The following is a 43,746-nucleotide window of genomic DNA, read 5'->3' on the forward strand; positions in this document are numbered from 1 at the left end:
CGTAAAACAGTCAATTTTTTTCACCACATTTTGATTCACAACTCTAAATCATTTCATTTTTTAGCTCGTAGTCAACTATAACTTTTTATTATGTATTTTCCCTGAAAGTGTGCTGCATCTCACCAGCGATCATCCTTTCGGGAAAAGTTTGTGATCTACTGATCCTGGGGCTTGTCTTCTGGCAATGATCCGTGATGAGGCAGAACCTAATATTCAAAACAAGCCAACAACAATAGAAGATGATGAATTTGACCGTTGGTACAGTTCAGCGATTGAGATTGGCTTTTGTCAAAATCTTCCCAAGAATTACTTGCCAACACAAAATGGGAAATTAATGGTCAGAGTCAAAACAGACGATCTACCTGCCAAATATGAGTTGATGTTTTGGCGAGAAGCAAAAGCTCTTATGGAACAGGAAAATTAATTTTCGCCGCTTACGTTATAGAATCTTTTGCGAACAGGTAGTCATACAAACGTTTCTACGACGTGGATTCTACATAACAACGAGAATATGTATCAATTACAGTTGTTAACCAAGGTCTTCCTAGTATTTCTCCTGTTTGGTCTACAACTAAGACATCTACTTTGGTATGGTCGCATTGCCAAACCTGGTTGCTCCACTCTACTGCTATTTCCAGTCCTTCACGGGTTTTGACAATCAGGCTCGAACCTTTCCATCCAAGCGATCGCACTCGTTGTTTTTGAGCATACTTGTCTATCAGAGGCTGTAACACTCGGTACACAGTCGTCCGGCCTGGATAATCATCCCTACCAAGTTCTTGCGCGAGTACTTTCACTCGCACGAAAACCTGAGCGCGTGTCATCTGGCGTCCGCCTCGGTTCCCCTCATGATATGTTTTGAGAATAAAATCCTGCCAAAACCGACTTATTTTGACTGTTCCATTGTCCGATCGCTTTTGGCGATACAACCCTGCTATACCCTGAGACTGCCACGAGCGCACCAATCTCTGTAAACTCCGGACGCTAATCCCCAACTGCTGTGCTGCTTGCTGTTGAACTATCCCGTAGCGATCGCTGCCTCGATACCTCATCAACTGTTGAATTACCTCCAGTCGCTGCTGCACCTCGAAAGGCAATTCCTCCACACTCACTTTCTCTTATGCCTTTTTTACTCCTGTTTGTTGATTTACTATCTTACGACAAATAACGTGGAATTTTCACAACAAAATTTGCGACAAATTGCTTTGAATTCTGAAACTATGCCATACTACACCCCAGAAACCTTTACTCCACAAGCATTAGGGTTGATTGTCTGGACGACAAATAACGCCGGATTGACGACATTTATCTCCGTACTCGACAGGATAGGCTCATCTTAAATTTTCCTCTTTCTACATGAAGTCGCTGGCAGCTTATCACTGTTTCTTTTATTTACTCACATCTGTTAGAAATTCCTAATCCCTTTTTCTCACATACTTTCTCAAAGCGATCGCTTTTCTACTCAATTTTCCACTTTTTGATCACTTTCTTGTTAAATCTAACTAGTTGTTGCTACTTTTAGATCACTTTTAGATCACTTTTCTCTTAAATCTAACTAGTTGTTGCTACTTTTAGATCACTTTTTGATCACTTTTCTTTGAAATCTAACTACTTGTTGATACTTAAGTTTTGTTAACTTTTTACAGTCTCAAATACACTCAAACCTTTACCTAATATACCTTCTAGCCTCTTCAATTCACTTTGTTCTCATCTGTTACTGATTTTTAACTTAATTACAATTTTCTTCTTTTTTCTACATTTTCTGTTTACTTTATACACAATTCATATTTACTTTTATTGCTTTTTACCTCATCTCCACTCTCTTTGCTTAATACCTTTTTCTCTCAAACCCTTACTATGCACCTATCCTACCTCTTCACCCTTTTGTTAAGAAAGATCTGACTAATGCATAGGGTCACGCCAGCTAGGTAACGAAACTGGTGGGATGCAGACCACGAAAGCTAAACAGGTAGTAATACCCTCCGAAGTCACGGAGTCCGTTGATAGGCAAGGGAAAGATTTCAAAGGGTTAGCGTTAGCAAACCGTAACCGCTCCGAAATGAGTCACACATGGGTGAAATCCGCACCCTGCGGAACATGACTTGACCACACCCATCACCAAAACGGTAGGAGGACGGAATATAAAGGCTATGCGTTATATTCTACTGCCAAAGTTCCTCCCGGAGTAGTAACGGAACCCCAACAAATCGATTGTCTAGCATATAAAACACGGTAAGCCCCAATTGGTCTTAAGAAAGGTCGATTTCTTAAGTAGCCCGACCGTAAGGAAGGAGCAATCCCAAGGGGGGTAAAGGAGGATGGAGAAAGCGGACGCCTTTTTGTAATGGAAGGGATGGGGGTTGAAACGACCACTCCACGCTGAAAACGCGGCTGACTTCCATCTGGTCTCGGACGGAAATGAATTAATCGAGGATACTGAAGTCACTATGAAAATTAGATTCGACAACGAAAATGGAGTAGAGACGCTTACTTGGGCTGACATCAACTGGAAGTTAGCCACACGTAGAGTCAAGAACCTCAGAAGAAGGATTTTCCGTGCAACCCAGTTAGGTAATTGGCGCAAAGTCAAAAGCCTAATGAAGCTAATGATACGCAGCTTCTCCAACCTACTTGTTGCTATACGTAGGGTAACACAACTTAATCAGGGTAAGAAAACGGCAGGTGTTGACGGCTTCACTGCTATCACTCCAACTGAAAGAATCAAATTGATTCAATTGGTTAGGGAATTTAAACCGAGGGATATATCACCCGCTTTGCGCGTATATATACCCAAGACAAAAGGCAAGTTAAGACCGCTCTCAATTCCAACTGTAGTAGACAGAATAAAACAAGCCATAATTCTCAATGCTTGGGAACCGTACTTTGAAACCTCATTCGAGGAACACTCGTACGGTTTTCGACCAGGTAGAAGTACTCACGACGCAATCGAACAAGTATTCACTAGATTTGCGGCTGGTAACGATTTATGGATACTAGACGCAGATGTCAAAGGTGCTTTCGACAACATTGATCACAAATTCATTGATGAAAAAGTGAAGATGTTGCCCGGTATCGATTATGTCAGAGGATGGCTCAAAGCTGGATACGTAGAATACGGTAAACTCAATCAGACTAAAGCCGGAGCGCCACAAGGCGGCATTATCTCACCACTGTTAGCCAACATAGCGCTAGACGGTATAGGGAGATATATATGCGGTTTAACAGTCAAAAAGAGATATACGTATACTCACAAAAATGGGAAATTCTATACTAGCATTAAATACGTATGTCCCTATGGATTTATACGGTTTGCTGATGATTTCCTAATCACAGCCTCTAACGCACAACTCATCGGCGAAATTCTCTCACACGTAAAAACGTTACTTCAAATCAGGGGTTTAGAACTTAACCTAGAAAAAACCAAGTTCGTTCATATTGAACAAGGGTTTGATTATCTAGGCTTTCATGTACGGCAATACAATGGCAAAACCATAATAAAGCCAGAAAAACAAAAAGTTCTAAACAAACTCACCGAGATTAGAGCCTGGCTCAAGAAGAATCTCAACGCATCACAACAGGCGGTTATAAACTACCTCAATCCGATTATCAGAGGTTTCGCCAACTACTACAGAACCGTTTGCTCAAAACAAGTCCTCTGCTACTTTGATAGCGAAATATGGACAGCGTTATATAGATGGGTAAAAAGACGACACCCTAACAAAGGTAGAAAATGGATTGCCAAACGTTATTTTAACGTACAGGGCAAAGCCGCCTACCTTACCAAGTGGGACTTTATTGCCCAAATATCAGACCGTAGAGGTAAGCAAAAGACCATAAGTCTTTTCAAAGCCTCTTCTACTCCAATTATTCGACACATTAAAGTCGCAGGCGCAAATTCACCTGACGACCCCACACTGCGAAAGTACTGGGCAGACAGAGCCACTAAATTCGGTAAAACCCGATTTGCCAACAATAGTTTCTACCTCAAAGTGGCTGAAAAACAAGGACATCTTTGTCCAGTATGTGGTGAGTCTATTTACAATGCTGAACCACTGCATCTACATCATAAAATCCCTGTGCATAATGGCGGTGATGACTCTCTAAATAATTTAGTTTGGCTACACCAAGCCTGCCACCACACCGTACATAGCAACAAATCCAGCAAACAGAAGCTTTCTTCAACGCCCAACGACTGGGAAGTTACTGAGGCTTGAGCGGCTTGATTGGTAACAGTCACGAGCCGTTCTTAGGGGACTGCGGGGTGGCGACACCCCAATGTTACCCGACCAATCACCAGCAATATGGAAGTAAGTGCGATATTCTCGCCAATACTGTAAGCAGATCAAAACTTGGTCTTCTAAATCTAGCTTGGGAGGGCAACCACGCGTTTGTTTGGTTTGCGTAGTATCTCCCATGACTTTGACCATCTGAGCAAATGTCAGCCTTTGCACTCCCACCAGACGTTTGAACTCTCGATTTGATAGTTTTTTTGTTTGCTCGTATCGCATAAGTGAGTTTAATCAAGCTAAAAATTCCCTATCTTACCATAAAATAATTCTGCAAGAGATCTACTTATTATCGAGTCACTAGTCAACGATAAAATAAGGGTTTCAGCTTCTAAAAATGCTTGTATTACTCATGTAATATCTCTTAACCCGGTTTTCTGCGCGAATGCTACTCATACCCCTTTGAGTATTTTAGCTGATTGACAAAAGGCGCTTTATTCTAACCTCTCACGGATGGTTGTTCTGGTGCTAAAGCGCCAAGTCAAGATTATTGCAGCGAGGGCTAAACCAATAGCCAATCCCCACCAAAGACCAATAGCTCCATAGCCCGACGTGATTCCAAAAGTATAACCAGTAAATAAGCCAACACACCAATAAGCAAAAATTCCAATTAACATAGGGATTCGAGTGTCTTTGAGTCCGCGTAATGCTCCCGCCGCAGTAACTTGCACACCGTCAACTATTTGAAAAATCGCTGCCACTCCCAGCAATTTCACTGCCAGGGCAACCACCTGTGCATTGTTCTGGTCGTTAATGTCAATGTAAAGAGAAATAATCGACTTTGGCACTAACCAAAATGCAATGGCTGCTACAGCCATAGATAAAGCTGCAATGGCAATGCCTACATATCCAGCCAGACGAGTGCCAGCTAGGTCATTTTGTCCGGCTAACTGCCCAACACGAACTGTTGTCGCAATAGAAACACCCAGCGCAATCTGGAACGACATAGAAATTGTTTGTAAAACAATTTGATGAGCAGCAAGGGCATTTATTCCTAATTGCCCGATCAAGAAAGTGGCGACAGTGAACAGTCCTACTTCTACTGCAATCAGTCCGCCGATGGGCAGCCCAACCTGAAAAATCTCGCCAATGATATGGCGATGTTCTAAGGTAAAAGCTTTGTAAAATGAGGGTTGAAAAATACCATATACTGCAAATTGAGGTTGATTACATACATAAACTGTCAAAGCAACAAACATACTCCAAAGTGAGAATGTGCTTGCCCAACCGATACCAGCTAAACCCATTACTGGAAAACCCAGCTTGCCAAACATCAGCACATAGTTAGCAGCGATGTTGAGCAAAGTACCCAAAACTACAGTCACCATCACTAATTGCGGTTGCAACAGAGCAGAAAGAAAACTTTTAAGTACCGCAAAGCCTAAAGCAGGAATGAAACCCAGTGCGATCGCTCTCAAATAAGTCTGTGCTAATGCTGCTGTGTTAGCATCCTGCCCTAGTAACAGGAGTACAGTACCTCCATTGCAAAACAGTAAAGTAATCGGTATTGCTAGTATCAGACATATCCCTAGTCCCAGCCGTACAATTGTCCCGACTTTCTCTTGATTTCCAGCTCCGTGTGCTTGGGCAGCTAAGGGACTAACAGCAGAAACAATACCAGTAAAGAGCAGCAGACAAAAGCCAAAGATACTAGCTCCTAAACCTCCAGATGCAATGGTCTGACTTCCTAGCCAACCCATCATTACCGTATCCACAAAACCAGTCGCTCCCTGAGCCAGTTGTGCTGAGGAGAGAGGTATGGCTAACAAGAGACATTTCTTTATTTCAGAAAACATAATAAGTAGCCAGACAGAATTAATTACAAAAATGAGTACAAAGTATGTCAGGCTAAAAGAGATGCATTCTTCATAACTAATAATGATACTCATTCGGTCAATAGATCCACTTTCAGCTAAATTATTAGAACGAATTTATCGACAAAGCCGATATCATGATGTGCGTCAAAGAGCGCATTGCTTAATATTAGCTTCGCAAGGAACAAAAGTAGAACAACTTATAGAGATTTTTCAAGTAAGTAGCAAGACAATTTATAACTGGTTAAATAGATGGGAATCATCGGGGATGGTGGGATTATATAACAAACCTGGGCGGGGCTGTAAACCCACATTTAGCTTTGCTCAAAAAGAACAAATTAAAGAGTGGACTAAACAATCACCAAGGCAACTAAAACAGGTCAAACAAAAAATTCAGGAATCATGGGGAATAAATACAAGTACAAAAACAATTCAAAGAATACTAAAAATGCTCTCGATGAGTTGGCATCGTATGCGTAGAGGGGTTGGAGGAGAGCCTCCAACCCAGGAATATCAAGATAAAAAGGCACAGCTAGAAGAATTAAAGCAATTGGATGCTCAGGGCAAAATTGATTTATATTATTTGGATGAAACGGGATTTTGCTTGATTCTTTGTGTTCCCTATGGCTGGCAGAATATCGGAGAATATTTAACAATTCCTAGCCGCCGTAGTCGTCGCATAAATGTGCTGGGAATAATGAACAGAAATAACCATCTGGAAACTTATATTTCATCTCAGAGTATTAATTCTGATGTGGTTATTGCTTGTATTGATACTTTCTTGAGCGCAGTAGACAAGCCAACAGTGATTGTCACAGATCAAGCTTCTATTCATACCAGCGATGCTATTTTTGACAAGCTTGAAGAGTGGAAACAACGTAACATTACTATCTTTGAGTTGCCTTCTTACTCTCCTGAATTAAATTTAATTGAAATCTTATGGCGGTTTATCAAGTATGAATGGATTGAGATAGATGCTTACAAAAGTTGGGAAACTTACGTTGCATCTGTAGAAAAAATCCTAAAAGAATTTGGAAAAAGTTTTGTAATTAATTTTGTCTAACTACTTATTAATAGACTTGTTTTCCCAGCACCAGGTCCTCCCGTGAGTACATATTTTTTTACCATAGTTTAGATTAGTGTACTCAGAAGTTGTGGTAGCTCTTTCAATGACTCTAACTGCCATAAATTACTTGATTGTACATCTGACTGCGTTGCCATCTCCACATGAGAAGTAACATGATAGGGTATATATACGGCACTAGCACCAATCTCTAATATTGGCAGAATGTCAGACCGCATTGAGTTACCAACCATCATAAATAATGAAGGTGTAATTCCGTGTTTGTGAACAATCTTTTTATAAGTATGCTTATTCTTTTCATGAACAATTTCAATCAGAGAGAAAAGTTCTGCTAAACCTGAACTCTCTACCTTATTCATTTGATGCATTAAATCACCTTTACTGATCAGCATCAGAGAATAAGAGTCGATTAATTTTTCTAAAGTTGGTCTGACATCAGGCAGTAGCTCAATCGGTGCTTCTAGCATCTGCTTACCACAATCAATAATATATTGAATTTGGCTTTGAGGAATCTGTCCACCTGAAATCTCTAGGGCAGTTTCGATCATAGATAAAGTAAAACCTGTGATTCCGTAACCGAATAGCCGAAGGTTAGACATCTCAATTTTCGACAATTTTTCATGAACAACTTCCTCATCAGCATAAGGCTTCAACATTTGGTAGAGCAATTGCTGTGTATCCTGAAAAATCATCTCATTGTGCCACAATGTATCGTCGGCATCAAAAGCTATAATTTCAAACATATCTTTTTTCGTTATCTCTCAATCGAATTTTCTAGTAAGTAAGAAATAAGCATACGTTATTTCTTCTTGTTGACAAATTATTTGACCTTCCTTATATACCTCTGAACTAAAACCCGTTTTCTCTATTAAGTTTTTAACTTTAAAAAGTGGTAGTTTCAACAAACCCATGCGGGATGTTCAGAAACTTTGTTGAGCAACAAGTTATCATCGTAGTAAAATGTAGCCTGGTAAACTGGTTGATTGATATCTAGCACTCTGGGAAAGAATATGCGATCTGCTTCTGGCATATGGAGGTCTACGGAATTTGCTAATGGACACCATCTTAAAATACCTTCACGTTCGTCGGAAATAATGGTTTTGCTGAAGCTAGTCACCACATAGATGAATATCATCCATTGCCAATCTGAGCGTGGAGAAGTTTCGGTAACAATCCCCCTTAGTCGCGGGTTTTGGGCATTTAGACCTGTTTCCTCAGCAAGTTCGCGAATTGCACATTCGTAAGGGGATTCTCCAGGGTCAATCTTACCACCAGGAGCAATCCAGTACCCCACAAATGGTTCCTTTTTACGCTGTGCGAGTAGAACTTTGTCATTTTCTACGCAGTAGACCAGAGTGGTTAACTTAGGCATCCCAATCATAACGTTAATATTCAGTCCACTGATATTGAATAGTGCGGTTGACGACTATACCTAGTCGTTCACCTTGACGCTTACCACGCTTGATATATGGTTCAGTATGAACCTCGAAATCAAATATTGAAAGCTCTTTTAAGGCATATTCAATGTTTTGAGCAACTACAACTATTTTCGTTCTTTTGTCGAAATTCATAGTAGCATAAAGGATTTCTGAAGACGGATAAGGTGTTTCAATAAGTGTCAAAAACTCCCCAAATGCTCCCAGAGGACAACTGACTTTGTTGAACTCAAAACCAAGCTTGTTTAAATGTTGGAAAATCAAAAATTCGTTCTGTAAAGACATTAACGTCAAGCCGCTTTCTCTACCACAAAATATGCCCAGAAAATACGGGGAAGGACGACAGGTAATTTTTTCAAGCATCAGCACTGGGCTTTGGGTTTCTGGAGAGTAATATCCTTTGAATTCACCAAATGGAGCTTCAGCTGCAAATTCGTTGAGAACTTTGCCGTGAATGACAATTTCAGCCTCTGTTGGTGCTGGAGGGTAGGAATTATCGTCAATAATCAGGGGCCTATCAGCCAGTTTCGCTGCTGTTTCATAGCTGTCGATATCTGGTGCAATAGCCGCAGATGCAGCCAGATAAGTGTTTAGGGGACCACCATTATACAACGTTATCAAAGCTTCTTGTCCACGCGATCGCCAGCGTTGAGCAATCTTGTAAGCATCGGTGCGGGGGTCCATGAAAATGACTGCACGATCTTCTGCAATTACAAGTATGCGATAAAAACCCAAGTTAACACTACCTGTGTCAGGGTCAATCAAGCTACCAACAAAAGAAGTCATGTATTTGCCGACATCCCCTGGCTGATGACGCATAATCGGCAAGCTGCCAAGTCCGCTTAGTTCTTGAGTCGCAAGACTTGAGCCACGGAATATTTTAGCTTCACTTGTGTCTAGGCGATTAGCTAGTACAGAGGCAAGATTAACGTTTGGTGTTACGTCTAAATAACTTGCGAGCAAGTCGCGTTTTAGCAAATTCATGATCAGCCGGAATGACGGAGCATTCTGGATCTGATTGAATTGAAAAGTAGGATAGTAGCCGTAGTGATCGCTCCACTTACTGATAAAATGGGTGATGCCAAGGTCTGGGTCAATAGGGCGATCAACAATAAACAATTTGCTCAACTTGAGTGCCTTACGCATAATGCTTATACCTCTTTACCTTCCCAAGGAAAAATAACCCACTCATGAACAATACAGCCACAGTAATCGACTATTGCCTCTGGAGCAATTGTGCCTAAATTTGCTTGATTGATGACCAAAGTGGCAGACATCGCATTCGCACCAAGATTTTTCAGAATCTCTTTAGCGGCTAACAACCCTACTAAACCGTTGATTTCATTCCAATAAATAATATATGCTATGTGGCATTCTATTCTCAATCTATTTAGGTTTTTAGTCGAATTTAAACATTGTTGAATTTGGCTGGTAATTACTATTAATTATAACCTAGCGTGGCAAAGCTAGCTAGAGCAAAAACTTAAACATAGGAAATTCGTTATTATTGAAAATTTTGGTTTACCTATTTACGCCTATTTCAATCATGAAAAATCTACTCTAGCAAGTTTTACCACTCTAGATTATAACAAAACTATAACCAGGATGAATCTGGAGATCGTCGGTGACGAGCAACAGTTGCAAATCAACTGAAATTACGAGCTAATCAACAGAGTTTTGTTCTAATTTTTTTTGTGCAATCAGATTGCGGTAATCTGGATGAACTTGGATATTTCGCGTCAGAATATGAGGTTTATTTTCTGCTTGTCCGGCAGCAGTAACTTGAATGAAACGAGCTTTTTCCCAAAATTCGGGAATTGGTATTTATTTTTATCTCGTCAGAGTGATTTAAGAGCGCTACTTACCCATACCTAGCTGCTGCGCTTTTTGGTAAACCTTTCCTTCACTCAAAAGAGAGGGAGCAATCACAACTTCCACTTGCTGCATTTCCTTAATGTTTTTGGCTCCCAGTGTACCCATGCTCATTTTTAACGCCCCTAGCAGGTTATGGGTACCATCGTCGAGTTGTGCTGGTCCCGTGATAATTTGTTCTAAAGTGCCAGTGACGCTAACGTGAATGCGAGTGCCACGAGGTAGGACTGGGCTAGGTGTTGCCATCCCCCAATGATAGCCTCGTCCTGGCGCTTCGGTGGCTTTTGCAAGGGGAGAGCCAATCATCACAGCATCAGCACCACAAGCAATGCACTTGCAGATGTCGCCACCAGTGATTAAACCGCCATCGGCAATCACAGGGACATAGTTACCAGTTTCTTGGTAGTAATTATCTCTAGCGGCTGCACAGTCAGCGATCGCAGTTGCCTGTGGCACACCTACACCTAACACCCCACGGGAGGTACAAGCCGCCCCAGGACCAATTCCCACCATCACAGCAGCAGCCCCAGCTTTCATCAAATTCAAGATGACTTCGTAATTGACGCAATTTCCCAACACTACGGGTATGGGCATTGAACGGCAAAATTCCGCTAAATCCAAAGGTACTAACGACTCTGGAGACAGGTGTGCCGTAGAAACCACCGTCGCTTGCACAAAAAATAAATCTGCCCCAGCTTTTGCCACCACCTCACCATATTTGCTTGCTCCTACTGGGGTAGCACTCACCGCCGCAATACCACCAAGTTGTTTAATTTCCTGAATACGTTGTTCAATTAATTCCGTCTTTATTGGTTCAGCATATAGTTGTTGCATCAGGGTAACAAATTCATTTTTACCCACGGAGGCGATTCGATCTAAAATTAGCTCAGGGTCAGCATAGCGAGTTTGGATTCCCTCTAAGTTGAGGACACCCAATGCCCCTAATTGCGACAAACGTACAGCCATGCGGACATCTACTACGCTATCCATTGCACTGGCAATAATCGGGATTTCTCGCTCTATATTGCCAATACGCCAGTTAGTATTTGCCAAACTTGGGTCGAGTGTCCTATTACCGGGGACTAAAGCAATTTCATCTATACCGTAGGCTCTGCGAGCTGTTTTTCTTCTCCCAATTTGAATGTCCATACTCTTAATGTTCCCAAAGCTATATAGTTTTCAATACCTTCGCCAATTTACGAGGGTGAGCTGATGACGCTTTCACTATCAACTCGCTGTTCTCTGAGGTTTGGCAAAAACAATAAGTTCTAAAAATTCCTTTAAGGTTGACCACAAGGTTTTTTTAACGTATTGACCGCAGTATAAGGGTTTGAGATGACAAACTACCTTTTAAGCGAAACGCTTATGTATAGGTAATTTTGGCAGTTTTGCCAAAAATTTTCTAGGCTCTTATTTTGGCAAAGGTATTGGTTTTAGAAGGGATTTCAGGGATTTCTTCCTTACCCTTCTTTGCCAGTTCTTTCTAAATAAAAATACTTAGCTTGCGTGAATGAATCGCATAGTAATGCCATGTCATCAGCTACAAAGGATGATTCATTAGATATAGGACTTACGCATTGACAAAAAATTACATCCATGCATACTAGGCAGTACAAGTATTGGTGAGATTGTCCACTATGTACTCACGCACAACTAAAGTGAATAAGTTCCTTTGCAACTCATACCAATTAGAAATGATGTTTTCACAGCGCATTTGCTCTAAACGAACAAATGCTTGAAGTGAACAAAATATGTGTGTTTTAATTGCGTAACTATCTCTCACCATAAATCGGCAAATCCCACATACTTGTTTGATAGCTCTGTGAAAACTTTCAATTCCCCAATGGGTATCATGAATTGTCACAAATTCACTTCTTGTTACCTGTTTGAGAGCGTCATCATCTGGAATATATAAAATGTAGTGTCTAGTGTCTTCTTTTTTGAAGTCGCACCTTTACAACTTGATAAATCCAAATTCTCGCAAATGAGTTATCAATCCTTCATCAGGAATAGCTAGACTGCTTACTTGACCGAAGAAAGGCAGAGGGCAGAGGGCAGGAGGCAGAAGGGAAGAATTTGTTTGTTTGTCCCTCTGCCAAAAGGGTCACAAGCCCCTAAATTTATTTATGAAGAAGAAAAAAGATTTTTTCCGAAACACGTAGTGCAAGGAAAAAGGTGTCCTTGTTAAATCCCCTCAATTTATTTATGGGGATTCCCTCTGCCTCCTGCCTTCTGCCTTCTGCCTTCTTAAAATACTTACCCGGCTCATTTGAGACAGTTCTATTTTTCTCAATTCCGAATAGAAAACCCAATTTCTGGTTTCTTAAAAATTTTAAGTTTTCTATTCCTGAGTACCAACTATCTCCTGTTACTAGTCTTGGTTTTAAGCCCCAGCTAATTATTTCTATTAACATCTCTTGAAAATAATTGTTTTTGGTTTTTCCCTCCTTCTTGTCATATATTCTGTAGTTTATTGGCACTGAATTCCCATGTGTATCACTGTAATATAGCGTTATTAAATTTAACCCTTTTATCGTTTTATGGTATTTGCCTGACCAGAAATAGCCAATTAATTCTGCATTTTCTGGCTGACTATAAAGCTTTTCTATTACTGTATCATCAACACTTAGAATACCCCCGATCAAATTTATTATGCTCTTTACCCTGTCGAACAAATCTTTCGGTTTGTATCTTTCTCTGAGCAAAAATCGATTCACACTATCATGGGAAACGTCTCCAAGTATTTCCGCTAACCTACTGCACCCCCCATGCTTTGGTTCTGATAGCAGAAATAGGGTGTAGTGTTCCAGATTGCATTGTGCTGTTGAGGTTTTGCTGATTTCTCTAATTGTCCGATACCTCTTTGTAGACAACTTTCATTTCTGGCTGCATTATTTTACCATTCTGTCAATGCGTAAGTCCTAAGATAGAACCTCAGTACGGAATGTGAGTCAAGGCAGATGCTTTTGCTGTGCCGAAAGGCAAACTTCAAGTTTATTAGGTATTGAGATTGTAGAGAGTAACTACTCCCACTCAATCGTTCCTGGCGGCTTTGAAGTGATGTCATAGACTACGCGGTTGACCCCCCTAACCTCATTGACAATTCGGTTTGAGATTGTTTCCAGCAGATCGTAAGGAACGCGAGACCAATCAGCAGTCATCCCATCTTCACTGGAAACAAAGCGCAAGACAATGGGGTAAGCATAGGTACGCTGGTCGCCCATAACACCCACACTGCGGACTGGCAGCAACACTGCAAAAGCTTGCCAAAAATCGTTGTACACCCCTCGGTGATGAATCTCCTGACGGACAATGTCATCTGCCTCCCGCAAAATCTCTAACCGCTCAGGAGTGACTTCACCCAAGATGCGAATAGCTAAGCCAGGTCCAGGGAAGGGGTGCCGTTGCACCATTTCATCTGGTAAGCCGATGAAGCAACCAATTTTGCGGACTTCATCCTTAAATAGTTTGCGTAGGGGTTCGACTAGCTTAAAACGTAGGTCTTTTGGCAAACCGCCAACGTTGTGATGGGTCTTGATTTTTGCCGCAATCTTCTCACCGCTTTGGGGGTCAATGTTTGTAGAAGCTGATTCAATCACATCGGGATAGAGTGTGCCTTGGGCTAGGTAGTCAAAAGGACCGAGGCGCTTGGACTTTTCTTCAAACACGCGGATAAACTCATGACCAATCCGCTTGCGTTTTTCTTCTGGATCGGTAACGCCAGCAATTGCGTTGAAAAAGCGCTCGCGAGCATTCACATACTCAACTCGAATCTGAAAGTGCTTCTGAAATAACCTGATTAGCTGTTCCGGCTCATTCTTACGCATAAAGCCTTGATTAATAAATACGCATGTGAGCTGATTGCCAATTGCCTGATGGAGTAATAAGGCGAGGGTAGAAGAATCCACTCCACCGGAAAGAGCTAGTAACACTCGCTTGTTTCCGACTCTGTCCCGGATTTCTCGAGTCGTTTCTTCCACAAAGGCGGTGGTAGTCCAACTCGGTTTGCAGCCACAGATGTTGTAAACGAAGTTGCAAATTAAGGTTAACCCCCCAATAGAGTGAACCACTTCCGGGTGAAACTGAACTCCATACAACTTCTTCTCATGGCAGGCGATCACTGCACAGGGAGTATTATCAGTGTGAGCTAGCAGGTTAAACCCATCTGGCAAACGAGTAACGGAGTCTTGGTGACTCATCCACATCGTAATGCCATCTTCGACATTTCTCAGTAAATCTGTATGGTTATCAATCAATAGAGATGCTTTTCCATACTCAGCCCGGTCAGCACGTCCCACGACACCATTGAACTGGTGTACCATGAGTTGCATACCGTAACATATTCCCAGTACAGGAATCCCTAAGTTCCAAATTTCTGGGTCGCACTGAGGTGCCCCCCGGTCGTAAACTGAATTGGGTCCGCCTGAGAGAATAATCCCCTTTGGGTTTAGCTCTCGGAGTTGGTCAGCAGTGGTGCGGTAAGAAAGCACTTCCGAATAGACGTGAGTTTCGCGAATGCGACGAGCAATCAGTTGTGAATACTGGGAGCCAAAGTCTAGGATGACTATCATCTGACGATTGATCTGTCCCAAGTAGGAAGTCTGACGCGGGTGTTCGATCTGGAGAGTCACGGTTATATCCTGTTGATAATCTAACTACGTAGCAGTTAATCTAGCAATACCGAAAACTGCGTTCAGGTTGTAAATGCCGCCGCCTGCAGTTTCAGACAGTGGTTAATTTTTCAAGCATTAACTTAGAACGCTTGACTATGTCAGGAACTGGAATAGGATAATCACCAGTAAAACAAGCGGAACAGAAACTGTTAGGGTCTTCTTTTGTCGCTTGCAGCATTCCCTCTCTACTGAGATAGGCGAGGGTGTCTACTCCTAGTTGTTTGGCAATTTCTGCCACTGATTTTTTGGCAGCAATGAGTTGCTCTTGGCTATCTGTATCGATGCCATAGAAGCAGGGGTGAGTCACAGGAGGCGAGGAAATTCGCATATGCACTTCTTCCACACCGACATCACGCAAGGTTTTGACCAGGCTGCGGCTGGTGGTTCCACGGACAATGGAATCATCCACAATGATGACCCGTTTGCCATACAGCACATCTTTGAGGGGATTGAGTTTCATGTAGATGCCCGACTCGCGCATACTTTGTGTCGGCTGAATAAAGGTGCGCCCAACGTAGCGATTTTTAACCAGTCCTTCAGCGTAGGGAATTCCAGAGACTTGGGAAAAGCCGATAGCAGCAGGTACACCAGAATCAGGTACACCAAAGACAATATCAGCAACAACTGGAGATTCTTCAGCCAACCGCCGTCCTAACCGTAGTCGGTAGCTGTACAAACTCTCATTGTGCGTGAGGCTATCGGGACGGGCGAAGTAAATCATCTCAAAAATACACAGCTTCCGCTGTTGGCGTTGACTCCAGTGGAAGGAAACCAAACCTTCCTCGGTAATCCAAACTAACTCGCCCGGTTCTACATCCCGCAGGTACTTCGCACCAATGATGTCTAAACCACAAGTTTCGGAAGCGAGGATGTAACGCACTGGATGACTACCCAAAGTGCCAATGACCAAGGGGCGAATGCCATTGGCATCGCGGACGCCCATGACACCCATAGGAGTACCAATGACTAAACTGAAAGCTCCAGAACAGCGGTGAAAAGCCCGGATTGCGCCTTCTAACCAATCTGCACCAGCATTCACTTCTTCTGCGATCGCAAAAGCAATCATTTCTGAGTCAGTTGTGGTGACTAAGTTGCAGTTGTTACTGAGCAATTCCGAGCGCAACTGCATGATATTGACTAAATTGCCATTGTGTGCAAGCGCTAATTTCCCCAACAGGGTGTCTACAACAACTGGCTGGGCATTAGCTTTGCGGCTGGAACCAGTGGTAGAGTAACGAGTATGACCAATAGCTAAGCTACCATGTAACTTGTTCAGGATTGGTTCGCTAAAGACTTGGGATACAAGTCCAATATCCTTATGCAGATATACCTCCTCTCCCTTAAAAGTCGCGATTCCAGCAGATTCCTGACCCCGGTGTTGTAAGGCGTAAAGACAAAAGTACGCCAATTTTGCAACATCTTCACCAGGAGCATAAACACCAATTACACCACAAGCCTCCTCTGGTTTATCATATTCGGCAAGTCTGGTAGAGCCTCCATGCGAATCATTTGGTTCAACAGAGTATTCATTAATATACTTGGAAGCAAGATGGTTGAACATCATAGCTTTTTCCATTTGTGCAAAACCTCTCTTACTGTCTGTGGAGTCCAATTTAAATGACCTGCTATTTTTTCCACATACCAGCCATGTGCGTTTAATCTGATTACTTCTGCTCGGTCTTTAACTTTTTGTGGTACATCTGCTGTTCTTAGGGTTAATAGAGTTTGGTCTTGCTCACGAGTCAGGAATACACTTAAACGAGCGCCCATATTTTAGTTACCTCGCTAAATACATTCTCCGTATTTACCTATCTTTACATAGTTTGGTTTTTTCATGCCTACTTACTTAGGATTGAATTAGCACTATCAACAATGGGATTGATAAAATTACCCACCACTAACGGAGTGTGCAGAGGGAGCAACGCGATTTTGTGAGGTGCTGAAACCTGGGGCGTACATAGCAAGTTTTCAGGATGCGATCGCAACTAAAAAACCAGGTTTTGTTGAGAATATAGGGGTGTAATTGAGAACCAAACCCCGATCTCACTTTTTCGCGTTGCTCCCGTGTGCAGATTTGTGTCTAGTCGCAAAAGATTGCCTGTTATTTATCTATAATATTTGCTTTGCCTCCTTACCTTCCCATGGAAAGACAACCCACTCATGAACAATACAGCCATAGTAATCAACTATTGACTCTGAAGGAATTGTGCCTAGATTAGTTTGATTGACAACCAAGGTTGCAGAAATTACATTAGTACCAAGATTTTTAATAACCTCCTGAGCAGTGCGTAAGGTCATGCCTTCACCAACTATGTCATCTACAAGAAGAACGTTATGACCTGTTATGAATTCTTCATTAAGTAGCCCTCTGTAATTTGCTCTTGTCTTCTCTGCGTTGACGTTGTCCGAAGTGGTGCGGATAATGTCAAGAACTGCAAATTTTCGCACTCCCAATACATGAGACAACATTACTGCTGGAATGAGTCCCGATCGTGAAATCCCTACAATTGCATCTATCGGCTTGTCAGCGACTCGCTCAGCTAGCAACCCTACTAAACCGTTTATTTCATCCCAAGATATATATGGCATTCTACTGTAAACCTACCAGGTGTTTTTAGTTGGATTGAAACGTGGTTTGACTTTGGTTTGAATCATTGTTAATCAGAACAGATTTATAATCTGGATGAATTTGGGGAGCACGGTTGTGTGCATGGGGTTGGTTCTCTGCTTGACCTGCCCCACTTACGCGAATCAAGCGAGCATTTTCCCAAAACTTTGGAATCGATAGACTGCCAGAATAGCTCATTCCAGATTGCAAACCACCTACATACTGAGTTAGCACCTCGGCAACCGAACCTTGATGGTGGAAGGTAGCCTCCACACCCTCAGGTACATACTTTTTGAACTCATCCTCAGTAATTTTTTCACCACGAATTCGTTTTTGTGTCAGTGTCATCCCCAAAGTCACAAAGCCAGTTGTCACTTTGTACTTTTGCCCGTCCTTTTCTATGAGTTGTGCAGCGCTTTCATCAGTACCAGCCAATATACTGCCTAGCATAACCGATGACGCACCGACGGCTATTGCTTTGGCAATGTCTCCAGATCTGCGGATACCGCCGTCAGCGATTATTGGAACACCGTGTTTGCGAGCTTCATGTGCACACTCGATGATTGCAGTAATCTGGGGAACACCAGCGCCAGCAACCAATCGTGTCGTGCAGATACCACCAGGACCAATACCCACTTTCACTGCATCAGCACCAGCCTCGATTAAATCGTGTACACCTTCTGCGGTAGCAACATTTCCTCCCACTATGTCTACATTAGGATAAAGTGCTTTGAGCTGTGCAATAACATCAATCGCATAATCGGCATGACCGTGAGCAATATCTACCACTAAGATATCGGCACCACTGTCTACCAAAAGACTAGCGCGTTCCAAATAGTCATCTTTTACTCCGACTGCGGCCCCTACTAGCAAACGACCGTCAGCAGCTACAGAAGCGTTGGGAAACATTTCCCAATCAACCTTTACTGCTTTGACTTGCCGTACTTGCTCGGCTTGTGTTTCTACAATTGTCATACGATGTATAAAGCCGACACCTCCAAATTGCGCCATTGCAATTGCCATTGCAGCTTCAGTACACCAAGGCGTATTAGCCGAAACAATTGGTACTTTGATCTGAAATTGTTTAGTAATGTTGGTTGTTACATCTACATACTTTCGGCTTTTAGCCCTTGTTCGACATGGTACTAGCAAAATGTCATCAAAGGTTAAACCAATAGGTATTGGAGTTTCTGGTGTAATCATCTGATCGAGTCCCTTAATTTTGGATGATGGATAAAAGTGTCAATTTTATAGGGAATTTCAAATTAAACTCTCCGTATGTCACGCTAGAACAAGTTCGGAAAGCGGCGATCGCAACACAATTGTTTTGTCTCGATCCCGACCAACACTAACCGCAGCTAGTTCGATATCAAGACTATTTAAAATAAAGTTGATGTAGATGCGTGCGTTCTCCGGAAGGGCTTCAAATCCCTTCTGGGCTATTTGTCCCCAATCCTGCTCTTGCCAGGCGGCGAAGGTCTGATAGACAGGTTCCACACACGCAGCTTCAGCAATGCTCACTGGATACTCATCGCGACGCTCCTCATTAACGAGATAGTGAGTCGCTATTTTAATCTCCTCGATACCTGCAAGCACATCGATATTTGTTATGCACAGATACTTGATCCCGTCAATACGAATCGCCTTACGTAGGAAACATAAGTCTAACCAGCCAACACGTCGGCGGCGACCGGTGACAGTGCCTAACTCACGCCCGCGTTGCACCAGATAGTCAGCAACAGATCCGTGAATTTCTGTGGGCAAAGGTCCACCACCTGATTGAACCATGTAGGCTTTTGCAACACCTATAACATTGAAATCTACATATGGCGGTGTCCCAGTTCCTACTGCCACACCACAAGCTGCACTGTGACCGCTTGACACATAGGGGTAAGTACCATATTCAATATCTAAACCCATGCTTTGCGCCCCTTCATAAAGAAGGTAGCGTCCAGCCGCACGAGCAGACGCAAGGAAGCTTGAGATATCTCCAAGATAAGGAGCGAGCGCCAAGCCATAAGCGTGGTATTCCTCAACCAATCGATTAAGATCGAGGTCAATTCCAAGGGATGCAAGGGAAACCCCGTGGAGCTTTTCAATTAAGTCACGCTTATAAGGGATCAGATGACTGAGGCGGGCTTTTAGCACATCTTTATCAATAAGGTCAATCATACGAATGCCAATTCGTGCGATTTTGTCCTCGCGACAAGGTCCGACACCACTCTTGGTTGATCCTATTTGTCCGGTACCAGTCTTTAAACCAGTTTTGACATCGGTAGCGATACCATCACCACGCCATCGCTCCATGACCTCATCCTGAGCTAAGTGATAAGGCATTACCACATGGGCGGTCTCGCTGATCACTAGACGAGGACGGACACCCTGCTCTTCTAGGTCGGCAATTTCTTTCACCAATTTCGCAGGAGCAATCACACAGCCATTGCCCAGAACGCCAATTGCACCATGTAGCAAGCCCGAAGGTATTTGTACAAAGCGATATTCTTGTTCAGCTACAACAACCGTATGCCCCGTATGAGGTCCCCCTTGATAGCGCACTACCGCATAGGCACTTTCGCTAAAAACATCGGTAAACTTCCCTTTACCCTCGTCGCCTGACTGGCAACCTACAACAATTATATTCATAGAACTACGTTGGTATTATTAACTTAATTGAGTGCAGTTATACAAATCCCTTTTTGCCTTTGCCCCGACACCAGTGAACTTTCACTGGAAATTAACTCTCCGTCACATATGCTGGTAATACTGTTGGATCCTGAGTTGATATTGCCTTGCTGACTGCTAAAGTACTAGCCGATTCAGATTTCAGCAATTTTGTCAAAAGGGGAACAGCGCGATTGCTATATCATCCGACCAAATCTGATGAATCGCGCTGGAAGTATCGCCAGAGAATACGAGGTACAACCGAACCCTCTAGATGGCGATGAAGATCAGCGTACAAAGCCACAGTAACGAATGGCACTAAGAAAAGCCCAAAGGCTTGTGTCGTCTCGTTCCCAGCCTGGGGGCTGGGAATGTATTTAAAGAGGCAGAGCCTCTTGTCAAGCTACTGGAGGCGGAGCCTCCCAGAATGGGTTCCCAGCCTGGAGGCTGGGAACCAGTCAGAGCAAAGGCTGTATCTTTTCTTAGTGCCATTCGCCACAGTAACCTCTCTTAATTAATGGTTTTGTTGCAAAATCCTGATCTTAAACTCAGCTTTCAGAGCGTCCCCGCCAGCGCTGGATTAAGGAGTTATCAATTTCAAACTGGTCTATGGCACGTGCCACGACAAAGTCTACCAGGTCTTCAATAGTCTGCGGTTGATGATACCAAGCGGGAATCGCTGGGACAATATGAGCACCAGCCTCTGCTAAAGTCATCAGATTGCGTAGGTGAATCAGACTTAAGGGAGTTTCGCGCGGTACTACTACTAGCTTACGCTTCTCCTTAAGCTGCACATCTGCTGCCCGTTCAAGCAGGTCTGAACTGAGACCAGCTGCAATCTTTGCCACAGTACTCATACTGCAAGGAATCACTAGCATACCTAAGGTACGGAAGGAACCACTGGCAATGGTCGCCCCTATATCTCCCCTAGGATGGCAGGTGAGTTTGCCTCCTTGCTCTTGAGCTTGGTCTCGCCAGAACTGGGCTTGTTGTTCTGGTTCCAAGGGCATCCGAACGTTGTGTTCTGCCTGCCAAACTATAGTAGTAGCGCGCGAGGCTACTAGTTCAACTGAGTAATCTATGCTGAGCAGAAACTTTAAGGCTCGTATAGCATAGAGCAAGCCGGAAGCTCCAGTGATGCCTAGAATTAGTGGGTAGCAAGCAGAGCTATTGATGTTTTTTTTAATTGTGCTTGAGGGTTGTAGCCTCACACGACTACTCAGCAATTGAACTCTGGTCAGTTGTGATGCTCTCCTAGTCATGCTTCTATTTCTTTGGTAGTTTTACTGCCTTTGTTTGTAGATCCCTTGAAAAACTCCTAAGTTAGAAATTAAAAGAAAATTTGCTTGTTCCGAATCAAGCTAAAGACCTCTTCTCGGACCCTGTGATCTTCTTGAAAGACACCAAGCATGGTATTAGTAATAGTCGAAGAGCCACTTTTCTGAACCCCACGCATGACCATACACATATGAGAAGCTTCTACAACCACTGCAACACCTTTCGGATTTAAGGCTACTTGAATAGCTTCAGCAATCTGACGAGTCAGCCGTTCTTGCACCTGTAACCGCCTAGAGTACATCTCGACGATCCGTGCTAATTTGCTGAGACCGACAACCTTTCTATTAGGAATATAGGCAACGTGTGCTTTGCCTATAAACGGTAACATATGATGTTCACAAAGACTGAAAACGTTGATATCTCGGACTAAAACCATTTCATTATGGTCTTCATCAAAGATAGCTCCGTTAATAAGATCTTCTAGGGAGTGACTATATCCACTAGTTAGGAATCGCATTGCCTCTGCTACTCTCTTTGGAGTCTTTAACAAACCTTCGCGTTCGGGATCTTCTCCTACAGCCTGCAAAATTTCTTCTACTGCTAAGGCAATTTGACTATTTGATGATTCCGAAGAATCTTGTTTCTCGTGTGAATCATGAATTTTACGGTTTTTATCTACAATTTCAAGGGAATTTGAATCACCAACAACAACTGGAACAGCATTAGCAAAATGTTTGGAATTTCTGACAGTCATAGTGATAGTTAATAAGCTTTAGTACAAGTCCACAACATAAAATTATCTTTCGATAAGAAGTTAGATCAAACTAACTCCATTAAGTAAACTTCATCTGAAGCGCTAGCCAATTAGCTAAAGCTTGTAGAAAGAAAGTCAACACAAGCTTACAAACTGCGCTAATGATAACAAAAATGTTTTTATAGCGCTCCTAGTTCATTTGTGAAAATGATTTTTTGAACGTTCGCGTAGCGTGTGCCTTAGTGCATACCGCAAAGGACGCAAAGGGCGCGAAGAAAAGAAACAGAAGATTTCACGAATCATTTAGGATTGCTATAGATTTAGAAAAATACATCAAAGTACACCAATCATCTTATGAAGTTGAAGAGACAATCTATACGTAGGATATTGTTTTAGAAGCCCCAAAGTAATCGGAATAGTCTTTTCACGCTCAGACCATTCTGGCTGAAGAAATACAAGAGATGGTTCATTTAGGAGGCTTTTTCTGTAAAATTCCAATTCTTTACCATCAGCTATAACAATTTTGACTTCATTGGCTCGCTTCCAGATTTTAGAATGAACTGGATAACGAGGATTGATGTGTTCTTTAGGACTTAAGGTTACCCATGCCCAAGATGGTATGTCCTGCCAAAATGCTCCAGAAGTTTCAATAGAAACTTGACGACCTGTTGAACCGACATGTCTGACCAACTCTGGAAGACTAGCATGGATAAAAGGTTCTCCTCCAGAAATCACTACTCTTTGAGATTTAAGTTCTGAAATTAAATCCTTGAAGGAGCGCTCTATCCTGGGCAATCCTTTTCCTCCATTACTGTACCCAGTATCACACCAGCTACAACCTACTGGGCATCCTGCTAATCGAATAAAATCTACAGGAGTACCGAACCAATAACCCTCTCCTTGGATTGTTTCTTGAAACGTTTCGTGTATAGAAATAGATTCTAATTTCTGCAATTGCATAGTCAACTTAAATCAATACTCAACATCACAACAGAAATATTAATTGTTACACGTAAATGTCATACCTCCTTATACAAGGAGAGAAAGCTTCAGCCAATCATTGAACACCCGTGCTACAAAGATAAAAACTGTCCTTTATTATGCATTCTTCCTTAAATTGGCTTCGGAAATCCACATAGCCACCCTTTGATAGACCTTCGCTTAGTGCAACAACAGTTGCACCAGTAGAATTAAGCTCATTCTTCCATCTATAACAAACGTAATTTGCAAGAAATTCCACAGTTGTTTCTGTATTTAAGAAAGCTAATTTGTTTCTTTTAGTGCAATATTCTGCCAAAAAATAACCTCTATCTTCAGTTGCATACTCTATTGTGACCCAATCATTTTTTTGTAGGGTTAAGTTATCTTTCCAAAGAAAAATTGTTCTGTCTAGCTCTTTTGCAATTTCTTTCTGAAGTGTGAAAAGCTCTGTACTTCCTACTTGTTGTTTATCGGTTTGCTCACCAAGCAAAGAGATAAATGACAAGTGACCATGCGAATTATTTTGACATCCCCAAGATGTTGAATTTTTTAAGCCATGACAATATGTGAAATATGAAACAGGATATTGAGAAGGTATTAATTGTTGAGAGTTAATAGTATTAAAACACTTGACCTTGACTCCAGGATAAAGAACAGCTAACTTTTGATTTAGGTATTGGTCAAATGCCAATTCAATCTCTTTAATAGAGTATTTATTAGCATCGAATACTTTGAGAGCATTTGATGGTATGTTTAACTGCAAACTAGCAGATTGAATGCTAACTCTGTCTTCTTGAAATTCCTTTTTACACTTGGAGTATCCTTCTAAAATCCATAACTTATGGTCAAATCCAGTTAATCGCTCGTCTAGTAAACCTTTAATAGTTTTTTTAATTGTAGAGAAATCTACAACTACTTTCTCAACAGGATCTATTTTTCCTGTAACTAGAAAACCAGGATTAAATGAACCGCCTACTATGTTACCCTGATTATCAATGTATGCGTGATCAACAACTGTTACGCCACTTAAGAAAATAGAAACCTCATTCAACATTTTTAGCCTCCAAAGCTTTTAAATTCAAACTTGACTTATTAGATAATGGCTGAATGGCACTAAGTTAAGCTGAAGGGTATGCAGCGTAAGGATTGCAGAGGAGCAGGGGGGCAGGGGCGCAGAGGGGAATTTCTAAATATCCGAACGCAATGCTTAAAACTTCTTCTTTCTCCTCTGCTCCTCTGCTCCTCTGCACCCCTGCTGCCTCAACGATTTTCCCTTTTCTTAGTGCCATTCGGGTTTAGCCATTGTGCTATGTAAATTATTGTCGGCCCGCCTGCATGTCGAGGTGCAACTGCTGATAATCCTTCAGTATTAAAACGAGCCACCAAGTGTGAAACCGCATCCCCAGAACGTCTTCCTACCCTTGTTGCTGCCTCTGTATAACTTTTTCCCGATGCCACCAACAGTAGGATTTTCGCACGTATAACATGACTTGCTGGCTGACTTTCAGCACGACTAATAACTTTTTTCTATGGCTATAAGCGTGCCAAATGACCCACTACCTTAACCTGTCAAGGATGCCTTTATTCAGCAATGCCAGATAATTTATTTTTTGGAAGTTCTTCCATAGTATTTGCGGCAAGCAATTTGGCATGTTGTAGAACTTCCTTACTTGTGGTAGAAGGTCAATTTCTATTTCTACCACTTTTTTGTACCCAAATGATATTCCGGACGTATCTATTAGAACATCTGAGCAATGCTCAAGCAATGCACCGCGCAAAGCATCAGCTTTTTGCATTACAAGTTGAGGCTTGTAAATCACTTCATCATTCCAGTCAAATTGCCCAATACTGCTATCAAATGGGTAAGCACTTAAGATCTTGATTTTGCTTCTCAGTGTCATACTGTCTACCACCTCATGAAGTAGGTTTTGTTCGCCTACAATCTGTTTATAGCTCAGCAATACAAAAAAGATTGTTTGTCAAATAAATTTAGATGCATTTGCCCTGCATAATTCAGTTCTTAATTTCAATTACTTGCGTGATGCATTCAAGAGCAGTAAGCATCTAACTTCATTTTTAAGTCTACTACTACTCCCTCAAACCTGTCTTTAGACATTCTTGCGAATACTTTCATCATCTTGCTCAAATTTTGGGCAGCAACAAAGCTGCATTTGTCTATACTCACGAGGAGTCACTGACAGATGCTTGCAAAATAGCCTGGTCAGATGGCTATGGCTGGAGAAACCTGTACGTTTAGCAATCTCAGCCATACTTAAGTCCGTATTCACCAGCAAGCTTTTTACTTTCTCTAGTCGGCACTTAATCAGGTATTGGTAGGGAGTAATTCCAGCGGATTGCTTAAATAGCCGGACAAAGTGATAATGACTCATCTGTACCAACAAAGCCAGTTCAGTCAAGTCTAAATTCTGGTCGAGATGGGCGTTGATGTAGTCAACCACTTGCCGCAGCTTGTATTTGGGTAGACTACCCGTGTATTCCCGAATAGTGTGTTTACGTGCAGAATAATGTTGCAGCAGGTGAACTGCAAGCATTGAAGCGGCTGACTCAGCATACAGCTTACTATCCCATTCATTGGATTCTAGTTGTGACTTAAGCGCTAGCCCAATTTGATAAATCAGCGGATCAGGTTGGGCAAAGTGCGGCAAGATTTCGACACGATCTGGATCAATGAATTCGTAGGCAGTGTGGGCGATAAGTGCCGATTCAAGAAAGAGGAGAGTGAATTGGACCTCCGCTTCCCAGCACGCAAAGTGAGATACATTTGCTGGACATACCACAATATCACCACTTCCAATGCGCTCAACACGATCGCATCCGTTAAGCTGCCGCTTTACTTTTGCTAAAGGCTGATGATGAATGACGACCACATGCTGTGCAGGACAGTGTTCTGGAGCTGTGTGAGCAGGCTGCCGATGATATTCAAGTCCAATGCCATGCCAACCCACTTTACTGCTTGATAGTCGGGGTATACTCGGTAAAATCTGCAAGCTAGCATCTTCCTTGGTTAAATCAATAATTAAGGGTTTTTCCATTTGACTTGTCTAAAAATTTGCATGTGCAATGTATGCATGGCGGGTGCGAACGTTTCTGTGCTAGCCAGAGTCAGCGCAACCATTCTGCTTAACCTGAACTCAGGTTAATTAGTTTTATTTAATACTTACATGGGGGTAGAGTCGAGGAGAGCATTACTGCTCAACCCCTCCCATGCGAAACCATACGTGACGTAGGGTAGGTAGCCAGCGAGTTACCAGTATTGGGGTAAGGGATCTCCAAAAAATAAAATATCCAGCCCTATCAAATATATTTTGGCTCAACCCAAGAATTGGTGAGCGTTCCGCCTGAAGGGCGGAACGCGAGGGCTGGATATTTTATTAATTGGAAAGGCCTAAGATCACCGAAGCTGACGTTTGCTGCCACATAACGGCTAAAACCTTTACTGTGCAAGAAATTTGAAAATAAAAATGCAGTTGCTCACCAAAAATTCGTATGTAGTACGCTACTGCTGTGCCAATTGACCTTTACGTGGATTGGCAGTGCTTCCTTACTGCACTACTTTTTGGACATCAATAAACCATGAGATTGAGTGTTGCCATCTCGAACAATAACCCGAAATTCTTTTCAATTAATACGTATTTATAGTGTGTTTAAATTTACTTATCATTTTTGCTTATTAAAGCTTTGCATACGAATACTTGTATAAAAAATATAAAAAAACAATTAAAATCAATCTAATTGAGGGCATGTACTGATTTGGGACAAAGCTGAAGCCAGAATATACTGATTTTTTATATATAAAAAATTACAATCAACTTCTGCTCCCTGCCTCCTGTCTTCTGACTTGAAAGAGCAGGGGAAGCAGGGGGAGAAAAACACTTCATGCTTAGCGCTGAAACTTGTTTCATTGAACTGTCTAGCTAATAAGTGTCTATTGTCAAGCAAAATTTAACTAGTTAGAACTATCAGAATAATTCATAAGAGGGTAAGCTAACACTGAATACTGGATAAAACTACTTATAAAGATAGATGATACAACTTCGAGTTTAGAGTTACTCATGACAATCTATCCTTAAGTCATATCTTTCTTAATAAAAGGGTGAAGAGGTAGGATAGATGCATGGCAAGGGTTTGAGAGAAAAGGATAATGCTCCTGAAAATCTTGCGATTATTAGGCACCCGGATTTCTCACAAGCAGTAAAAAATTAATTTACACGACCTGATGTGAGGCATTTTTTTGATACATCATCAATTAAAATTTAGGCGCGGAGATGAATTAAGTATAAAACCGCAGTTATAAAGCTAAAATAGTTACTATTTTTTCTTGGTACTCAAATCAAAATGCTCTGTTCATAAAATGCTCGCATTCCAAAACAAGACTTGAATCAACCCAAGCCCAAAGTATGATTAATTAATTAGAAATAAGTAAAAGGCAATTTAACTTCAAACTAAGCAGTATTAGCGAGCATCATTAAACGGTTATAAGCAGTAGCAAAGATGTTTTTGTATGGGCAAGAACTAGTAATCGCAATCAAAATCCGACGTGTACTTAAAGTAATCAATGCTCCTAATACCAATTCTATATGAGGCTGCATAGAACTGTAGAATAAAGAACGTAAAAGAAAAAAGAACCAGAAGCGAACAATGGCACGCCCCTTTAACGTAGAAATAAGCGAGAGTACTGAGTATCTATCTAAAAGTCTTAAGAAAGCTCGCACAGCTTATGAAAAAGAGCGGTTGCTTCTTCTGTGGTGGCTCAAAACAGGACAAGTTTCACAGCACCAAGAATTGAGTCAAAGACTTGGCAGAGATGGCTCAACTGTAACACGGTGGTTACAAAGATATCGGCAAGGAGGACTAGAAAAACTGTTAGAGGTAAAAACTTCTCCAGGAGCGATCGCAAAAATTCAAGGAGAGGTGCTGCAAAGTCTTGTGGAGAAACTGCAATGTCCGCAGGGATTTAACAGCTATGGGGAAATCGTAGAGTGGCTAAAACACGAATGGAACGTAGAAGTCAAATATAAGACAGTTTATCGTGTAGTACGCTATCAGCTTCAAGCGAAACTTAAAATCCCTCGACCCGTGAGCAAACAACAGGATGAAAAAGCTGTGAATCTTTTTAAAAAAACATTCCCCACGCCTTTGTCACCCTGCAAAACCTCTTAGGTCAAGGAAAGCGACTGCGTTACTTGTGCCAAGATGAGACCAGGCTAGGGTTGAAAACGGAAACTGGGCGAGTGATCACTGCTCGTGGTACCAAACCCATAGCTAGCGTACAGTGGCCAAGAGAGGCATTCTGGCTGTATGGAGTCGTTGAACCATTAACAGGATGGCATTTTTGTCAGGAATATCCTCATCTGGACAGTGAGAATTTTCAGAAATTCTTGGATATCCTATCCCAAGAACTGGGTGATGATATGGCACTGATGCAAATGGATCAACCATCTGCACATCAAGCCTTGGCACTGTCTTGGCCAGAAAATCTCATCCCTATCTTTCAACCTGCTCATAGCCCTCAACTCAACCCAATTGAGCGATTATGGCAGTTTATTAAACGCCAGTTCAAGGGGGAAAACTTTTCTAATTTACAACAACTGCGCCAACGAATTCAACACGAATTAGCTCAAATATCTTCTGAGTTAATCTCCTCTTTGACAAGTTATGATTTCATCCTCGAAGCTCTCTTTCATGAAGCTTTATTCTATGCATCTTCATAGAGAATTGGTATAAACAATTAAGAACTTCGTCAAGCGTCTCTGAGTCTGTAAGAGATGGATTATCTCGTAAAACAGTCAATTTTTTTCACCACATTTTGATTCACAACTCTAAATCATTTCATTTTTTAGCTCGTAGTCAATTATAACTTTTTATTATGTATTTTCCCTGAAAGTGTGCTGCATCTCACCAGCGATCATCCTTTCGGGAAAAGTTTGTGATCTACTGATAGTGGTAGACGAAAGTTGGTAGTGCTTCTTTCATCTTGCAATCAAGGGAGCCTGTTTTAACCGCAGGCATCCCTTCATTTTTTTTTACAGCTTTTTTGGCACCGCGACCGCGTCGCGGTCGCGTGCTTTAGTCTACTCTAAAAATAAATTTTCATCGGTGGTGCTGAACTACAAGTTCATGACCCACTAAACTCCAGAAATTAGATGGCGCACATAAATGAGAATTTATCACGTTTTATGATATTAATATGAAAGTGTCTCGCGTTTGCTCTTAACCATTTCATGTCTTCCAAGATTCATCATCCTGAAACGCTCCGTCGATTACCGCAGCAAACCCGCAGTCGCCAACGGGTTAATCAAATCTTGGATGTTGCTGCTCAATTATTAGAACAAGTAGGTTATAAAGCGATTTCAACCGAGATGATTGCCAAGCAGGCTAATATCTCCATTGGTTCTCTCTACCGTTTTTTTCCTGATAAAGAGGCTATTGTTCATGCCCTGTCAGAGCGATATGCCACAGCAATGCGAGAGTTATTTGCGGCTAGGTTTAATCCATCAACGGTTAATTATCCCTTAGCAATATTGTTAAGCGAGGCAATTGAAGACTTTGATAAATTTTATACTACTCAACCGGGTTGTCGAGTGACGATGCTGCGCTCGCGAATATCTGCTGAATTACAAGCAGTAAATCAGAGGGTTGATCATGAAATTGTTGAGCTATTAGATAATTTCTTTGCTTTACGGCAACCGCAAATTAGTCCACAACAACGGCATTTAGTAGCTTTAGTCAGTGTAGAAATTGCCGGGGCGCTTCAGTTATTATCTCTGGCTCAAGAAGATAACTTACGAAGACAACTAGTAGCACAAACTAAACAAGTTTTGATTGGTTATCTTCAACCACTGTTTCCTGATAGATAGTACCGATTGCTCAAATAAATGAGGAGTTTATTTATGTCTAGACAAATTGCGATTATCGGAGCCGGTCCTGGTAGTCTTGCCACAGCGATCCGTCTTGCTGGACTTGGGTATCAAGTGCAAATATTTGAAGCGGCTGAACGTGTTGGTGGAAGAATGCGCGGTTTTGAAGTTGATTCCTACGCCTTTGATACTGGCCCCACTATTCTCCAACTACCACACTTATATAAAGAGCTTTTTGAGGAAGCTGGTTTAGATTTTGCCGACTATGTTCAACTTAAACGTTTAGAACCATATACACGTTTGAAATTTTGGGATGGTACTCAACTGGATATTACTTCGGATCTACAGTCATTCAAAACCCAACTGGCAAGCTTCCGCTCCGATTTACCACTAGCATTTGATCGCTGGTATAGTGAGCATATCCGTAAATATGAGTTAGGTTACAAACCCTATTTAGCCAGCCCTGTACGCTCTATTTTCGGTTATTTGCGCCCAGATGAACTGATGCGGTTTTTGTCTTTTCGTCCTTGGGAAACTTTATATCAACACTTTTGGCGATTTTTTCAGGATGAGCGCTTAGTCTATGCTCTGAGCTATCCGTCAAAATATTTGGGAATGCACCCGAGTGTGGCATCCAGTGTCTTTAGCCTGATTCCATTCTTAGAATTTTCTCAAGGAGTATGGCATCCAGTCGGTGGATTTCGTGCATTAGCTCAGGGTTTGGCTAATGCCGCTCAAGACTTAGGGGTGAAAATTCATCTGCATTCGCCTGTTCACCAAATCTGTATTGAACAAGAGCAAGTTCGTGGTTTGGAACTGGCTGATGGTTCTCGCCATCAGTTTGATGCAGTGGTGATTAATGCTGACTTTGCCTATGCTGTTCGTCATTTGTTACCAACTTCAGCACGCGGTCGCTACACTGACAACAAGCTTGGGCAAATGCAATTTTCATGCTCTACGTTCATGCTTTATTTGGGCATCAATCGCCGCTACGAAGATTTACCTCATCATCAAATCTATTTATCAGACAATATTCGTCGGCTTGAACGTCCTTGGGTTGATGATTCAGCACTAGATGAAACTGATCCACCATTTTATGTCTGCAATCCTACAATTATCGATCCGGGTAATGCACCCGCCGGTCACAGCACTTTATTTGTTTTAGTACCAATTCCCAACACTTCTTATGCTGTTGACTGGGATATTAAACAAAAAAGCTATACAGATTTTATTCTTAAACGTTTACATTTGCTGGGATATCACAATATCGAACAACACATTGTTACCCAAAGGTGTTACACAGCACAAACTTGGCTTGATGATTATCGCGTTCATTTGGGCGCTGTGTTTAATCTCAGCCACAATTTGACTCAGCTTGGGCCGTTTCGTCCACCCATTCGTTCGGAAAATATTGCCGGACTGTACTGGATTGGTGGTGCTGTTCACCCTGGTAGTGGTTTACTCACTATTTTGGAAGCATCTCGTAGCGCTGCTGGATTTATTCATCAAGATTTTGCTTGAACTGAGTCTTAAGTAGGAAGACAGAAATAATTACACGGCAGGCTTATAGAAACCATTTGACATCTTAAGAAGAAACTGCAAGCCGCTTGAGCATCAGTCTGACAAAGCAGAGGTTGATCTTGGTCGTCGCATGAGACAACGTTCGCTCAAAGTTCTTCACTAAACTCTTACACCGCTCCATCCAAGCATTTGATCGTTCAATTACCCAACGAGCAACTGCTGGTACAAATCCAAATTTGCCTTGTGCCAGTTTCTCCTGTTTAGAGGGCTTTTTTGAAAGCTCAAACCGGATCTTGGTCATAATTTGGGGATACACCTTCTCTAATTGCTCAATCAAGTAGTCGATATGATAACCATGGTCAAGAAGAATGGTAATCTTGGGAATATTGACTGGTTTCGACTTAAAGTAGTCGATGTTGAGTGTTAACATCTCAATCAATCCGGCATCATCTGAAATGTTGGCTTTGGTGCAATGGGTAAAGAAAGGAAACCCCAGGGTATCAACGGCAAGATGCCTTTTAATTCCATTGGTTGATTTGTAAAAACAAAAGCCCTTGGAGTCCACACTCGCATTGCAGGTATTCTTGACTGCTTGAGAGTCAATGATGATCAACGTTGTCCACCTCGGTTTTTTTTTATCTGTTCTCTCACCTGTTCATGTAGCGTGTTCATCAGTGTTTCAAACACACCTGCTGCTCTCCACTGCTTGTAGTGCCAATAGACGGTTGAATAAGGGATCTCCAAGAAATAAAATGTCGGTGCCCTATCAAATATATTGTGGCGAGCGTCCAAGGACTGGTAAGCGTTCCCACCTGGGTGGGAACGCAGGGCTGAACATTTTATTTTTTGGAAAGGCCTAAGGAGGAAAGTTTTTGGGCAAATCACACCAGTTGCACCCATTCTTGAGTTGATAGAGGATGCCATTGAGAATTTCTCGCTTTGTCCAATTAGACGGTCTTGTTCGTTTCTTTTTGGGTAACCTCTGGAGCAACAGGGGTTCAAGAATTGCCCATTCTTTGTCTGTGAGGTCACTAGAATATGCCATGAGCATTGGATTCAAGGGGCGTGAGTACTTTAATCCAGAAATGTAAAGATGTCAAATGGGTTCTATAGTGGAGGAGTCCATGAAATTGAGATCCAACGAATCAAACCTGATCCTGAGCAACCAAGACAAACATTTCCTCTCTACCAACTCCAAGAACGTGCTGAGAGTCTCCGGCGTCATGGGCAGAAAACCCCGATTGTGCTGATTCCCCAACCCCAGTCAGAATATATCCTGTTTGATGGAGAACTGAGGTTTGGACTTTGGACAAGAAGGATGGTTCGCGTAAATTATTTGCGAACCAAAAACTAGGCATCAAAAATTACTCCAGTTATTTTTCAAACGGAGTCAAACTGAGTTAAACGCCCAAAGCCTAAGAAAATTTACGCAGCTTTTGGTTTATTAGGTTTTGATTTTGACGGCTTCTTGACAACAGGATGCTGAGACCGTTTTGGTTGAGTTTGACCAGTCACCCTCCCAAGTGAATTTCCTCGGGGTTTGGGAGAATGTCCGGGTTTACCAATCTCAGAAATAATTCTTTGAAAATCGCGTTGCACGGTACTGGGAGTCATGATTGTATCATGTTGAGGTTTTAAATAACGCTCCCAGGGTCTAGGTAAATGGGAAGCTAAATCTTTTGCTGCCCACAGTTGTGCATAACCCTGTTCTGTCACTTTGGGAAAAGCCAATGCCTGAAAGCCTTTGAGAGCTTTACTTTTCAGTTTTTGGCTATAAATTTTAGTTTATGTTAGAAAATAAAAGCTCAAAACTTTATCAAATCAAAGTTTCAGAGTTTCGCTCCGATTATTGTTTTCCGCAAGTGACACAAGAGGGATAAGCGAGCATTACTAAGCGTATCCAATTTTCTTCGTGTTCGACCTTTGGAGTTTGAAACTCCGTCATCAACAAACGCTGCTTGCTAAATCGTAGCAAGTGTTCAATATCGTAGCGTTGCCTGTAGCTATTGTCAGTAGATCACAAACTTTTCCCGAAAGGATGATCGCTGGTGAGATGCAGCACACTTTCAGGGAAAATACATAATAAAAAGTTATAGTTGACTACGAGCTAAAAAATGAAATGATTTAGAGTTGTGAATCAAAATGTGGTGAAAAAAATTGACTGTTTTACGAGATAATCCATCTCTTACAGACTCAGAGACGCTTGACGAAGTTCTTAATTGTTTAGTAKAAAATATATCGATTGATACCCAAGGTGCCTGTGACGAAAAAACATTATTTGAGATTTTAATTAAAGCAGCTAGTAGTGGAGATAGTATTGAGAACACATCGAAAATATTAGATAATATTCCCTCTGGGAATGATGTTAGATATCATTTGGACAAAATCAATAATTTTGAAGAATTAGAATTACAAATTAATCAGGCTCTGTTAAGTCGTATTCCTGCAAGAATCAAAAATGGAAGTCATTCTATTGCTATAGATTTAAACCTAATTCCTTATTATGGAAAGCCTAGTCCTGAAGAATTACCTTATATATATAGAAGCCAAGCAAAGTCTGGTACTTGTTCATTTTATGCATATGCAACTTTATATGTAATTACCAAAAACAAGCGCATCACTTTGGCAGTAAGAGGCGTACGCTGCTTTGATACTAATGTAGCAATTATTACATATTTACTCGCCGAACTAGAACCTCTAAAAATTCAAATCAAGAAATTATTGCTTGATAGAGGCTTTTTCAGCCTTTCGGTTATTCGTTGGTTGCAAGCTCTAAATATACCTTTTATTATGCCAGCAATACGCAGGGGTAAGCAAAAAGGCATCAAACAATTTCTTAAAGGTAAAAAAAGTTATAAAACCCATTATACGATGACCAAGGGTAAAGATGATTCAGTAACTTTTAACTTATGGATAGTCTGTAAATATAGAAAAGGTAAGCGAGGTAAACATGGAGTTGAGTATTTCGCTTATGTTATTTATCAAGTAAAAACTAGTTTATCTTACATACATCAACACTATCGAAAAAGATTTGGAATTGAAAGCAGTTATCGGTTAAAAAATTTATGTCGAATTAGAACCACTAATAAAAAACCAGCGCTTCGATTATTATTCGTTGGCATTTCTTTCCTTTTAGTTAATATTTGGGTTTATCTTCTCTGGTTAAAAATTAGCCTGAATAGAAGAGGTGGAAGGCTCGTTTATCATCAATTATTTGGTCTGAAGCAGATGTTAGCATTCTTGCGTCAAGCTGTTGAACGAAAATATCAAGTTATTCAAGCTGTTTATCTTCCGTCTAGTTAATATGCTGAAAACAAAACTGTCAACCATTTATAAATGTAACTTATTAATTACTGCACTGTTTTTATAAATATGACAACAAAAAGTATCCTATCTTACAAAAATCCGCAGCGATCGCCCTTTCGGGAAAAGTTTGTGATCTACTGATTGTAGGCGACAGTAGGTGAGATTTCCTTTCTCCAGATAAGGGAACTGCCCAAGCTGCATGACCCGATGCCTCTTTCTCTGGTAGGATTGAAAGTAGCGAGTAAGAATGACCAATATTAATAGGTTTGTTACCTTTTATTGTATTTGGCTGGTAAATATATCCACGTTCTGCTAAAGTTTTAGCGTAAGGACGCGGATGTGGTGTTGTATCAGTTGCGAATAAGTAAAAAGGGCGTTGTTGTGGTTGGTCAATTAACTCAGACACTACCCTAATTAAGTTGTTTGGTTTTTCAACTTCAACTTCAAATTCAACTTTATTGTTCGTCTCCTGATTAGTTGTATTAAATGATGCTTTTATTGCTTTATAAATAGAGTTATAGCTTCTCGCAAACAAAGGACTTAAAGATAACTCCACAATTGAATTGGCTTCCGTATTACCCGCTAGAGCATCTAACAAATCCATACAGGCATCGCTACATGAAGAAAAACAGTTGTAAAGTTTTTGTCGAAAATCCTGGAATTGCGCTATTAATTGATTGTGATTTAATTGAGGCATAGCCATCAGTATTTCCCCAAGAACGCTTTGTCGTTGATATTACTATGCCTTGGGGGACTGGTAGCTATCCTTTTTTTATACCTGTGTTGAGTTCGCGTAGAATTGACGCGAACTCATTCTTTTTTGTCCAAAGTCCAATAAATTAGTCATGGGTTGAACCTGGAGTTACATTTAGGTTTACGTCAGATAGCTATTAGTGCAGAAGGCGATCGCCCCCATTTCAAAAGAGCGATCGCCGAACCGACTAAACGTGCCTAGTCAAGAGCCAGGGCGGCAGCTGCCAACTTCTCCAGGTCAAGGTACTGAGTTTGTTCAACGGTGACACCGACGAAGTCGATCATCCCTCCCGTGAACTTGAACTCCCCAGACTGCTGGTATTCCTGACTGACCGCATCCCCGCTATCTCGTCCAATGCAGAGTCCATCCCCCGACAGTGTGAAATTACCAGGCTGCGTTTTCATCGACCCTTGCGCCACCACTTGATCGTTGATGTAGAGTTTGGTATTACCCAGAGATTCCTGGTACTGTCCTTCGCCCTCGCGGGTGAACTCCATGCCCAGCGTGTATCTTCCAGGGCTGAGTTCCTGCGGCGAAATAAACTGCTGTTCCGGTTTGATGCCGAGGAAGTTGTACACGTAGTACAGCTTGCGGTTCTTAATGAACAGCGAGTGACCGCCAAAGCGCGATCCGTGGGCAAAAATGACACCTGAGCAGTTGGGGTCGGCGATCTCGACATTTGCTAGAATTTTGTACGAGCGACCGAGTGTATTGACAGCAACCCCTTCCGGCACGGGGGACGTACCTGGATAGTAGATGTAGTGATCGCGGGGTGGTTCGTCGGAGGGCCGTTCAACAGTCAACAATTCCCTGGCAGAGCGATCGTCTAGCGGCAATACCAGGTTCTTGTCTGCCTCTTCAAACCATGCCTGAATCAAGGCTTGCAGTTTTTCAGGATGCTCGTTCGCCAGGTTCTTAGACTCGGAGCGATCCTCATCCACATGGTAAAGCTCCCACTGATCCTGATCGAAGTGACCTTTGCTAACCAGGGGAGCATGGAGAGCCGCTGCTTTCCAGCCATTCTCCCAAATGCCGCGCGTACCAAGCATGGCGTAATACTGCCGCTGCTTCTGGGTGGGTGCGTTGGGTGCAGCATCAAAGGTGTATCGCATGGAAACCCCAGAGAGGGGGTATTGCTCTATACCGCGATAGACTTTGGGCATTTCCAGTCCACAGACATCCAAAATCGTCGGTACAATATCGGTGGAATGGTGATATTGATGCCGTACCTCTCCCCGTGCTTTGATACCTTTGGGCCACGAGATCACCAATGGGTCGCAGGTGCCACCCGCATATTGCGAGTATCGCTTGAACATCTGGAAGGGAGTTGAGAATGCCGCTGCCCAGCCCGTGGAATAGTGGTTGTAGGTTTCTGGACTCCCCAGTACGTCCAGGTATTTCATGTTCTCAGACAAATCGTCCGGGTAGTTGTTGAAGAATTTGTTCTCGTTGACCGAGCCACTAGGGCTACCTTCCCCCGATGCCCCATTATCGGCGCAGTAGAAGATTATAGTATTGTCGATCTGACCGCTTTGCTCCAGGTAATCGATGATGCGACCAATCTGTGCATCGGTGTACTCTGAGAATCCAGCAAAGACCTCCGCCATCCGCGAAAACAGCTTTTTCTCATCGGCACTGAGGGAATCCCAGGGGCGCACGGCATCGGTTGGGTTTGCCACATCTTCGGGGAGTGGGTTGAATGGGGTCAGTTGTGTGCCTTCCGGCAAAATGCCCTTCTCAATCATGCGTGGTAGTACCCATTCCCGGTAAGCTTCGTAACCGTCGTCGAACATGCCCTTATATTTGTCGATGTATTCTTGGGGGCAATGGTGCGGTGCATGGTTCGCACCCGGACAGAACCACATAAACCAGGGGCGCGATGGGTTGCTGGCTTTCTGATCGTGGATCATGCCAATGGCTTTGTCCGCCAGGTCTTTCGAGAGGTGATAGCCTTCCTCTGGGCTATAGGGCTGGTCGATGAAGTGATTATCCTCTACCAGGTCGGGATACCACTGGTTGGTTTCGGCACCCAAAAAGCCATAGAAGCGATCAAACCCCATCTGAAGCGGCCAGTGCTTACGGCTGGCACCGGGAGCGATATCTTGTTGAGGAACGAGGTGTTCCTTGCCCAGCCAGAAGGTACTCCAGCCCGCATCTTGCAGGATATGCGTCATCGGGGCGCATTCATCCGGAATTCGTCCACTCCATCCGGGAAATCCCTGTGCCCCCTCGGTAATGCAAGACATACTGTTGAGGTGGTGGTTGCGTCCAGTCAAGAAAGTGGAACGGGTGGGTGAACACAGGGCGGTTGTATGCCATTGCGAGTAGATCAAACCCCGGTCAGTCAGCTTCTGCAAGGTTGGCATATTGACCCGACCTCCAAACGGCGACCAGGTGGCAAGACCCGTATCATCGTACAAAATGATCAGAATATTAGGTGCCCCTTCAGGTGCTTTAGGAGGGGTGTACGGTTCCCAATCTGGAACAGAATCACGGACATCAAGCTTGATCGTACCCTTGAAAGGTTTGGTAGCCATAGTTTAAATTTCCTTATTTTCAAGAAAGGTTGAAATTCAAGTGGAGGCGTAGAGGACATAGCTTGAAAAGGTACTCGTTGCTGATGTTCAAGCTAGTTGGGAAACTCTGCGATTAAATAGCTGACAAGCTGCAATTTAAGCTTTTCTTTGCTTATAAATTTTTTAGCGTCTCACGATTAACCGAAAACCCACATGTCCTGTGCTGGTGTCGATCGGTTGAGCAATCCGCGCTGCCGGACGATAGCGCAGGCAGTAATTGGGCGCACAGAGATAGGAACCGCCTTTGAGGACTTTGCGCGGAATCCTAATCTCTAGCAGGTTGGGGTCATAGCTTTGTTCCATTGCCCTACCCTTCGGGTTCACACTACCGCAACACGCTTCAGGTAAATGGCGATCGCCATACCAATCTGCTGTCCATTCCCAGACGTTGCCCGCCATTTCGTATAGCCCATAGCCGTTAGGCGGAAATGACCCCACCGGGGCACTTCGTTCATAGCCATCGGTGAGCAGATTTTGAACAGGGAACTCACCTTGCCAAGTATTCGCCATCATCTTCCCGTTAGGTGCAAATTCATTCCCCCAAACGTATTCTGCTCCGTCGAGTCCACCCCGCGCGGCAAATTCCCATTCCGCTTCCGTTGGTATTTCCTTACCAATCCACTTCGCATACGCTTCCACGTCTTCGTAGGCGACATGAACGACTGGATGCTTCTCGCGTCCTTTGATCGAACTGCTTGGCCCTTCCGGGTGTCGCCAATTTGCCCCAGCAACATACTGCCACCAGTTGCAAATGTTCTGCATATTGACGGGATGGAGCGGTTTCTGAAACACGATCGAGGAGGGTACTAGCATTGCTGGATCGGCACCCGGATAGTCTTCTGCTTTCGGTGCCCGTTCAGCAAAAGTGACATAACCAGTGGCTTTGACAAACTTTTGAAACTGCTCGTTGGTGACGGTGTACTTGTCCATCCAAAAGCCGTCTACGGTGACGCAATGAGCAGGCCCTTCTTCGGGGTAGTGGTGGTCAGACCCCATTTGAAACGATCCGCCTGGTATCCAGACCATATCTTTTGTCGGGGGACGACAGGGGGACTTGGGCTTGCGGCTAGATTTGGGGGTTATGCTAGTCATAATAGGTTTCGGGTTGTTGAGTTACTTAGGAGCAGGTAATGGGTGATGGAAAAGTATTACTTCCTCACTCAAGTTGTGGCAAGCACTTGGGCAACGACAGCAACGAGCGTGGTGACACCCACCAGAAGTAGCAGCGTGGCGACTGTCAGGGGCCTTTCCAAATAATAAAATGCCCAGCCGTCGAGGCGCGCCCTTCAGGCGAAAGCGCCTAAATACTTGGGAAGGCGCCAAAATATATTTAATACGGCGCTTGCTTTTATTACTTGGAGATCCCAGGACTGGAGGAAAGCCCGGTCGATCTCTTATGCCAGCAATATCTCGAAATTCTTCACTCCATAGATAGCGCAACATACTGCGATATTCACGGACGGCAATGAATAGAGCAAGAGTCCCAGCGGCGAGCAATCCAATACTGATAATGCGAGAGGGAACTCGATTGATCGGGTTATTTGCATTCTGTTGCTTATACTGTTCAAAAAACTGAAAAATCGTGAATCCAAACCCGATCATCGCTGTACTAGTACGAATCCAGGACATCAATGTCCGCTCGGTGCTGAGACGAGTGCGAATCCAGGAGAAATGCGATTCGCGTTCAGGCAGAACACTAGGTTTGACTCTGGGATTTTGGGGATCAGGAGGTAAACTCACGGTGGCATTATTTAAGATTTTCGTTAAATTCTTGATTCTAGACAATGGAATTTTCAGGAGTCGTTTCTGGTTTAGTTGTTAATATCCTTTTTTCTTCTAATTCCGATTCCGTTTCTAGCTCCTTACCCAGGAAATAGTTGAGGAAGGTTCGTATTACAGCAATTAACGCTAACTTGCTTAGTTCTTCTAAAGTAGGCGCGATCGTAGTTGCTAGAATATCAGCCCCTAGTTGAAACTCCAAGGCTAGAGCCAGCCAGATACCGAAGCGCAGCCGAACTTTGTTGAACGGAAAAGGAGCATTACGACGGCGACGGCGAGAAAGCACAACCGCCAACTGAATTGTTTTAATTAGTCCCGCAATCACACACAAGACTGAAATAGCTTCCAAAACAAACTCGGTGAATGTTACTAACCCTTCCAAATTAATTCTTAGCGGTTCAATCCATTCCATATCTTTCTATTCACTCGCGCATTCCTTGATTGATTCGCTGAAGATCCTGGTGCTGAGGACAGCCGATAGCAATACCCAAGTGCCAATGATGACAAAAGCAAGTCCCAGAGTGCGAGAGAGATTCAGAGGATTAATCTGATCGCCTATCGCCTTATGCACAGCCGCTACAGTTCGGTCAATGCTAAACCAAAAGCTAATCAACGATAGACTTGGGTGAATCCATGCCATTAAGGTGCATTCATCTGGGTCTCGGTTGCGCTCTTTCGCGAGTTTATTGAAGAAACTCAGATGATTTAGAGAGAATATAAGGAATCATCTACAGTGCCAAATTAAACGGCATTGAGATAAATTCCTATTGTCCAGCAAACTCTTTCTACTGCGGGATTGCAAAAATTTTTTCTACTGGCTGGCTATTATTTAGAGTACTCCAAGCAAGAAATAAATTATCCAAAACCTGGGATACTAAGACAAACAATTAACTTGCTATATTTGCTATATATTTGATATCTCCAGAATTTGTGATCTAATTAACTGATAACATTAAAAGCTTATTTTATATAAAGACAGCACAAAAACTCAAGGGAAGCGAGCGATGATAATTTATGACCGAAGTCGGTTTTGTAGGAAAAACAATTGCCCCAGCGATAACTGGAACCGTTTCCTTGGATTTGCTCACAAATTTCCAAAAATATTGAACAGTAATACAAAAGTTTACATTATTAGTTATGCTAACTCTAAAAAGCATAGAGTTGTCAACAAAATATTATCTTCTCAAATCAATGAGCATAACTGATTTTCTGAGTCAAAAATCAATTTTTCTTTATGTTTCTGGTTAAAACAACACCGTACAGTCATTAAAGTCATACTGCTTGCAATGACCATTACAGCTTGCAATCACTCTGCCAAATCACAACTACCATTGCAATATTGCTCGGTTAAGGGGAAATAGGAAGTGAAATAAAGAAAATAGTGTTCGCGTTAAATACACGTGAACAAAGCAACGATAAAATATCCTTTACAGCCCGCTTACTGAGCTATCTAAAAACTTGATTGTCAAGTAACAAAAATATATCTCATTGAACTATAAATTGAGAATGAAAATTGTAATCCAAAAAGATTATTTTTGTACATTTAAAATAAAGTCCTGAAGTTTGAGAATCGTGAAAGCCTTGAAATAGCGTAGTTATGATTTAGTTTAGAAACGGGATAAAGTCTTGAAGTTTGATACCGTATTTTTGACAAAATTTCACCTTATTTGTAGTGGCATTTTCCAGTGCTAACATGGCTCCCAGCCAACTGGGTCCTTCCAAGCTGACACTAAAACCTACAATCAAACGGCTGAAAACGTCAACAACCAGATAAACCACTGGGCGACCGATGAGCCGATTTCGGTCTAATGAACTAACTAAATAAATGTCCCCAATAGTAGCATCAATTTGATACAAGCTGCCCGGACAATTGGCAATGTTTGTCGTATTTCCCGTAACAGCACGATGACGAAGATTAAATCGATGTTCACCCCCACGAGATTTGAGTGTGCGGCACAGATCGCGGTCTTTTTTGTACCAGTAGTAGAATTGAGCGTAGGTTGGTAATTCCTCGGCAGGCGGTAAGATTGGCACTAATACACCGTCAATCGCTTCATATCCCTGATGAAAAAATTTTTCTAAGGTTAGTTGAAAACACTCCTTGAGTGTTCTCCCCTGACGAGTTTCATAAAAAAGCTGAATGCCTCGGCGAAAATATTCGCAATGATTAGTTGTGATAGATAACTAGTTACATAAATGATGAAGAATTCTCATAATAAATAACCAGTTCAGGAAAAATAACTAGTAAGGGGTCTCCAATAAATAAATCAGCCCAGCCCACCTTCGGAAGCCGCGTTGCGTCTACGTAAAAACGCCTTAAAGCGTTTTTGCTCCCCCTTGAAAAATATATAAATCCCACGAAATAGATTAATAACCCAAGTTGCGGGTTATCAAAATCCGGGTGCTTCTGATCCAGAAATTAGTGCGATCGCCAATGACAAATTGGCGGTTGCGCTACGCGCAACCACGATTTCGAGCAATCATTACAAGCAGTGTAATGAAGCGGTTTCAGGTATTAATAATTGCTTACTATAGAAATGCTTGTTTCAGGGTAAATGCAAAAATAAATGCTTCCAACTTAAGTATAAACCCTTGCCAAGTACATACGTGGATTGATTTTGGAAACACACAAGTGATGCTACTAAACACTGTTTCAATGTAATGCCTAATATGTTGCTTGATATACTGATTCCACGGTTCATCTTGACGCTTGGAATTTTTTTTCCTCATGACTTTCAAGGATATTTTGCTAGTTTCTTCGAGGTCATCTTCGGCAGTATAATCAGTGTATGCAGCATCAGTATATACTTCGCTGCCTGGTGGTAAATTTAACGGTAAGGCGTTCAATGCTCGCACATCAGAAGCACTACCAGGCATAAAAACAAATTCCACTGGAATACCACTGTACGTTCGCTCATTTTTAAAGGGTGAGAGGAATTAATGCCTTACTGTTAAAGGAAACAATACGATTTTGGATATCCTAAAAGCATCACCGTGTAATACATGGAAAAAGGAAAAAAGCCCTTTCCATGTATTACATGGAAGCTATGGCTCATTAACATCTCATCTGTAATACTGAATATTACACTTTAAACTTCACTAATTTGGGGTTAAACTTACGATGTAATACACGGAAGAGGCGAATGTTAAAGCGGGATATTCAAGGGAAGTTCGCCCTGAAAGACGATGATTATCGTCAAGTGCGCTCTTTAAGATTAACGGATGAAACCTGGAAGGCTTTGGGGATCGCTGCCGAATGCTTGGGTATGACTAGAGCTGATTACGTCGAACAGGTGATTAGAAGGAATGCTCATCCAAGTATTACACGGGAAAAAAAGTTGGCACATAAAGCCAAAACTAGTGTTGTTGAAGTTGCGACCATGCCTCTAAAGGTGGCAACACTCGAAAGTTTACGTAACCAAGTAATATTGGAGTTGAAGTTAGGTAAGCAATCACCGGGCTACAAAGCAGCACTCAAAGCCCTC

The 43,746-nt window shown here is 42.3% G+C and carries 43 protein-coding genes and 3 pseudogenes; 11 read left to right on the plus strand and 35 right to left on the minus strand.

The window, feature by feature from the left end:
- Positions 1 to 184 precede the first annotated feature (184 nt).
- A complete protein-coding gene (locus B4U84_RS25940; RefSeq protein WP_131121100.1) occupies positions 185 to 424 on the plus strand; it encodes a hypothetical protein in 240 nt (79 codons plus the stop codon).
- Between the two features lie 55 nt (positions 425 to 479).
- On the opposite strand, the gene B4U84_RS25945 is transcribed toward B4U84_RS25940, so the two are convergent.
- Complete coding sequence (locus B4U84_RS25945) at positions 480 to 1,106, minus strand: TnsB C-terminal domain-containing protein (RefSeq protein ID WP_207391012.1); 627 nt, start codon at positions 1,104 to 1,106, stop codon at positions 480 to 482.
- 63 nt (positions 1,107 to 1,169) lie between these two features.
- Here B4U84_RS25945 and B4U84_RS30860 point away from each other — a divergent pair, with 63 nt between their 5' ends.
- Together B4U84_RS30860 and ltrA are read left to right on the plus strand one after the other, a co-directional pair.
- Complete coding sequence (locus B4U84_RS30860; RefSeq protein WP_165490354.1) at positions 1,170 to 1,340, plus strand: hypothetical protein; 171 nt, start codon at positions 1,170 to 1,172, stop codon at positions 1,338 to 1,340.
- Between the two features lie 1,107 nt (positions 1,341 to 2,447).
- Positions 2,448 to 4,214: a group II intron reverse transcriptase/maturase gene (gene ltrA, locus B4U84_RS25950; protein ID WP_131121102.1), complete on the plus strand. Its 1,767-nt coding sequence runs from the start codon at positions 2,448 to 2,450 to the stop codon at positions 4,212 to 4,214.
- On the opposite strand, the gene B4U84_RS32170 is transcribed toward ltrA, so the two are convergent.
- Both B4U84_RS32170 and B4U84_RS25960 read right to left on the minus strand, forming a co-directional pair.
- On the minus strand, positions 4,179 to 4,508 hold the full coding sequence (locus B4U84_RS32170) for a transposase family protein (RefSeq protein ID WP_131121103.1): 330 nt from the start codon (positions 4,506 to 4,508) through the stop codon (positions 4,179 to 4,181). The two genes, ltrA and B4U84_RS32170, sit on opposite strands and share 36 nt — an antisense overlap.
- Before the next feature lie 212 nt (positions 4,509 to 4,720).
- Complete coding sequence (locus tag B4U84_RS25960; protein WP_131121104.1) at positions 4,721 to 6,082, minus strand: MATE family efflux transporter; 1,362 nt, start codon at positions 6,080 to 6,082, stop codon at positions 4,721 to 4,723.
- A gap of 82 nt (positions 6,083 to 6,164) precedes the next feature.
- Here B4U84_RS25960 and B4U84_RS25965 point away from each other — a divergent pair, with 82 nt between their 5' ends.
- Positions 6,165 to 7,163, plus strand: a complete 999-nt coding sequence (locus B4U84_RS25965; RefSeq protein WP_131121105.1) for an IS630 family transposase — start codon at positions 6,165 to 6,167, stop codon at positions 7,161 to 7,163.
- A 68-nt stretch (positions 7,164 to 7,231) separates the two neighbouring features.
- Here B4U84_RS25965 and B4U84_RS25970 read toward each other — a convergent pair whose 3' ends face one another.
- The 21 genes and pseudogenes from B4U84_RS25970 to B4U84_RS30870 form a co-directional block, all read right to left on the minus strand.
- A complete protein-coding gene (locus tag B4U84_RS25970; RefSeq protein WP_131121106.1) occupies positions 7,232 to 7,927 on the minus strand; it encodes an HAD family hydrolase in 696 nt (231 codons plus the stop codon).
- Between the two features lie 155 nt (positions 7,928 to 8,082).
- Positions 8,083 to 8,556, minus strand: coding sequence for an NUDIX domain-containing protein (locus B4U84_RS25975; RefSeq protein ID WP_165490356.1), 474 nt, complete (start codon positions 8,554 to 8,556; stop codon positions 8,083 to 8,085).
- A 13-nt stretch (positions 8,557 to 8,569) separates the two neighbouring features.
- Positions 8,570 to 9,766 carry a UbiD family decarboxylase gene (locus B4U84_RS25980; RefSeq protein ID WP_131121108.1) on the minus strand — a complete coding sequence of 399 codons (1,197 nt, stop codon included), beginning with the start codon at positions 9,764 to 9,766 and terminating at the stop codon, positions 8,570 to 8,572.
- A 5-nt stretch (positions 9,767 to 9,771) separates the two neighbouring features.
- Positions 9,772 to 10,005: a hypothetical protein gene (locus B4U84_RS25985; RefSeq protein WP_131121109.1), complete on the minus strand. Its 234-nt coding sequence runs from the start codon at positions 10,003 to 10,005 to the stop codon at positions 9,772 to 9,774.
- 472 nt (positions 10,006 to 10,477) lie between these two features.
- Positions 10,478 to 11,641: a GuaB3 family IMP dehydrogenase-related protein gene (locus tag B4U84_RS25990; RefSeq protein WP_131121110.1), complete on the minus strand. Its 1,164-nt coding sequence runs from the start codon at positions 11,639 to 11,641 to the stop codon at positions 10,478 to 10,480.
- A gap of 454 nt (positions 11,642 to 12,095) precedes the next feature.
- Positions 12,096 to 12,521 (minus strand): annotated as a pseudogene (locus tag B4U84_RS31725) (IS701 family transposase); the annotation flags it as partial.
- Positions 12,522 to 12,612: 91 nt separating this feature from the next.
- Positions 12,613 to 13,341, minus strand: a complete 729-nt coding sequence (locus tag B4U84_RS26000; RefSeq protein WP_510650816.1) for a transposase — start codon at positions 13,339 to 13,341, stop codon at positions 12,613 to 12,615.
- A 174-nt stretch (positions 13,342 to 13,515) separates the two neighbouring features.
- Entirely contained in the window at positions 13,516 to 15,063 is a 1,548-nt protein-coding gene (gene guaA, locus B4U84_RS26005) for a glutamine-hydrolyzing GMP synthase (RefSeq protein WP_131121305.1), read from the minus strand.
- A 151-nt stretch (positions 15,064 to 15,214) separates the two neighbouring features.
- The gene (gene purF, locus B4U84_RS26010; protein WP_242677710.1) at positions 15,215 to 16,741 is read right to left on the minus strand and encodes an amidophosphoribosyltransferase; all 1,527 of its coding nucleotides are present in this window, start codon (positions 16,739 to 16,741) and stop codon (positions 15,215 to 15,217) included.
- Positions 16,726 to 16,935, minus strand: coding sequence for a helix-turn-helix domain-containing protein (locus B4U84_RS26015; RefSeq protein WP_131121111.1), 210 nt, complete (start codon positions 16,933 to 16,935; stop codon positions 16,726 to 16,728). Before B4U84_RS26015 ends, purF begins: the two co-directional genes overlap by 16 nt.
- A 339-nt stretch (positions 16,936 to 17,274) precedes the next feature.
- Positions 17,275 to 17,754 carry a phosphoribosyltransferase gene (locus B4U84_RS26020; protein ID WP_131121112.1) on the minus strand — a complete coding sequence of 160 codons (480 nt, stop codon included), beginning with the start codon at positions 17,752 to 17,754 and terminating at the stop codon, positions 17,275 to 17,277.
- Positions 17,755 to 17,779: 25 nt separating this feature from the next.
- A complete protein-coding gene (gene guaB / locus B4U84_RS26025) occupies positions 17,780 to 18,976 on the minus strand; it encodes an IMP dehydrogenase (protein ID WP_131121113.1) in 1,197 nt (398 codons plus the stop codon).
- A 78-nt stretch (positions 18,977 to 19,054) separates the two neighbouring features.
- Positions 19,055 to 20,416, minus strand: a complete 1,362-nt coding sequence (locus B4U84_RS26030) for an adenylosuccinate synthase (protein ID WP_131121114.1) — start codon at positions 20,414 to 20,416, stop codon at positions 19,055 to 19,057.
- Positions 20,417 to 20,982: 566 nt separating this feature from the next.
- The gene (locus B4U84_RS26035) at positions 20,983 to 21,696 is read right to left on the minus strand and encodes a flavin prenyltransferase UbiX (protein ID WP_131121115.1); all 714 of its coding nucleotides are present in this window, start codon (positions 21,694 to 21,696) and stop codon (positions 20,983 to 20,985) included.
- Positions 21,697 to 21,764: 68 nt separating this feature from the next.
- Complete coding sequence (folE, locus tag B4U84_RS26040) at positions 21,765 to 22,466, minus strand: GTP cyclohydrolase I FolE (RefSeq protein ID WP_131121116.1); 702 nt, start codon at positions 22,464 to 22,466, stop codon at positions 21,765 to 21,767.
- Positions 22,467 to 22,799: 333 nt separating this feature from the next.
- Entirely contained in the window at positions 22,800 to 23,426 is a 627-nt protein-coding gene (locus B4U84_RS26045; protein WP_131121117.1) for a 7-carboxy-7-deazaguanine synthase QueE, read from the minus strand.
- 97 nt (positions 23,427 to 23,523) lie between these two features.
- Positions 23,524 to 24,501 carry a hypothetical protein gene (locus B4U84_RS26050; RefSeq protein WP_131121118.1) on the minus strand — a complete coding sequence of 326 codons (978 nt, stop codon included), beginning with the start codon at positions 24,499 to 24,501 and terminating at the stop codon, positions 23,524 to 23,526.
- 206 nt (positions 24,502 to 24,707) lie between these two features.
- A complete protein-coding gene (locus tag B4U84_RS26055; protein WP_131121119.1) occupies positions 24,708 to 24,965 on the minus strand; it encodes a helix-turn-helix domain-containing protein in 258 nt (85 codons plus the stop codon).
- A 38-nt stretch (positions 24,966 to 25,003) separates the two neighbouring features.
- Complete coding sequence (locus tag B4U84_RS26060; protein WP_131121120.1) at positions 25,004 to 25,348, minus strand: hypothetical protein; 345 nt, start codon at positions 25,346 to 25,348, stop codon at positions 25,004 to 25,006.
- Between the two features lie 207 nt (positions 25,349 to 25,555).
- Positions 25,556 to 26,500: a helix-turn-helix domain-containing protein gene (locus B4U84_RS26065; RefSeq protein WP_131121121.1), complete on the minus strand. Its 945-nt coding sequence runs from the start codon at positions 26,498 to 26,500 to the stop codon at positions 25,556 to 25,558.
- Positions 26,501 to 27,910: 1,410 nt separating this feature from the next.
- Entirely contained in the window at positions 27,911 to 28,057 is a 147-nt protein-coding gene (locus B4U84_RS30870; RefSeq protein ID WP_165490357.1) for a hypothetical protein, read from the minus strand.
- A gap of 49 nt (positions 28,058 to 28,106) precedes the next feature.
- Between B4U84_RS30870 and B4U84_RS26070 the strand changes: the two genes are divergently transcribed.
- The 4 genes from B4U84_RS26070 (at position 28,107) to B4U84_RS26085 (ending at position 31,846) form a co-directional block, all read left to right on the plus strand.
- Positions 28,107 to 28,628, plus strand: coding sequence for a helix-turn-helix domain-containing protein (locus B4U84_RS26070; RefSeq protein WP_131121122.1), 522 nt, complete (start codon positions 28,107 to 28,109; stop codon positions 28,626 to 28,628).
- Between the two features lie 14 nt (positions 28,629 to 28,642).
- The gene (locus B4U84_RS26075; protein WP_510650817.1) at positions 28,643 to 29,179 is read left to right on the plus strand and encodes an IS630 family transposase; all 537 of its coding nucleotides are present in this window, start codon (positions 28,643 to 28,645) and stop codon (positions 29,177 to 29,179) included.
- Between the two features lie 510 nt (positions 29,180 to 29,689).
- Complete coding sequence (locus B4U84_RS26080) at positions 29,690 to 30,325, plus strand: TetR/AcrR family transcriptional regulator (RefSeq protein ID WP_131121124.1); 636 nt, start codon at positions 29,690 to 29,692, stop codon at positions 30,323 to 30,325.
- Positions 30,326 to 30,358: 33 nt separating this feature from the next.
- On the plus strand, positions 30,359 to 31,846 hold the full coding sequence (locus B4U84_RS26085) for a phytoene desaturase family protein (RefSeq protein ID WP_131121125.1): 1,488 nt from the start codon (positions 30,359 to 30,361) through the stop codon (positions 31,844 to 31,846).
- Between the two features lie 64 nt (positions 31,847 to 31,910).
- Here B4U84_RS26085 and B4U84_RS26090 read toward each other — a convergent pair whose 3' ends face one another.
- Together B4U84_RS26090 and B4U84_RS26095 are read right to left on the minus strand one after the other, a co-directional pair.
- On the minus strand, positions 31,911 to 32,459 hold the full coding sequence (locus B4U84_RS26090; protein ID WP_131121126.1) for a transposase: 549 nt from the start codon (positions 32,457 to 32,459) through the stop codon (positions 31,911 to 31,913).
- A 243-nt stretch (positions 32,460 to 32,702) separates the two neighbouring features.
- The gene (locus B4U84_RS26095; RefSeq protein WP_510650812.1) at positions 32,703 to 32,897 is read right to left on the minus strand and encodes a transposase; all 195 of its coding nucleotides are present in this window, start codon (positions 32,895 to 32,897) and stop codon (positions 32,703 to 32,705) included.
- A gap of 42 nt (positions 32,898 to 32,939) precedes the next feature.
- Between B4U84_RS26095 and B4U84_RS26100 the strand changes: the two genes are divergently transcribed.
- Complete coding sequence (locus B4U84_RS26100; protein WP_131121127.1) at positions 32,940 to 33,200, plus strand: ParB N-terminal domain-containing protein; 261 nt, start codon at positions 32,940 to 32,942, stop codon at positions 33,198 to 33,200.
- Between the two features lie 71 nt (positions 33,201 to 33,271).
- On the opposite strand, the pseudogene B4U84_RS26105 reads toward B4U84_RS26100, so the two are convergent.
- A pseudogene (locus B4U84_RS26105) lies at positions 33,272 to 33,547 on the minus strand (NF041680 family putative transposase); the annotation flags it as partial.
- Between the two features lie 456 nt (positions 33,548 to 34,003).
- Here B4U84_RS26105 and B4U84_RS26110 point away from each other — a divergent pair.
- Positions 34,004 to 35,149: an ISH3 family transposase gene (locus tag B4U84_RS26110; RefSeq protein ID WP_131121128.1), complete on the plus strand. Its 1,146-nt coding sequence runs from the start codon at positions 34,004 to 34,006 to the stop codon at positions 35,147 to 35,149.
- Positions 35,150 to 35,210: 61 nt separating this feature from the next.
- Here B4U84_RS26110 and B4U84_RS26115 read toward each other — a convergent pair whose 3' ends face one another.
- From B4U84_RS26115 to B4U84_RS26150, 8 genes and pseudogenes are all read right to left on the minus strand, one after another.
- Positions 35,211 to 35,855 (minus strand): transposase, encoded by a 645-nt coding sequence (locus B4U84_RS26115; protein ID WP_131121129.1) that lies wholly within the window; start codon positions 35,853 to 35,855, stop codon positions 35,211 to 35,213.
- A 248-nt stretch (positions 35,856 to 36,103) separates the two neighbouring features.
- The gene (locus tag B4U84_RS26120) at positions 36,104 to 38,443 is read right to left on the minus strand and encodes an arylsulfatase (protein ID WP_131121130.1); all 2,340 of its coding nucleotides are present in this window, start codon (positions 38,441 to 38,443) and stop codon (positions 36,104 to 36,106) included.
- A gap of 162 nt (positions 38,444 to 38,605) precedes the next feature.
- Entirely contained in the window at positions 38,606 to 39,574 is a 969-nt protein-coding gene (locus B4U84_RS26125; RefSeq protein WP_510650813.1) for a formylglycine-generating enzyme family protein, read from the minus strand.
- Positions 39,575 to 39,595: 21 nt separating this feature from the next.
- Positions 39,596 to 40,267 carry a YidH family protein gene (locus tag B4U84_RS26130; RefSeq protein WP_131121132.1) on the minus strand — a complete coding sequence of 224 codons (672 nt, stop codon included), beginning with the start codon at positions 40,265 to 40,267 and terminating at the stop codon, positions 39,596 to 39,598.
- Entirely contained in the window at positions 40,260 to 40,673 is a 414-nt protein-coding gene (locus B4U84_RS26135) for a DUF1622 domain-containing protein (protein ID WP_016863783.1), read from the minus strand. Before B4U84_RS26135 ends, B4U84_RS26130 begins: the two co-directional genes overlap by 8 nt.
- 6 nt (positions 40,674 to 40,679) lie before the next feature.
- Positions 40,680 to 40,901: a DUF202 domain-containing protein gene (locus tag B4U84_RS26140; protein ID WP_063769348.1), complete on the minus strand. Its 222-nt coding sequence runs from the start codon at positions 40,899 to 40,901 to the stop codon at positions 40,680 to 40,682.
- A gap of 962 nt (positions 40,902 to 41,863) precedes the next feature.
- Positions 41,864 to 42,439 carry a TnsB C-terminal domain-containing protein gene (locus tag B4U84_RS26145; protein WP_510650818.1) on the minus strand — a complete coding sequence of 192 codons (576 nt, stop codon included), beginning with the start codon at positions 42,437 to 42,439 and terminating at the stop codon, positions 41,864 to 41,866.
- Between the two features lie 351 nt (positions 42,440 to 42,790).
- A pseudogene (locus B4U84_RS26150) lies at positions 42,791 to 43,171 on the minus strand (transposase family protein); the annotation flags it as partial.
- Positions 43,172 to 43,404: 233 nt separating this feature from the next.
- Between B4U84_RS26150 and B4U84_RS26155 the strand changes: the two are divergent.
- Positions 43,405 to 43,746, plus strand: a 342-nt coding sequence (locus B4U84_RS26155; RefSeq protein ID WP_131121307.1) for a hypothetical protein, incomplete at its 3' end; no start/stop codon positions are given.

Source organism: Westiellopsis prolifica IICB1, assembly GCF_004323185.1.
GTDB lineage: Bacteria > Cyanobacteriota > Cyanobacteriia > Cyanobacteriales > Nostocaceae > Pelatocladus > Pelatocladus prolificus_A.

Coding starts and splice junctions, on each gene's coding strand:
- folE (WP_131121116.1), bottom strand. CDS start 22,466: ATGACTGTCAGAAATTCCAAACATTTTGCTAATGCTGTTCCAGTTGTT.
- B4U84_RS25980 (WP_131121108.1), bottom strand. CDS start 9,766: ATGCGTAAGGCACTCAAGTTGAGCAAATTGTTTATTGTTGATCGCCCT.
- guaB (WP_131121113.1), bottom strand. CDS start 18,976: ATGATTACACCAGAAACTCCAATACCTATTGGTTTAACCTTTGATGAC.
- B4U84_RS25970 (WP_131121106.1), bottom strand. CDS start 7,927: ATGTTTGAAATTATAGCTTTTGATGCCGACGATACATTGTGGCACAAT.
- B4U84_RS26140 (WP_063769348.1), bottom strand. CDS start 40,901: ATGGCATGGATTCACCCAAGTCTATCGTTGATTAGCTTTTGGTTTAGC.
- B4U84_RS25960 (WP_131121104.1), bottom strand. CDS start 6,082: ATGTTTTCTGAAATAAAGAAATGTCTCTTGTTAGCCATACCTCTCTCC.
- B4U84_RS26070 (WP_131121122.1), top strand. CDS start 28,107: ATGGCACGCCCCTTTAACGTAGAAATAAGCGAGAGTACTGAGTATCTA.
- B4U84_RS26135 (WP_016863783.1), bottom strand. CDS start 40,673: ATGGAATGGATTGAACCGCTAAGAATTAATTTGGAAGGGTTAGTAACA.
- B4U84_RS26015 (WP_131121111.1), bottom strand. CDS start 16,935: ATGGGCGCTCGTTTAAGTGTATTCCTGACTCGTGAGCAAGACCAAACT.
- B4U84_RS26120 (WP_131121130.1), bottom strand. CDS start 38,443: ATGGCTACCAAACCTTTCAAGGGTACGATCAAGCTTGATGTCCGTGAT.
- B4U84_RS26080 (WP_131121124.1), top strand. CDS start 29,690: ATGTCTTCCAAGATTCATCATCCTGAAACGCTCCGTCGATTACCGCAG.
- B4U84_RS26065 (WP_131121121.1), bottom strand. CDS start 26,500: ATGGAAAAACCCTTAATTATTGATTTAACCAAGGAAGATGCTAGCTTG.
- B4U84_RS26100 (WP_131121127.1), top strand. CDS start 32,940: ATGTCAAATGGGTTCTATAGTGGAGGAGTCCATGAAATTGAGATCCAA.
- B4U84_RS26045 (WP_131121117.1), bottom strand. CDS start 23,426: ATGCAATTGCAGAAATTAGAATCTATTTCTATACACGAAACGTTTCAA.
- purF (WP_242677710.1), bottom strand. CDS start 16,741: ATGGAAAAAGCTATGATGTTCAACCATCTTGCTTCCAAGTATATTAAT.
- B4U84_RS30870 (WP_165490357.1), bottom strand. CDS start 28,057: ATGCAGCCTCATATAGAATTGGTATTAGGAGCATTGATTACTTTAAGT.
- B4U84_RS25965 (WP_131121105.1), top strand. CDS start 6,165: ATGATACTCATTCGGTCAATAGATCCACTTTCAGCTAAATTATTAGAA.
- B4U84_RS26115 (WP_131121129.1), bottom strand. CDS start 35,855: ATGGCTATGCCTCAATTAAATCACAATCAATTAATAGCGCAATTCCAG.
- B4U84_RS26125 (WP_510650813.1), bottom strand. CDS start 39,574: ATGACTAGCATAACCCCCAAATCTAGCCGCAAGCCCAAGTCCCCCTGT.
- B4U84_RS25940 (WP_131121100.1), top strand. CDS start 185: ATGATCCGTGATGAGGCAGAACCTAATATTCAAAACAAGCCAACAACA.
- B4U84_RS26050 (WP_131121118.1), bottom strand. CDS start 24,501: ATGTTGAATGAGGTTTCTATTTTCTTAAGTGGCGTAACAGTTGTTGAT.
- B4U84_RS25975 (WP_165490356.1), bottom strand. CDS start 8,556: ATGCCTAAGTTAACCACTCTGGTCTACTGCGTAGAAAATGACAAAGTT.
- B4U84_RS26020 (WP_131121112.1), bottom strand. CDS start 17,754: ATGCCATATATATCTTGGGATGAAATAAACGGTTTAGTAGGGTTGCTA.
- B4U84_RS26095 (WP_510650812.1), bottom strand. CDS start 32,897: ATGCTCATGGCATATTCTAGTGACCTCACAGACAAAGAATGGGCAATT.
- B4U84_RS32170 (WP_131121103.1), bottom strand. CDS start 4,508: ATGCGATACGAGCAAACAAAAAAACTATCAAATCGAGAGTTCAAACGT.
- B4U84_RS25990 (WP_131121110.1), bottom strand. CDS start 11,641: ATGGACATTCAAATTGGGAGAAGAAAAACAGCTCGCAGAGCCTACGGT.
- B4U84_RS26085 (WP_131121125.1), top strand. CDS start 30,359: ATGTCTAGACAAATTGCGATTATCGGAGCCGGTCCTGGTAGTCTTGCC.
- B4U84_RS26035 (WP_131121115.1), bottom strand. CDS start 21,696: ATGACTAGGAGAGCATCACAACTGACCAGAGTTCAATTGCTGAGTAGT.
- B4U84_RS26030 (WP_131121114.1), bottom strand. CDS start 20,416: ATGAATATAATTGTTGTAGGTTGCCAGTCAGGCGACGAGGGTAAAGGG.
- ltrA (WP_131121102.1), top strand. CDS start 2,448: ATGAAAATTAGATTCGACAACGAAAATGGAGTAGAGACGCTTACTTGG.
- B4U84_RS26060 (WP_131121120.1), bottom strand. CDS start 25,348: ATGACACTGAGAAGCAAAATCAAGATCTTAAGTGCTTACCCATTTGAT.
- guaA (WP_131121305.1), bottom strand. CDS start 15,063: ATGATAGTCATCCTAGACTTTGGCTCCCAGTATTCACAACTGATTGCT.